Below are 55,168 nucleotides of genomic sequence, written 5' to 3' on the forward strand. Positions count from 1 at the left end.
CTCGGCGATCCACGGACCGCGCAGCGGCGGCAGCCCCACCTGCGGGTCCGATCCGGGCCCCGATGTGTCGTAGAGCCGCACCGGCGGGTTGTCCCCGGTCAGCGTCACCTCGGCGAACGGCACCCGGATGTCGGGCCGGGCCCCTTCCACGTACACCTTGCGTCGTGCGTGCATGACAGCCTCCCTGGTGGTCAAGCGGACCAGCCGAAGTGGTCCAGCGGGCCGCGTCCCGCGCCCAGCTTCCAGTCCCGCCCGCCGGCCAGCGCGCGGGTCACGTACTCCTTGGCGGCGGCCACCGCGGCCGGCACCGGGTCGCCCAGTGCCAGCCGGACGGCGATCGCCGCCGAGAACGAGCAGCCGGTGCCGTGCGTGTGCCGGGTGTCGACCCGGGGCGTTCGCAGCACCGTGGTGACGCCGCCGCCGTGCAGCACGTCGACCGCCTCGCCGTCGGCGAGGTCGCCGCCCGTCACCACCACGTGCGCCGGCCCGCCGGCCGCCAGCGCCTCGGCGGCGGTGACCATCTCCTCGACCGTGGTCACCGGGCGTCCGGTGATGGCCGCGGCCTCCGCGCAGTTCGGCGTCGCCACCTGGGCGTACGGCAGCAGCCGCTCGACCGCGGCGACGACGCCGAGCCGGTGCCCGCTCGTGGCGACGAGCACCGGGTCGACGACGAGGTGCGGCAGCCGGCCGGCTCGGGCCGCGGTCGCGACCGCGTCGGCGACGGCCGGGCTGCCGAGCATGCCGGTCTTGACCGCGCGGACGGTGAAGTCGGCGAGCACGCTCTCGACCTGGTCGGTGACGGTGCCCGGGGGCAGTGGCAGGACGGCGTCCACGCCCCGGGTGTTCTGGGCCGTCACGGCGGTGAGCACGCTGGTCCCGTACGCGCCGAGCGCCGCGAACACCTTGAGGTCGGCCTGGATGCCGGCGCCGCCGCCCGAATCGGAGCCGGCGATGGTGAGAACGGTCGGCGGGGTCACCTGCGCTCCCCCTCGGACCGCCAGGCGCCGCGCCCGTCGAAGGCGCTCGCCAACGTGGCGGCCGCCTCCGCGGGGTCGTCGGCGCGCATGATCGCGCCCAGCACGGCGACCCCGACGGCGCCCGCCCGTACGCAGGCCGCCACCTGGTCGGGCGTCTCGATGCCGCCGAGGGCGAGGGCCGGAACGGGACTGGCCGCGACCAGCGCGGCGAGCCCGTCGGGCCCGAGAGGCGGGCCGTAGCCGGGTTTGGACCGGGTGGGGTGGACGGGCGAGAGTGTGACGTAGTCCTCCGTGGACAGTCGCGCCAGCTCCGCCGTGTTGTGGCAGGAGCGGCCGACCAGGCCGAGCCGCGGCGGCGGGTACGGGCCGGCGGACGGAAGGTGCACGGCGTCGCCGCCGAGCGGGTCGGGGCCGGCGACGACGAGCGTGCCGCCCGCCTCGGCGAGGATCGGGCGCAGGTCGGCGGCGAGCGCGGCGCGCTCCGGGCGCGGCAGGTCCTTCTCCCGCAGCACGACCCAACGCACACCCCCGGCGACCGCCGCGGCGACCACCTCGGCCAGCGGTCGCGTGGCCTGCCACCGGTCGGTCAGGACGACGAGCCCGCGGGGCAGCGGCGGCACCCTGGCGGCGAGCCGCCGATCCGTGTCCGGATCCGCGCCGACGGGCGTCACAGCTCCGGCCTTCCGTCGTCCGGCGTGGAGGCGAGGGCGTGGTGGCGGCGGGCGATGCGTCCCGCTCCGGCCGCCAGGCGCCCAGCCTCGACCGCGTGCCGCATGGCGGTGGCCATCGCCACCGGGTCGGCGGCCCGGGTGACGGCGGTGGCCAGCATCACGCCGTCGCAGCCGAGTTCCATGGCCAGCGCGGCGTCCGACGCGGTGCCGATGCCGGAGTCCAGGATCACCGGCACGTCCACGCTCTGCCGGATCAGCCGGATGTAGTGCGGGTTGGCGATGCCCAGCCCGGAGCCGATCGGCGAGCCGGCGGGCATCACGGCGGCGCAACCGACGTCGACGAGCCGCCGGGCCAGCACCGGGTCGTCGGTCGTGTACGGCAGCACGGTGAACCCGTCGGCCACCAGTTCCTCGGCGGCGCGCAGCAGCTCCGTGCCGTCCGGCAGCAGCGTGCGCTCGTCGCCGGCCACCTCCACCTTGACCAGGTCGGTGTCGAACGCCTCCCGAGCCAGCCGGGCGACCTTGACCGCCTCGACGGCCGTGCGACAGCCGGCGGTGTTCGGCAGCAGCCGTACGCCGCACCGGTCCAGCATCTCCAGCAGCCCACCGCCCGTGCCGGGGACGGTGTCGACCCGGCGCAGGGCCACCGTGACCAGCTCGGTGCCGGACGCCCGGATGGCCTGTTCGAGCACCCGCAGGTTCGCGGCGCCGCCGGTGCCGAGGATGAGACGGGAGGTGAACGACGTCCCGCCGAGGTCGAGCGTCATCCCGCTCACCCGCCCTGGGCGGCGCTGAGCACCTCGACCCGGTCCCCGTCACGCAGCACCGTCGCCGGCCAGCCGGTGCGGGGGACGACCTCGCCGTTGACCGCCACCGCCACGCCGCGCCGCTGCGGCGTGACCTCGCCGACCACGTCGGCCACCGTCGCTCCGCCGGGCACCGTCCGCCCGACGCCGTTCACCGTCAGTTCCATGGGTCCTCCTCGGTCGTCCGGCCGGCGGCGAACCGCTCGGGACGGAAGGGTTCGAGCAGCGGGTCGGGCACGCCGGTGGTCACCAGGTCGGCGATGAGGTCCGCGGTGACCGGGGTGAGCACGATGCCGTGCCGGTGGTGCCCGGTGGCGGCCAGCACGTCGGGCCGGCCGGGCAGGGGGCCGAGGATCGGCGCGTTGTCCGGTGTGCCGGGTCGCAGCCCGGCGGTCGTCTCGACGAGGTCGTACTCGGCCAGCTCGGGCACGAGTTCGACGGCGGCGCGGAGCAGGCGGAGCACCGCCCCGGCGGAGACGTCGACGTCGCGGCGCTCCTCGACCGTGGCGCCGACGACGACCTCGCCGCTGGCCCGGGGCACGAGGTAGACCTGGTCGCCGTCGGCGTACCCCCGGACGACGTGCCGGAACCCCGGCGCGCCGCCGCCGGGCGCCCGGAGCCGGAGCACCTGCCCCTTGACCGGCCGGACCGGGAGCCCGGTGAGCGCCGCGGCCCCGCAGCCGGCGGCCACCACGGTGACCCGGGCGTCCAGGTCGGACAGCCGCCGCACCGCCTCGGGCACCAGCACCGCGCCGGCCCGCTCGGCGGCCGTCCGCAGCGCGGGCACCAGCGCCCGCGGGTCGACCTGGTGGTCGGTGGGCGCGAGGGCGCCGCCGCGCACGCGGGGGGCCAGCGCCGGCTCGCGGTCGCGCAGCTCGGTGGGGCGCAGCGGGGTCACCGGCAGGCCGAGACCCCTTTGGTACGCCCAGAGCCGCCGCGCCTCGGCCAGGTCGTCGGCGGTGAGCCCCACCATGAGGGTGCCGTCGGTCCGGTAGCCGAGCGCGACGCCGGTCGCCTCGGTCAGTTCGGCGGCGAACGCCGGCCAGCGGGCGGCGGACGCCACGAGCAGGCCGGTCAGCTCCTGTTCGCCGAAGTACGCCTCGGCGACCGGGGCGAGCATCCCGGCGGCCACGGCCGACGCTCCGGAGCCGGGGTCGGGATCGTGCACGGTCACCCGCAGACCACGGGCGGCGCAGCGCCAGGCGACGGCGAGCCCGATGGGCCCGGCCCCCACCACCGCCACGTCCGCCCGGCCCGCGTCGCCGGCAGGGGTCGACGGTGGCCGGGCGCTCAGCACGCCAGCGCCTCGATCAGCTCGGCGGTGGCGCGCTGCGGGTCGGCGGCCGCGGAGAGCGCCCCGACGACGGCCACCCCGTACGCCCCGGCGGCCCGCAGCGCCGGCACGCGGGCCGCGGTCACCCCGCCGATGGCGATGACGGGCACGTCGACCGCCTCGGCCACGGCCCGTATCCCGGGCACGCCGATGGGCGGTGGCAGCCCCTCCTTCGTGACGGTGGGATGGCACGGGCCCACCCCGAGGTAGCTGGCTCCGGCGGCGACGGCCTCGGCCGCGGTGCCGGGCTGCCGGGCCGTGGCGCCGAGCACCGCGGCCGGGCCGAGCACGGCCCGGGCGGCCTCGACGGGCAGGTCGTCGGCGCCGACGTGCCCGCCGGCGGCGCCCGCCGCGAGCGCCACGTGCAGCCGGTCGTTGACGAGGCACGTCGCCCCGTACGGCGCGCAGAGCGCGACCACGCGTCGGGTCAGGTCGTACGCCTCGCGGTCGGTGGCGTCGTCCTCGACCCTGACCTGCACGACCAGCTCGGCGCGGGCTGCCGCGAGGGCGGCCCGGACCACGGTGAGCGGTTCACGCCCGGGTCGGGTGTCGGTGACGAGATGCAATCGTCCAAGGGACGGCACGGCAACGCTCCTCCCTGCGCCGGCATTACCCGGATCAGGTTCGACGGTCGGGGGCTACCAGCCCCCCTCTCAGCCCGGTGCACCGGGCTCCCGTGGGTTACTTGCCTGCCACCGTACGGCAGGACCCACCGCCCTGCCAAGGTGGCGCAGGCGACAGCGGTCCGCCCTGCGTTCCGGCCGATTCGGGGGTCGCTTCGTGACGTCCTGGTCGGAATGTCGCCCGGTGTTGCGAAACCGTTACCATCCGCGTCTTGCCGGGCACGCATCCACCCGAATTAATTTGTTCAGCGATTCGACATAATCAAGGGTGTGAACGTCCTGGCCCGACGTCCACTCCCGTCCACCCGGGACGGTCTTCGGCGAGCCGGCCCCCGCGATCCCTGTCCACCGCGACATAGGAGGCGGCGTGTTCCGTCGTCGTGCCCGCATACCCGTCACCGCCACGTTTCTCTCCCTCGCCCTCGCCTCGACCGTCGTGTACGGCGCCCCGGCGCAGGCCGCTCCCGCCGCGCAGGCCGCTCCGGCCGCTGCGCCGGCCGGCGCGCGAGCGGCCCAGGCCGCCGCGGCCGCGACCCCGGTCACGCAGGCCGCGCCCAGGCCGGCCCGCGCCGACGACCCGTTCTCGGTCCTCGTCTTCTCGAAGACGGCCGGATTCCGGCACGACTCCATCCCGACCGGTATCGCGGCGATCCAGCAGCTCGGCGCGGCCAACGGCTTCACCGTCGACACCACCGAGGACGGCGGCGCGTTCACCGACGCGAACCTCGCGAAGTACCAGGCCGTGATCTGGCTCTCCACGACGGGCGACGTCCTCGACGCCGAGCAGCAGGCCGCCTTCGAGCGCTACGTCCGCGCCGGCGGCGGCTACGTCGGCATCCACGCGGCCTCGGACACCGAGTACAGCTGGGCCTGGTACGGCGACCTGGTGGGCGCGTACTTCGCCAGCCACCCGGCGCCCCAGCAGGCCACCGTCAAGGTCGAGGACCACGCGCACCCGGCCACCGCCGAGCTGCCGGACCGGTGGTCCCGGTTCGACGAGTGGTACAACTACCAGTCCAACCCGCGGCCCGACGTGCACGTGCTCGCGAGCCTCGACGAGACCAGCTACTCGGCGGGCGCCGGCGCCATGGGCGCCGACCACCCGATCGCGTGGTGCCAGGACTTCGACGGCGGCCGCTCCTGGTACACCGGGGGCGGGCACACCCGAGAGTCGTACGCGGAGCCGCAGTTCCTGGCCCACCTGCTCGGCGGCATCCGCACCGCCGCGGGCGTGGCGGACGCCGACTGCGGGGCCTCGAAGACCGCCAGCTTCGAGAAGGTCACGCTGGACAGCAACACCAGCAACCCCATGGAGCTGGACGTCGCACCGGACGGGCGCGTCTTCTACGTCGAGCGCGACGGCCGGGTGCAGATCGTGAAGCCGGACACCGGCAACACGGTGACCGCCGTCCGCCTGGACGTGTTCACCGGCAACGAGGACGGCCTCATCGGCATCCGGCTCGACCCGGACTTCGCCACGAACCACTGGGTCTACCTCTACTACGCCCCGAACGACGGGGTGGCGCGCAACCTGCTGTCCCGGTTCACGGTGACCGGCGACACCATCGACCCGGCCAGCGAGAAGCAGGTCCTGCGGGTCGACACGCAGCGGAACACCTGCTGCCACGCGGGCGGCAGCATGACGTTCGACAACGCGGGCAACCTCTACCTGGCGACCGGCGACAACACCAACCCGTTCGAGTCCGACGCGTTCACGCCCATCGACGAGCGGCCCGGCCGGCAGGACTTCGACGCGCAGCGCAGCGCGGGCAACACCAACGACCTGCGCGGCAAGGTGCTGCGGATCCACCCGGAGGACGACGGGACGTACACGGTTCCGGCCGGCAACCTCTTCCCGCCGGGCACCGCGAAGACCCGGCCGGAGATCTACGCCATGGGCTTCCGCAACCCGTTCCGGATCGGCACCGACCCGGCCACCGGCACCCTCTACGTCGGTGACTACGGGCCGGACGCCGGCGCGCCCAACCCGAACCGGGGCCCGGAGGGCACCGTCGAGTGGAACATCGTGGGCACGGCGGGCAACTACGGCTGGCCGTACTGCACCGGGGCGAACTACGCCTACAACGACTACCAGTTCCCGTCCGGGCCGAGCGGCGCGAAGTTCGACTGCGCGGCGCCGGTGAACGACTCGCCCAACAACACGGGCCTCACCCAGCTCCCGCCGGCCATCCCGGCCACCGTCGACTACGACTACGGCGGCAACCCCCGCTTCCCGGAGATCGGGGGCGGCGGCGCGCCGATGGGCGGCCCGGTCTACCGGTACGACGCCGACCTGGACTCGGACCGCAAGTGGCCCGCGTACTACGACGGCAAGGCGCTCTTCGGCGAGTGGAACCAGTCGAAGATGTACACGATGCAGGTGACCGGCGACGGCAAGTCCCTCGTGGACATCAACCAGATCCTCGCCGGCATGACTCTCATCCGGCCCATGGACTTCGAGTTCGGCCCCGACGGCGCGCTCTACCTCATCGAGTGGGGCAGCGGCTTCGGCGGCAACAACGACAACTCCGGCGTCTACCGGATCGACTACATCGCCGGCGACCGCGCCCCGATCGCGGTGGCCAGCGGCCAGCCGACGTCCGGGCCGGCGCCGCTCACCGTGTCGTTCTCCAGCGCCGGCTCGCGCGACCCGGACGGCGGCACGCTCACGTACGCCTGGGCCTTCGGTGACGGACAGACCTCCACCGAGGCCAACCCCACGCACACGTACGCCGAGGCCGGGACGTACACGGCGCAGCTCACCGTCACCAACCCGAAGGGTCGTACCGCGGTCGCCAACGTACCGGTCACGGTCGGCAACACGGCCCCGACGGTGACCATCGAGTTCCCGCCGGACGGCGGCTTCTTCGACTGGGGCGACCAGGTCCGCTACACGGTGAAGGTCACCGACCCGGAGGACGGCGAGATCGACTGCGATCGCGTCCAGCTCCAGGTGCTGCTCGGCCACGACGAGCACGCGCACCCGCTGGAGCAGCACACGGGCTGCACGGGCACGGTCCAGACGTCGCTCGCCTCCGGGCACGGCGCCGAGGCGAACGTGTTCAGCGTGTTCGAGGCGACCTACACCGACGAGGGCGGCACCGGCGGCGCCGGCCCGCTCACCGGCCGCGCCATCGAGCAGCTCCAGCCGAAGCGGAAGCAGGCCGAGTACTTCACGGCCACCGGCCGGGCGCCGGGCAGCACCGGCGGCGGCGACCCCGGCGTGCAGCGGGAGACGACCGGCGACACCGCCGGCGGCGGCCAGAACATCGGGTTCATCGAGGACGGCGACTGGTGGTCGGTCGCGCCCGCGAACCTCACCAACATCACCGAACTCCGGTTCCGGGTGGCGTCGGACGTGAACGGCGGGCGGATCGACGTCCACGCGGGCGCCGTCGACGGTCCGGTGGTCGCGCAGGCCACCGTGCCGGGCACCGGCGACTGGCAGACGTACACGGACGTGACGGCACCGGTCACCGGCGCCGCGAGCGGCTCGCTGTACTTCGTCGCCAAGGACCCGTCCGGTGGCGCCGGTTCGCTGATGAACGTCAACTGGATGGACTTCCTCGGCCGGGGCGTCACCGAGAACGCGCCACCGGTCGTGAGCGCCACCGCCACCCCGACCACCGGCACCGCGCCGCTCACGGTCGCCTTCGACGGCACGGCCACCGACGCCGAGGGGAACACCCCGCTGGCGTACGCCTGGGACTTCGGTGACGGCGGCACGGCATCCACCCTGGACGCCACCCACACCTACACCGGCCCGGGCACGTTCACGGCCACGCTCACCGTGACCGACAGCAAGGGCGCGAAGTCGTACACCACCGTCCCCGTACGGGTGGAGGCGCCCAACACGTCCTGCTTCGGGGCGCGCTCGGACGACTTCACCGGCAGCGCCCTCGACAAGACCCGGTGGACCAGCGTGGTCCGGGAGAACCAGCTCTACTCGGTCTCCGGTGGGGCGCTGCGGCTGCCCACCGCGGTCGGCGACCTCTACGGCGCACGCAACGACGCCACCAACCTGGTGCTCCAGCCGGCGCCGGGCGGCGCGTGGCAGGCGACCACCCGGGTCACCCTGCCGGTGACGACCAACTACCAGCAGGCCGGCCTGCTGGTGTACGGCGACGACGAGAACTACGCGAAGCTGGACCTGCTCTACTCGGGCAGCCGGCGGGTCGAGTTCATCCGGGAGACCGCCGGCGCGCCCCGCAACGAGGCCGCCGACAGCGTCGCCGCACCGGCCGGTGACACCCTGTACCTGCGGGTCACCAGCGACGGGACGAACCTGACCGCGGCCGTCTCGGCCGACGGGCAGACGTTCAGCCCGGTCGGCCGGGCCGCCGCGCTCGCCGGCATCACCAACCCGCGCATCGGGGTCTTCGCGCTCAACGGCGGCACCGACGCGCCGGTCGTGGAGGCGGCGTTCGACTGGTTCCAGGTCTCCCCGGACGAGCCGGCCGGGCCGGTCGAGCCGTCGGACGAGTTCACCGGCGACACGCTCGACAAGTGCCGGTGGAACGCGATCCTGCGGGAGGACGCCACGCGCTACCGGGTGACCGGCGGCGCGCTGCGGGTCGACGTGCCGAACGGCGACATCTACGGCACCGGCAACACCGGGCCGGCGAACTTCATCCTCCAGACCGCGCCGTCGGGCGACTGGACCCTGGAGACGAAGGTCGACGGGAGCCTGCTGAACGAGCAGTACCAGCAGGCGGGCCTCATCGTGCACGCCAACGACGACAACTACCTGAAGTTCGACTTCATCGCGGACAACCAACCCGGCCAGCCGGTGACGCGGCGGATCGAGTTCCGCAGCGAGATCGGCGGGACCGTGCAGAACCCGCAGCCCGAGGCCACGAACCTGACCGGCGCGGTGTGGCACCTGCGGCTGGCGCGCAGCGGTGACACGTTCACCGCGTCGTACTCGGCCGACGGGGCGACCTGGACGGCGTTGACGGCGCTCACCAACAGCGCGGTCGGCGCCACCCCGAAGGTGGGTCTGTTCACCCTCGGCGCAAACCAGACCGCGTCGAAGACCGCCGCGTTCGACTACTTCCGGCTTACGAAGGAGGCGGCCGACAAGACGGCGCCGGTGACGACCGCCGCGGTCTCCGGCACCCCGACCGAGGGGTGGCACACCGGCCCGGCGACGGTCACGCTGACGGCCGCCGACGAGGCGGGCGGCAGCGGGCTGGCCGGCACGGCGTACCAGCTCGACGGGGCGAGCACGTGGACCGACTACACGGGCCCGGTCCAGGTCACCGGCGACGGTGAGCACGAGCTGCGGTTCCGGTCGACGGACCGGGCCGGCAACGTGGAGCCGACGAAGACGGTCACCGTGAAGATCGACGCCACGGCGCCGGTCACCTCGGCGACGTTCGCGCCGGCCAACGACGAGGGCTGGCACGCCGGGACGGTCCCGGTCGTGCTGACCTCGACCGACGCCGGCTCCGGGGTGAAGGCGGTCGAGTGGTCGCTGGACGGCGGCGCCTGGACGCCGTACTCGGAACCCGTGGCGGTGACCGGTGACGGGCAGCACGAGCTGCTGTTCCGCGCCACCGACACCGCGGGCAACGCGGAGACGCTCAAGTCGGCGGTGCTGCGCATCGACGGCACGAAGCCGACGCTGCTGGTCTCCGGCCTCGCCGACGGCCAGCTCTACGGCGACAGCCAGGACGTCCGGGTGTCCTGGCAGGCGGTCGACCCGACCTCGGGCATCGCGTCCGTGACCGGCGCGCTGGACGGTCGGCCGTACGTGAGCGGCACCCTGCAGGCCATGTACGAGCTGCCGCTCGGCCTGCACGAGCTGACCGTCACGGCGACCGACAAGGCGGGCAACGAGACCACCTCCGCCGTCCGGTTCTTCGTGACCACCTCGTTCCGGGACATGCAGAACCTGCTGGACCGGTTCAAGGCGACCGGGCGGCTCTCCGCCAACGCGCACAAGCAGCTGACGGCCAAGCTCGACGCCGCCCGCAAGGCCGAGGCGTCGGGCAACGACAACAAGGCGGTCAAGCAGCTGACCGCGTTCCGCGACCTCGCGGCCAACGCCACCCTGGTGGCCGAGGCGGAGGTCCGGGACGTGCTGGTCCGCGACGCGGACGCCATGATCGTCCGGCTTGGCGGAACGGCCAGCAGGGCCGGCGTACGGGCGAACGACGGCGCGCCGGTCGACGGCGCCGGACGGCTGGGCGGCGACGCCACCCGGCTCGCGCCGGGCCGCCGGCTCTGATCCGACGGCGGCCCCTCCCGGCGCAGGTGCGCCGGGAGGGGCCGCCCCCTTTCGCAGTGAGGAGGCGTCCCGTGACGCGCATCCGCAAGGCCCTCGCCGCGCTGCTCGCCGGCCTGGTCCTGGCCCTACTCACGGCGGGTCCGGCCACCGCGCACACCGGCCGGCTCAGGCTCACCGTCGCCGGTGACGGGGCCGAGGGCGTCACCGTGCAGGCCCTCTACGCCGACGGGCACCGGCTCGACAAGCTGGTGCGGCTGACCCTCACCGCGACCGGCCCGGACGGGCAGCGGGTGGGGCCGCGGCAACTGGAACCGGCCGCCGAGGGGCAGGGCTTCTACGCCAGCGGGCCGCTCCTCTCCCCCGGCCGCTGGCGGGTCACGGTCACCGCACCGGCACCGCACACGGGTGAGGCGAGCGCCCAGGTCCAGGCGCGCGTCGCGCAGTCCCCGCCGCCGGCCGCGATGAGCGCGCCGTCACCCCGCGGCGCCGGCCGCGCCGACGACACCGGGAGCGGCCGGTGGTGGTTGGTGGGGCTCGCGGCCCTCATGCTCGCCGCCACCGCGGTGGCGGTGGTGCTGCAGGTCACCCGCCGCCGCGACTGAACGCGGGACACGCGTCGACCGCGTCGACCCGGCCTCGGCGGCTGGGTCCGCGCGGCCGCCGCGTCGTTCGTGCCTCAGAGGACGGCGCGCAGGGCGTCCAGGTCCTCGTCGGTGGGCTGCCAGGAACCGGCCGCCGCGTTGGCGCGCACCTGCTCCGGGGTGGTCGCGCCCGCGATCACCGACGTCACCGCCGGCTGGGCGGCCAGGCCGCCGATGGCCACCTGGAGCATGGTGAGGCCCCGCTCGTCCGCGTACCGGCCGATCGCCTCGATGGTGTCCCAGTCCGCCGCCGCGAAGCGGGCCGCGTACCGGCCACCGCCGGCGAGGCGGCTGCCCGCGGGCGGCGCCTCGTTCCGCCGGTACTTGCCGGTGAGCAGCCCGTTGGCCAGCGGGAAGAACGGCAGCAGGCCCAGGCCGAAGCGCTCGCACGCGGGCACCACCTCGGTCTCGACCGAGCGCTCGACGAGGCTGTAGTGGTTCTGGGCGCTGATGAACCGGGACCGGCCGTTGGACGACGCGACCCAGTCCGCGTCGGCGATCTGCCAGCCGGCGAAGTTCGAGTTGCCCAGGTAGCGCACCTTGCCGGCGCGGACCAGGTCGTCCAGCGCCGCGAGGGTCTCGTCGATCGGGGTGCCCGGGTCGGGTTCGTGCATCTGGTACAGGTCGATGTGATCGGTGCCGAGCCGGCGCAGCGACGCCTCGACGGCGCGGGCGATGTAACGCCGGGCGCCGCGAGCGCCAAAGTCCGGGCCGTTGAGCCCGTTCATGTCCATGCCGAACTTGGTGGCCACCACCACGTCGTCGCGGCGGCCCTTGAGCGCCTGCCCGAGCAGCTCCTCGGAGCTGCCCTGCGGCTCCCCGTAGATGTCCGCCGTGTCGAAGAAGTTGATCCCGACGTCCAGCGCGGCGTCGACGATCGCGCGCGTGCCGTCGAGGTCGAGCTGGCGGCCGACGTTGTTGCAGCCGATGCCGACCACGGACACCACGAGCCCGGAGTCGCCCAACCGGCGGTAGGTCATCTCAGTCACGAGATCAACCCTATGCCCGGGCGCGGGCCGTGCGCGCGGCAGCCGGCCGGTTACCCGTGCCTCAGCCGAGCACCTCGGCGCGCAGGCGCTCGGCATCCGCCAGCGCCGGCACGTCCAGCTCGCCCCGGTAGTACAGGCCCAGGTCCCAGTCGGAGTCCGGCCGATGCGCGTTCCGCGCCCGGCTGCCGCCCAGCGCCACGGCCACCACCCCCCGGACGGCGCAGAGCCGCCCGGCCAGCTCGGTGACGTTCACGCCACGTCCCACACGGGCTCGGGTGTCTCCACCACCTCGCCGTCGGACCGGAACAGCACGAACCGGTCGAAGGTACGGGTGAACCAGCGGTCGTGGGTCACGGCGATCACCGTGCCCTCGAACGCGTCGAGGCCGGCCTCGAGGGCTTCCGCACTCGCCAGGTCGAGGTTGTCCGTCGGCTCGTCGAGCAGCAGCAGGGTCGCGCCGGAGAGTTCCAGGAGCAGCACCAGGAACCGCGCCTGCTGCCCGCCGGAGAGGGTGCCGAACCGCTGGTCGCCCTGCCCCGCCAGCTCGTAGCGGGACAGCGCCGCCATGGCCGCGTGCCGGTCCATGCCGGCCCGGTGCTCGTCGCCCCGCCACAGGATCTCGACGAGCGTCTTCTCCATCAGCTCCGGCCGGTCGTGCGTCTGGGAGAAGTGCCCGGGCCGGACCCGGGCGCCGAGCCGGGCCACCCCGTCGTGCGCCACCGGCGCGAGCGTGAGCCCCGCGTCCACCGGGCCGTTCGCCGGGTCGGGGTCGCTGCCGCCGCGGGCCAGCAACCGCAGGAAGTGCGACTTGCCGGTGCCGTTCGCGCCGAGCACGGCCACCCGGTCGCCGTACCAGATCTCCAGGTCGAAGGGGTACGTGAGCCCGTCCAGCTCCAGCTGCTCGCACACGATCGCGCGTTTACCGGTGCGTCCGCCCGTCAGCCGCATCCGGATGTCCTGGTCCTTCGGCGGTACGGGCGGCGGTCCGGCCTCCTCGAACTTGCGCAGCCGCGTCTGGGCGGCCTGGTAGCGCGACGCCATCCCGTCGTTGTACGCGGCCTTCTGCTTGTACATCAGCATCAGCTCGCGCAGCTTCTGGTGCTCCTCGTCCCAGCGCCGGCGCAGCTCGTCGAGGCGCGCGTGCCGGGCCACCCGCGCCTCGTGCCAGCTCGCGAACCCGCCCGGGTGCACCCAGGCGCTGCCGCCCTCCACGGCGACCACCCGGTCGGCCGTACGCGCCAGCAGCTCCCGGTCGTGCGACACGTAGAGCACCGACTTCGTGGACTCGCGCAGCCGCCCCTCCAGCCACCGCTTGCCGGGCACGTCGAGGAAGTTGTCCGGCTCGTCGAGGAGCAGCACCTCGTCCGGCCCGCGGAGCAGCAGTTCCAGGGCGAAGCGTTTCTGCTGGCCGCCGGAGAGGGTCCGCACCGGACGCTCCCGGGCGGTCTCCCAGGGCAGGTCGAGCACGATGGTGGCCACGGTGTCGAAGAGGACCTCGGCGTCGTACCCGCCGGTCTCGCCCCAGGCCGCGAGCGCGTCCGCGTACGCGAGCTGCGCCTTGCCGGCCGCGGTGCTGAACTTGCCGCGCAGCTCGGCGGCCCGCATGGCCGCCTCGGTCTCGGCGAGGCGGTGGCCGGCGGCGCGCAGCGCGGGCGGGGCGAGCGACAGGGCCAGGTCGGCGAGCGTCGACTCGTCACCGATCATGCCGATGAACTGCCGCATGACACCGAGCCCGCCGGTGCGGGCGACGGTGCCCGTCTTCACGGGCAGATCGCCCGCGACCATCCGGAGCAGGGTGGTCTTGCCCGCGCCGTTCGGCCCGACGAGCGCCACCTTGGCGCCCTCACCGACCCGGAACGACACCTCGGTGAAGAGTTCCCGACCGTCGGGCAGGATGTGTCCCACCGCCGCCACGTCCACGTAACCCACGCGGGGATCCTGCCGCACCGCCGGCCGGGCGGTACATCCAATTACCGGCCGACCCGCAGCACCCGGTAGCCCTTCTGGCTGGCGTGCCGCTCGACCTGCCAGCCCTGGTCGACGAGCCAGCGGTGCAGCGAGTCGCCGCCGAGGTGGCGGGCGACCACCAGCCAGGCGACGCCCTCCGGGGTGAGCCGGGGCAGCCAGCGCCCGAGCAGCTCGTGCAGCTCGTCCTTGCCGATCCGGATGGGCGGGTTGGACCAGATCTGGGCGAACCGGACGTCGGCCGGTACGTCGTCGGGGGCGTGCACGCGTACCCGCTCCGCGGCGCCGACCCGGGCGGCGTTGGCGGTGGTCAGCTCGCGGGCGCGCTCGTTGACGTCGACGGCCCAGACGGTGGCCGCGGGGGCGTTCGTGGCCAGGACGCAGCTGATCGGACCGAAGCCACAGCCGAGGTCGAGCAGGTCGCCGGTGGTGTCCGCGGCGGGCAGCTGGGCCTTGCGCAGCAGCACGGCGGTGCCCGGGTCGAGCCGGTCGGCGGAGAAGACGCCGCCGGCCGAGGCGAGCGTGTAGTCGCGGTCGGCGACGGTGAACTCCACCTCGCGCCGGCGGGCTGCGGTCGCGGGTTCAGCGGTGAAGTAGTGGTCGCCGGTCACGCCGGCAATTCTCGCACCGTGCCGGGACTGCGGATCGACTGCCTCAGCATGGCTCGACGCCACTCGCGACACGATTTTGCATTATTACCACCTAAAGGGGCAATAACTCCTACTCTGGGCGACATGGTGTATCGGTACGAGTCCGATGAGGACGCTTTCGTGGAGCACCCGGAGCCCGGGTCCGACCTGTCCATGCTCGGCGCCGGTCCGCCACCACCGGCCGGGCCCTCCCCGTCCCGCTTCCCCACCCCGTCGCTGCCCCGGGCGACACGGATGGCCCTGCCCGCGCCCGAACCGGAGCCGCTGCGGGCCGCCGCGCCCGTGTCGCCCCCGCCGCCCGCCTACGCCTCGGCGCCGCCTCCCGCCTACGACCCGGCGCCGCCCCCGCCCACCGGTTACGACCCCGCGCCGGCGGCGGCCGCGCCGGCGCCCGTCCCGCGTTCCGGCGGCGGTCGACTGTGGCAGGTCCTGGTCGGCGGCGCGGCCGTACTCGTGCTGCTCGCGCTCTGCGGCCTCGGCGCCGCCGCGCTGCTCGCCGACCGCACCCCCGATCCGCAGCCCACACCGAGCTACCAGGCGGGAGCCGCGCCGTCGGCGCAGCCCGAGCGCGAGGACCTCGACTCCCGCGACACCGACCAGGCGCCGCTCACCGCCAAGGAACTCTTCGCCGGCAAGGAGCTGGCCGTGAACGACGGCCAGCCGGCGTACCAGGTGCTGAAGACGCAGTCGAGCGGCAGCTGCGCGGTCGCCGCCACCGACGAGGTCGCCGACCTGCTCGTCCGGCTCGGCTGCAGCCAGGTGGTCCGCGGCACGCTACGCGCGCCCGACGGCACCCACCTCGTGACCGCCGGCCTGTTCAACCTGACCGACAAGGTCAGCGCCGAGCGGGCCCGGGACCGGATCCGGCAGCTGCTCGACGAGCGGCAGGGCCGCTTCCGCGGCATGGAGGCCGGCGACGACACCGAGGCGATCGCCAGCGCGCCCGCCCGGGTGGGCTGGCAGGTCCGCGGCCACTACCTGGCGTACGCCGTGGTGGCGCGCACCGACGGCGAGACGATCAAGTCCGGCGACCCGGCGGTACGGGAGATCCTCTTCGACATCATCGAGCTGCACCTCAACCGCGGTGTGCTCCAGCGACGCGCCGACGGCGGCACGGCGAGCCAGCCCACGGCCGGTCCGTCGGCCACGACGGGAACCCAGGACGGGGCCTCGGAGATCCCCGGCGACTGACGACCGGGGTCAGGCCTCGGCGGGCACCCGCAGGCGGCGGGTGGCCTCGGCGCGGCGGGCGTACTCGGCGGGGTCGTCCGGGTAGCCCACCGCCACCAGGGTCAGCCCGTGCGCGGGCGCCACGGTGACGTCGCCGGACCGCTCGCGACGGCTCAACAGGCTGGCCGGCCACTCGACCGGGCGCCGCCCCTCGCCTGCCACCAGCATGGCCCCGACGAGGCTCCGGACCATCGCCTGGCAGAACGCGTCCGCCTGCACGGTGGCCACCAGCACGCCGTCCGGCTCGCGCCGCCAGTCCAGGCGGGTCACCTCGCGCAGCGTGGTGGCGTTCTCCTTGCGGCGGCAGTACGCCGCGAAGTCGTGCTCCCCCACCAGGCCGGCCGCCGCGCCGTTCAGCGCGTCGAGGTCGAGCGGCCTCGGCCAGGCCAGGATCTCGTGCCGGCGCAGCGGGTCCGCGCCGTACGGGGCGTCGGTCACCCGGTACTCGTACCGCCGGAACGTGGCCGAGAAGCGGGCGTCGAACTCCGCCGGCACCGCGGTGACCGCCCGGACCCGGACGTCGGTGGGGAGCAGCCGGGCCAGCCGGCGCAGCAGCGTGGCCTCCCGCTCCCGCCACACCGCCGCCGGCAGGTCGACGTGACAGACCTGGCCGGTGGCGTGCACGCCGGCGTCCGTACGCCCCGCCACGGTCAGCCCGGACGCGGTGCCGGCGCCCAGCAGCAGGTCGAGCGCCTCGACGAACACGCCGGCCACGGTACGGCGGTCCGGCTGGACCGCCCAGCCCGAGAAGCCGGTCCCGTCGTACGACACGTCCAGCCGCAGCCGGGTCAGCTCGTCCACCTCGTACCTCCCGTTATGGATCGGGCCCGGCACCCACGAGGGGTGCCGGGCCCGACAAGGCCGTGATCAGGCCTTGTTCTCCTTGTCCGCGCTGTTCTCCTCGGTGGCGAGGTCGCTGTCCTCGCGCGCCTCGGCGGTGTCACCGGACGCCGACACCGGCGGCTCGGCGTCCTGGTCGGCGGACCCGGACCGCGGAGTCTCCTCCTCGGGCGCGAGCGCCTCGACCTTGTCCTGCTGCGCGGCCTTGCGGGCGGCGGTCTTCTTGTTCGCCCGCGGCTCGGCGACCTGCAGCTCCTCGACCAGCTCGATGATCGCCATCGGCGCGGCGTCGCCCTTGCGCGGACCGGTCTTCACGATCCGGGTGTAGCCACCGTTGCGGTTGGCGTACCGCGGCGCGATCTGGTCGAACAGGGCGTAGACCACGTCCTTGTCCTTGACGACGGCGAGCACCCGACGCCGGGCGGCCAGGTCACCGCGCTTGGCCTTGGTGATCAGCTGCTCCGCGAGCGGGCGCAGCCGCCGGGCCTTGGTCTCGGTGGTCTGGATCTTGCCGTGCTGGAACAGCGACGTGGCCAGGTTGGCCAGCATCAACCGCTCGTGCGCGGGGCTGCCGCCGAGGCGGGGACCCTTGGTGGGCGTGGGCATTCTCGGTGCTCCTCAGATGTGGCGGCAGCGCGGTCTAGAGCTGCTCGGTCTCGCGGTAGTCGTCGGTGTCGTAGTCGGCCTCACCGAAGGCGTCCACGACGTGCGCCGGGTCGAAGTTCGGAGCCGAGTCCTTCAGCCCGAGACCCATCCCGGCGAGCTTCATCTTGACCTCGTCGATCGACTTCTGGCCGAAGTTGCGGATGTCGAGGAGGTCGGCCTCGGTACGCCCGATGAGCTCACCAACGGTGTTGATGCCCTCGCGCTTGAGGCAGTTGTAGGAGCGGACGGTGAGGTCCAGCTCCTCGATCGGCAGGGCCAGGTCCGCCGCCAGCTGGGCGTCCTGCGGGGACGGCCCGATGTCGATGCCCTCGGCGGTCTCGTCCAGCTCCCGGGCCAGCCCGAACAGCTCGACGAGCGTCGAACCGGCGGAGGCCAGCGCGGTGCGCGGACCCATCGACGGCTTGGTCTCGACGTCGATGATCAGCCGGTCGAAGTCCGTCCGCTGCTCGACACGGGTCGCCTCGACGCGGTAGGTGACCTTCAGCACCGGCGAGTAGATCGAGTCGACCGGGATCCGGCCGATCTCGGCGCCAGCCTGCTTGTTCTGCGCCGCCGTGACGTAGCCCCGGCCCCGCTCGACGGTCAGCTCCATGTCGAGCCGGCCCTTGCCGTTGAGGGTCGCGAGCTTCAGGTCCGGGTTGTGCACCGAGACGCCGGCCGGCGGCTGGATGTCCCCGGCCGTCACGTCGCCCGGGCCCTGCTTGCGCAGGTACATGCTGACCGGCTCGTCGTGCTCGGAGCTGACGCACAGCTCCTTGATGTTCATGACGAGCTCGACCACGTCCTCCTTGACCCCGGGGATCGTGGTGAACTCGTGCAGCACACCGTCGATCTTGATCGAGGTCACGGCCGCACCCGGGATCGACGACAGCAGCGTGCGCCGCAGCGAGTTGCCGAGGGTGTAGCCGAAGCCCGGCTCCAGCGGCTCGATGGTGAACCGGGACCGGGTCTCGTTGATCGACTCCTCGGAGAGGGTCGGTCGCTGGCTGATGAGCATGTCTTCTCTTCTCTTCCGGGGCGCCCGCCATATGACGCCCACGACACAAACTGTTCCGGTGGCCCGCCCCCGTGAGGGCGGGCCACCGCAACGAGCCCTACTTGGAGTAGAGCTCGACGATCAGCTGCTCCTGCACCTGGGTGTCGATCACCTGGCGGCTCGGGAGCGAGTGCACGAGGATCTTCATCTGGCTCGGGATGGGCTCGAGCCACGCCGGAACCGACCGCGAACCGGCCTGAGCCTGCGCCACCAGGAACGGGGTGAGCTGCTTGCTCTTCTCCCGGACCTCGATGATGTCGTGCTCCTTGACCCGGTACGACGGGATGTCGACCTTCTTGCCGTTCACGGTGAAGTGACCGTGCTTGACCAACTGACGGGCCATGTCCCGGGAACCGGCGTAGCCGGCCCGGTAGACCACGTTGTCCAGCCGCGACTCGAGGATCTGCAGGAGGACCTCACCGGTCTTGGCCTGCTTGGCCACGGCCTCCTCGTAGTAGCCGCGGAACTGCTTCTCCAGCACGCCGTAGACGCGGCGGGCCTTCTGCTTCTCGCGGAGCTGGAGCAGGTACTCCGTCTCCTTCGTCCGACCGCGGCCGTGCTGCCCGGGCGGGAACGGCCGGGACTCGAACGGGCACTTCGGACCATCGCACTTGCTGCCCTTGAGGAACAGCTTCATCTTCTCCCGCCGGCAACGGCGGCAGTCAGCACCGGTGTAACGAGCCATCTCTCTCTACCTCTCAGACCCGGCGACGCTTCGGCGGACGGCACCCGTTGTGCGGCTGCGGCGTGACGTCGGAGATCTGACCGACCTCGAGGCCGACGGCCTGCAGCGAACGGATGGCGGTCTCCCGGCCGGAGCCGGGGCCCTTGACGAACACGTCGACCTTGCGCATGCCGTGCTCCATCGCCCGGCGCGCGGCGGCCTCGGCGGCCAGCTGCGCGGCGAACGGGGTCGACTTGCGGGAGCCCTTGAAGCCCACCTGGCCCGCGGAGGCCCAGGAGATGACCGCACCGGTCGGGTCCGTGATGGACACGATGGTGTTGTTGAAGGTGCTCTTGATGTGCGCCTGCCCGTGGGCGACGTTCTTGCGTTCCTTGCGCCGGACCTTCTTGACTGCGGCTCCGGCACGAGCCTTCGGTGGCATAAGTCTTGTGCGCTCCTGTTTCGGTTTCCGATCGGGATCCGGTCCCCCGTCCGCGGGCGTCGACCCGGGTGGGTGCCCGCGTCAGCACGACGGCGACGGGCCGGACCTCCGGTGGGGAACTACTTCTTGCCGGGCTTCTTCTTGCCGGCGACGGTCCGCTTCGGGCCCTTGCGGGTGCGGGCGTTGGTACGCGTCCGCTGGCCACGCACGGGCAGGCCCCGGCGGTGCCGGATACCGGCGTAGGAGCCGATCTCGACCTTGCGGCGGATGTCCGCGGCGACCTCGCGGCGCAGGTCGCCTTCAACCTTGTAGTTGGCCTCGATGTGGTCCCGGAGCTGCACGAGCTCCTCGTCCGTGAGGTCCCGGGCGCGCTTGTCCGGCGAGATGCCGGTGGCGGCGAGCGTCTCCAGAGCGCGGGTGCGACCCACGCCGAAGATGTAGGTGAGCGCGATCTCCATCCGCTTCTCGCGGGGGAGGTCGACGCCGACTAGACGTGCCATGTGCGGGCGTGCTCCTCGTGGTGTTGACGGAGGTCTGCACCCGTCCCACCCCGCTCCGACCCTCTCCTGCCTCCGGCGCGATCCGCGCCGGCGACCGGGAGACGGCCGCTGCCCGAGCGGGCCCCGGCCTCCGACCGGGGGTCAGCTACGAGGGAGTACGCCTGACGCGTACCGCTCGCGGCTGGGACGAGCATGTGTGGTGTGTGTTGTCCGGATCTGCGGCCCGGGTGAGGACCTCACCGACCGCTGACGCGGCCGGGGTGAGGGCTCAGCCCTGGCGCTGCTTGTGGCGCGGGTCGCTGCAGATGACCATGACCCGGCCGTGCCGACGGATCACCCGGCACTTGTTGCAGATCCTCTTGACGCTCGGCTTGACCTTCACGGTTGCCTTACTTCCCATCAGGGCCCGGTGACGCGCCAGGCGCGACCTCGGACGTCGAAGACGGACACGGGGACGTCCCGGCCGTCGTCAGGACTACTTGTAGCGGTAGACGATGCGCCCGCGGGTCAGGTCGTACGGCGAGAGCTCGACGACGACCCGATCCTCCGGCAGGATGCGGATGTAGTGCTGCCGCATCTTGCCGCTGATGTGAGCCAGCACCTTGTGGCCGTTCGCGAGCTCCACCCGGAACATGGCGTTCGGCAGGGGCTCGATGACCCGACCTTCGATCTCGATGGCTCCGTCTTTTTTCGGCATGTCCTCCGCTGTCCTGACGTCGGTTGCTCCGGACGGCCCACAACGTCTTACACGGGTGAACTGATCGAGATCAGGTAGCCCGCGCCAGCCGCGGCTCCAGCCCCATCGAAGCGCGGATGGGCATGCCGGAGTGGACGCTGTGCGCCGATCAGAAAGTGTACGCCCGCACGCACCCCGCCGCCAAACCGGCCACCTGCGCGTTCCGCGTACGGGGGATCCCCGTCCCCTGCTCACCCCCTCCCGAGCCCCGGTGATCAAGAGGTTCGCGTCAGGATCCGGCCCCGGAATGAGGCGAAGCTCTTGATCAAACCGGCAGGCGTCGGGGTGGTGGGACGGGAGAGGGCCCTGAGGTCAGGGGGTCGGGGAGTCGGCGGGTTGGCGGGCGGTGACCAGGTCGCCCAGACGGGCGCGCCCGCCGTCCTCGGCCGTGAGCACCCACACCCCGTCGGGAAGCAGCGCCATCGTGTGCTCGACGTGTGCGGCCACCGAGCCGTCCCGGGTCACCACCGTCCAGCCGTCGGCCAGCTCCGCGGTGCGGGGCGAGCCCATGGTGATCATCGGCTCGATGGCGAGCGCCATGCCCGGCACCAGGCGCGGGCCCTTGCCCGGCCGCCCGTGGTTCAGCACGTGCGGGTCCTGGTGCATCTCGGTGCCGATGCCGTGTCCGCCGTACCCGTCGACGATGCCGTACCGGCCGGCGCGGCGGACCGCGTCCTCGACCGCGTGGGAGATGTCGGTCAGCCGGCCCCGGCCGCTCGCCGCCCCCCGGGCCGCCGCGGCGATCCCGGCCCACATGGCGTCCTCGGCCGCCGCCGCCATCTTCAGCAGCGCCGGGTCCACGTCGCCGACCCCCACCGTGATCGCCGAGTCGCCGTGCCAGCCGTCGAGCACGGCACCGCAGTCGATCGAGATGAGGTCGCCGTCGCGCAGCACCTGCGTGGGCGCCGGGATGGCGTGCACGACCTGCGCGTTGACCGACGAGCAGATCGAGGCCGGGTAGCCGTGGTAGCCCTTGAACGACGGCACCGCCCCCGCCGCCCGGATCGTCGACTCGGCGATGGCGTCCAGGTCGGCCGTGCTGACCCCTGGCGCCACGGCCTCCCGCATCCGACGCAGGGCGTCGGCGACCACCAGGCCGGCCGCCCGCATCTTCTCGATCTGCTCGGGGGTCTTCAGCTGGATGTCCAGCTGGGGACGACGCATGAAGCCGTTACCTTTCCTTGCCGAAACAGCGGGGCACGCCGAACGTACCCCGCTGTTCGCACTCTATCCGCCGGGAGGCCGGCGGGACCTCAGCCGCCGTACGACCGCAGGGCGTCGATGGCGCGGACGGTGACGTCCTCCACCGGGCCCGTCGCGTCGATCCCGACCAGCTTGCCCTGGGCGCCGTAGTAGTCGACCAGCGGCGCGGTCTTCTCGGCGTACTCCCGGAGCCGGGTGGCGATCGTCTCCGGCTTGTCGTCGTCGCGCTGGAACAGCTCGGCGCCACACCGGTCGCAGATGCCGTCGCGGGTCGTGGCGTCGAACTCGACGTGCCAGATCTTGCCGCAGCCCCGGCAGGTGCGCCGGCCGGAGAGCCGCCGGATCACCTCGTCGTCGTCGACCACCAGCTCGAGCACCACGTCCAGGGCGGTGCCCAGGTCGGCGAGGAGCTTGTCGAGCGCGGCCGCCTGCGGCGTGGTGCGCGGGAAGCCGTCGAGGAGGAAACCCTCGCTGGCGTCCGGCTCGGCGAGCCGGTCCCGGACCATGTTGATGGTGACCTCGTCGGGCACCAGCTCACCGGCGTCCATGTAGCGCTTGGCCTCGACGCCCAGCGGCGTGCCCTGCGAGACGTTCGACCGGAAGATGTCACCGGTCGAGATCTTCGGCACCGCGAGGTGGGCGGCGATGAACTCGGCCTGTGTGCCCTTACCCGCGCCCGGCGGGCCAACCAGAACGAGTCTCATCTACCGCAGGAACCCTTCGTAGTTCCGCTGCATCAGTTGACTCTCGATCTGCTTCACGGTCTCCAGACCGACGCCGACCATGATCAGCACAGCGGTGCCGCCGAACGGGAAGTTCTGGTACTGCTGGTTGTCCAGCCAGATGAAGAAGAAGTTCGGCAGGATCGACACGATGCCCAGGTAGAGCGCGCCCGGCAGGGTGATCCGGCTCAGGATGAAGTCGAGGTAGTCGGCCGTCGGCTTGCCCGGGCGGATACCCGGCACGAACCCGCCGTACTTCTTCATGTTGTCCGCGACCTCGGTCGGGTTGAACGTGATCGAGACGTAGAAGTACGTGAAGAAGATGATCAGCAGGAAGTAGACCGTGATGTAGATCGGGCTGTCCGGCGCCACCAGGTTGTTCTGGATCCAGGCCTGGGTCTTGCCCGGGTTGTTCTGGTCGAAGAACTGCAGGGCCAGCTGCGGCAGGTAGAGCAGCGACGAGCCGAAGATGACCGGGATGACGCCCGCCTGGTTGACCTTGAGCGGGATGTAGGTCGAGGTGCCGCCGTACATCCGCCGGCCGATCATGCGCTTGGCGTACTGCACCGGGATGCGGCGCTGCGCCTGCTCGATGAACGTGACCGCGGTGATGACGACCAGGACCAGGGCGATGACCAGGAAGAACTTCCACCAGCCCTGGGTGTTCTTGATCGACCAGCCCTCGCCGGGGAGGCGGGCGGCGATCGAGGTGAAGATCAGGACGGACATGCCGTTGCCGACGCCGCGGTCGGTGATCAACTCGCCGAGCCACATGACCACACCGGTGCCCGCGGTCATCGTCATGACGAGGATGCCCAGCGTCAGCCAGTCGGGGATGCCGGTGCCCTCGGGGATGATCGGGAACTGGTCGCAGCGGTTCTGGAACAGCTGCCCGGAGCGGGCCAGCGCCACGAACGCCGACGCCTGGAGGACACCGAGACCGAGGGTCAGGTAGCGGGTGTACTGGGTGATCTTGGCCTGGCCGGCCTGGCCCTCCTTGCGGAGCTGCTCGAGCCGCGGGATCACCACGGTCAGCAGCTGCAGGATGATCGACGCGGTGATGTAGGGCATGATGCCCAGCGCGAAGACCGAGAGCTGCAGCAGCGCCCCGCCGGAGAACAGGTTGAGCAGGTTCAGCACCCCGGTCGTGTCCCCCTGGAGGGTGTCGAGGCACTTCTGCACGTTGCCGTACGAGACGCCCGGGCTGGGCAGCGTGGCGCCGAGCCGGTAGATCGCGATGATGCCGACTGTGAACAGCAGCTTCTTGCGCAGGTCAGGCGTACGGAACGCACTGAGAAAGGCGGACAGCAACTTCTTCCTCCTGCGCGAGGCGGGCCGCCGGTTGTCCCTGGCGGATCGGGGTGGGTGCCGGGCGAGTGCCCGATATCCATGGCTGGGAAGGGACTCTAACAGCCCGATCCCTCTCCGGGCAGATGTCCCCGGCTACATAAACCGCTTCCGATGTTACTTGGCGCACATGTCCCAGGTAGACACGGCGCCCGTCCAGTTGCTCACAACCGGACGGGCGCCGTGGTCCGTACCACTTACAGCTCGGTGACCGAGCCGCCGGCGGCGGCGATCTTCTCCTTGGCCGACGCGCTGAACGCGTGCGCCGACACCTGGAGCGTCACCCCACCGAGGTCCCCGGTGCCGAGAACCTTCACCGGCTGGCCCTTGCGGACCGCGCCCGCGTCGACCAGCTCCTGCGGGCCGACCTGACCGCCGTTCGGGAACAGCTCGGCGAGCCGGTCCAGGTTGACCACCTGGAAGGTCACCTTGAACTTGTTCTTGAAGCCCTTCAGCTTCGGCAGGCGCATGTGGATGGGCATCTGCCCACCCTCGAACGCCGCCGGGATGTTCTTCCGGGCCTTCGAACCCTTGGTACCGCGACCGGCGGTCTTGCCCTTGGAGCCCTCACCGCGACCCACACGGGTCTTCGCGGTCTTGGCCCCCGGCGCCGGGCGCAGGTGGTGGACCTTGATCGTCATTACTCGACCTCCTCGACCTTCACGAGGTGGTTCACAGCGAAGATCATGCCGCGGATCTCGGGCCGGTCCTCCTTGACCACCACGTCGTTGATCCGCTTGAGACCGAGCGACCGCAGCGAGTCACGCTGGTTCTGCTTGGTCCCGATCTCGGACCGGACCTGGGTGACCTTCAGGCGTGCCATCAGGAAGCCACCCCCGCCCGCGACGCGAGCATGGCGGCCGGCGCGACGTCCTCCACCGGCAGGCCACGACGGGCGGCAACGGCCTCCGGCGACTCCAGCGCCTTCAGCGCCGCGACGGTGGCGTGCACGATGTTGATCGGGTTCGACGAGCCGAGGCTCTTGGAGAGCACGTCGTGGATGCCCGCGCATTCCAGCACGGCACGCACCGGCCCACCGGCGATGACACCCGTACCGGCCGAGGCCGGCTTGAGCAGCACCACGCCCGCGGCGTCCTCGCCCTGCACCGGGTGCGGGATCGACTGGCCGATCCGCGGCACCTTGAAGAAGTGCTTCTTGGCCTCCTCGACGCCCTTGGCGATCGCCGCGGGCACCTCCTTGGCCTTTCCGTAGCCCACGCCGACCGTGCCGTCGCCGTCGCCCACGATCACCAGGGCGGTGAAGCTGAAGCGACGACCACCCTTCACGACCTTGGCGACGCGGTTGATCGCGACGACCCGCTCGAGGTGCGGGGTCTTCTCGACGGGCGCGTTTCCGCGGCCGCCCTCACGGCGGTTGTCGCGGCGACCACCCTCGTTGCCACCGGACCCGCCGCCACGGCGCTGTTGACCTGGCATCAGCAGCCTTCCTTCTCTCTCGTGACGGGGTTACTAGAACTCGAGCCCGGCTTCGCGGGCGGCGTCGGCAAGCGCGGCGACCCGCCCCGCGTACCGGTTGCCACCGCGGTCGAAGACGACCTTGGAGACGCCGGCGGCCTTCGCCCGCTCGGCGAGCAGGGCGCCCACCTTGCCGGCGAGGGCGCTCTTGTCGCCCTCGGCGCCGCGCAGCGAGGCCTCCATCGTCGACGCCGACGCCAGGGTGTGACCCTTGGTGTCGTCGACGATCTGGGCGACGATGTGCCGCAGCGAACGGGTGACGACCAGACGCGGACGCTCGGCCGTACCACTGACGTTCTTGCGGACCCGGAAGTGCCGGCGCGCCCGCCCGACGGCGCGCTTGGCGGCGACGCCGCGGCGGCGCTTGAGCAGCGTGGCGCTCACTTCTTACCTGCCTTTCCGGCCTTGCGACGAATTACCTCGCCCTGGTACTTGATGCCCTTGCCCTTGTAGGGCTCCGGCGGGCGGATCTTCCGGATGTTCGCGGCGATCTCACCGACCTGCTGCTTGTCGATACCGGCGATGTGGAACAGCGTCGGCCGCTCCACCGTGAAGGTGATGCCCTCCGGCGCGGCCACCGTGACCGGGTGGGAGAACCCGAGCGCGAACTCCAGGTCCTTGCCCTTGGCGGTGACGCGGTAACCGGTGCCGGCGATCTCCAGGCTCTTCCGGTACCCCTCGGTGACGCCGACGATCATGTTGGCGACCAGGGTACGGCTGAGGCCGTGCAGCTCCTTGGCCTTCCGCTCGTCGTTGGGGCGGTTGACGCTCAGCTGACCGTCCTCGCCCCGCTCGACGGTGATCGGCTCGGCCAGGGTGTGCGACAGCTCGCCCTTCGGGCCCTTCACCTTGACGGTCTGACCGTCGATCGTGATGTCGACGCCGGCTGGCACCGGGATCGACTTACGTCCAATACGCGACATTTCTACCTGTCTCCCGTTACCAGACGAAGGCGAGGACTTCCCCGCCAACGCTCCGCTTGCGGGCCTGCCGGTCGGTGAGCAGCCCCTGGGACGTCGAAATGATCGCCACGCCCAGCCCGCCGAGCACCCGCGGGAGCCCGTCCGACTTGGCGTACACCCGCAGGCCGGGCTTGGACACGCGCTTGATGCCGGCCAGGCTCCGCTCCCGGTTCTGGCCGTACTTCAGTTCGACGACCAGTCGCTTGCCGACGGCGCCCTCCTCGGGCTCCTCGACCGACCAGGAGGAGATGTAACCCTCGCTCTTCAGGACCTCGGCGATGTTCGCCTTGATCTTCGAGTAGGGCATCTGAACCCGGTCGTGGTACGCCTGGTTGGCGTTACGCAGACGCGTGAGCATGTCTGCGATCGGGTCGGTCATCGTCATGGATTTCGTCAACCTTTCTCGCCGGGGTTCCCGCGGGTCGCCCGCAGGCCTACGGCGAAGAGACAGTGCAGCTGACGCGCGGAGCGCGCCGGGCTATTACCAGGAAGCCTTGGACACGCCGGGCAGCTCACCGCGGTGGGCCATCTCCCGGATGCACACCCGGCAGAGACCGAACTTGCGGTAGACCGCCTTCGGACGCCCGCACCGCTGGCAGCGGGTGTACGCGCGAACCGAGAACTTCGGCTTCGCGGCCGCCTTCAGGATCAGCGCCTTCTTGGCCATCTCAGTTCTCCTTGAACGGGAAGCCCAGGAGCTTGAGCAGTTCCCGGCCCTCGTCGTCGGTCGTGGCGGTGGTGACCACCGTGATGTCCATGCCCCGCTGGCGATCGATCTTGTCCTGGTCGATCTCGTGGAACACCGACTGCTCGGTCAGGCCGAACGTGTAGTTGCCGTGCCCGTCGAGCTTGCGCCCGTCCAGACCGCGGAAGTCACGGATACGCGGCAGCGCGATGGACAGCAGCCGGTCCAGGAACTCCCACATCCGGTCGCCGCGCAGGGTGACCTTCGCGCCGATCGGCATGCCCTCGCGCAGCTTGAACTGCGCGATGGACTTGGTGGCCCGCCGCACCTGCGGCTTCTGGCCGGTGATGGTGGCCAGGTCGCGGACGGCGCCGTCGATCAGCTTGGCGTCGCGGGCGGCCTCGCCCACACCCATGTTGACGACGATCTTGACCAGCCGCGGCACCTGCATGGGGTTGCCGTAGTTGTGCTGCTCGCGCAGCTTGGCCACGATCTCGTTGCGGTACCGCTCCTTGAGGCGCGGCAGGGTCTTGGTTTCGGTAGCCGTGGTCATCAGAGGTCCTTACCGGTGCTACGCGCGATGCGGACCTTCTGGCCGTTGTCGTCGATCCGGTAACCGACGCGGGTCGGCTTCCCGTCGGAGTCCAGGACCATCACGTTCGACACGTGGATCGGGGCCTCCTGGGTGACGATGCCACCGGTCTTGGCGCCGCGCTGGGTGGTGCTGATGCGGGTGTGCTTCTTGACCCGGTTCACGCCCTCGACCAGGACCTTGTCCTGCCGCGGGTAGGCCGCGATGACCTTGCCCTTGGCGCCCTTGTCCTTGCCGGCGATGACGACGACCGTGTCGCCCTTCTTGACCTTCACGGTCACAACACCTCCGGCGCGAGGGAAATGATCTTCATGAACCGCTTGTCCCGCAGCTCCCGACCGACCGGGCCGAAGATACGGGTACCGCGCGGGTCACCACCGTCCTTGATGATGACGGCGGCGTTCTCGTCGAAGCGGATGTACGACCCGTCCGGGCGCCGCTTCTCCTTGGCGGTGCGAACGACGACGGCCTTGACGACGTCGCCCTTCTTCACACCGGCACCCGGGATCGCGTCCTTGACGGTGGCCACGATGACGTCGCCGATGCTCGCGTAGCGCCGACCGGAGCCACCGAGAACCCGGATGCACAGGATCTCCCGGGCACCCGTGTTGTCGGCGACGCGCAGTCGCGACTCCTGCTGAATCACGTCTATCTCCTATGTCTGCCGGTTCTCCGGCCGCCGCGGCGGCCGGAGCCTGGCGGAACCTGCGCCCGACGCGACGCCGGGCGAGCTCGAAGCCTTCGCTACTTGGCCTTTTCCAGGATCTCCACGAGCCGCCAGCGCTTGGTGGCGGACAGCGGCCGGGTCTCCATGATCAGGACCCGGTCGCCGATGCCGGCGCTGTTCTGCTCGTCGTGCACCTTGAGCTTGCTGGTACGGCGCATGATCTTGCCGTACAGCGCGTGCTTGACCCGGTCCTCGACCTCGACGACGACGGTCTTTTCCATCTTGTCGCTGACCACCAGGCCCTCACGGACCTTGCGGCGGCCACGCGTGGCGGCGGTGGTGGTGTTCTCGCTCATCCTGCAGTCACCTCAGTCGGCGCGGCCGAGAGCCCCAGCTCGCGCTCGCGCATGATCGTGTAGATCCGGGCGATCTCCCGACGGATGACCTGCAGCCGCCGGTTGTTGTCCAGCTGCCCGGTTGCGGCCTGCACGCGGAGGTTGAACAGCTCCGCCTTGGCCTCCCGCAGCCTCGTGACCAGCTCCTCCTCGGAGAGCTCACGCAGCTCGGTGGCCTTAACGCCCGCTGCCATCAGGACTCACCCACTTCGCGCGTCACAATGCGGCACTTCATCGGGAGCTTGTGGATCGCGCGACGCATCGCCTCTCGCGCGATCTGCTCGTTCGGGAAGGACATCTCGAAGAGAATCCGGCCCGGCTTGACGTTGGAGACCCACCACTCGGGCGAGCCCTTACCGGAACCCATGCGGGTTTCGGCCGGCTTCTTGGTGAGGGCCTGGTCCGGGAAGATGGTGATCCAGACCTTGCCACCACGCTTGATGTGACGGGTCATCGCGATACGCGCCGACTCGATCTGCCGGTTGGTGACGTAGGCCGACTCCAGAGCCTGGATCCCGAACTCACCGAACACCACCCGGTTGCCGCCCTTGGACGCGCCGCTGCGGTCCGGGTGGTGCGGCTTGCGGAAGCCCTTCGGGGGCTTGCGCGGCATCAGCATCTGTCAGCCCTCCTGCTGCGTTTCTGCCGGCTGAGTGGCGACCGCGGCGACGGCACCGGCGTCGACCGGCTCGCCACTCGGCGTCTCGGCCTGCTGCGCGAGCGTGGTCGCGGCAGCCCGGCCGGCCTCGGTACCGCCGGCGGTGGTGCCGGACGAACCCGACCGACCACGGCGCGGCCGCTCGGGCCGGTCGCCACGGTCACGGCGCGGGCGGGACGGGCCGGCCTCGGCCGGGGCCTCCCGGCCCGGGACCGCGTCGCCCTTGTAGATCCAGACCTTCACACCGATCCGGCCGAAGGTGGTACGGGCCTCGAAGAAGCCGTACTCGATGTTGGCCCGCAGCGTGTGCAGCGGAACCCGACCCTCGCGGTAGAACTCGGTCCGGCTCATCTCGGCGCCGCCCAGACGGCCCGAGACCTGCACCCGGATGCCCTTGCAGACCGGGTTCTTCATGGCCGACTGCATGGCCTTGCGCATCGCCCGACGGAAGCTCACCCGGCTGGACAGCTGCTCGGCCACGCCCTGCGCGACGAGCTGCGCGTCCGACTCGGGGCTCTTCACCTCGATGATGTTGAGCTGCACCTGCTTGCCGGTCAGCTTCTCCAGCTCCCCGCGGATCCGGTCGGCCTCCGCACCCTTACGGCCGATGACGATGCCCGGCCGGGCGGTGTGGATGTCGACGCGGACCCGGTCCCGGGTGCGCTCGATGTCGACCTTGGAAATGCCGGCGCGCTCCAGGCCCCTGGACATCATCCGGCGGATCTTCACGTCCTCGCCGATGTAGTCCTTGTAGAGCTTGTCCGCGAACCAGCGGGACTTCCAGTCGGTCGAGATACCGAGCCGGAACCCAGTGGGGTGAACCTTCTGACCCATTACTCCGCGCCCTCCGTGTTGCTCTGCGTCTCGGCCGGCGCGGCCTGCTTAGCCGGAGCCGTCTTCTTCGCGGCCTTGCGCGGCGAGGCCGGCGCGACGGCCTCGACCGCCACCGTGATGTGGCAGGTGCGCTTGCGGATCCGGTACGCCCGGCCCTGCGCCCGCGGCTGGAACCGCTTCATGGTGGGGCCCTCGTCCACGTACGCCTCGCTGACGAGCAGCGCGTCGGGGTCCAGCCGCTCGTTGTTCTCCGCGTTGGCGATCGCGCTGGCGAGCACCTTGTAAACCTGCTCGCTCGCAGCCTGCGGCGCGAACTGCAGCACCGTGAGCGCCTCCTTCGCGGGCAGGCCGCGGACGAGGTTGACCACCCGGCGCGCCTTCATCGGCGAGATGCGCACGTACCGCGCAACCGCCCGCGCGCCCGGAAGCACCGGAGCGTCGCCCTTTCCTGGCATCGCTGTAACCCCTTGATCCTCTATCCGTATGCCCGCGGCGTCAGCGCCGACGGCTCTTCCGGTCGTCCTTCTCGTGACCCTTGAACGTGCGGGTCAGCGCGAACTCGCCGAGCTTGTGCCCGACCATCGCCTCGGTCACGAACACCGGGACGTGCTTGCGTCCGTCGTGCACCGCGATCGTGTGCCCGAGCATGTCGGGGATGATCATCGAGCGCCGCGACCAGGTCTTGATGACGTTCTTGGAGCCCTTCTCGTTCTGCGTCTCCACCTTCTTGAGCAGGTGGTCGTCGACGAACGGGCCCTTCTTCAGGCTGCGAGGCATAAGTCAGCTCTCCTGTTAGCCGCGCTTGCGGGTGGCGTAGCGGCGACGGACGATCAGCCGGTCACTCGGCTGGCCCTTACGACGGGTGCGACCCTCGGGCTTACCCTGCGGGTTCACCGGGTGGCGACCACCGGAGGTCTTACCCTCACCACCACCGTGCGGGTGGTCGACCGGGTTCATGGCGACACCACGGACGGTCGGGCGCTTGCCCTTCCACCGCATGCGGCCGGCCTTGCCCCAGTTGATGTTCGACTGGTCGGCGTTGCCGATCTCACCGACGCTCGCCCGGCAGCGCACGTCCACACGCCGGATCTCACCGGACGGCATGCGCAGGGTCGCGTACGCGCCCTCACGGCCGAGCAGCTGGATGCCGACGCCGGCCGAGCGGGCCAGCTTGGCGCCGCCGCCCGGGCGCAGCTCCACGTTGTGGATGGTGGTACCGACCGGGATGTTGCGCAGCGGCAGGTTGTTGCCGGGCTTGATGTCGGCGCTCGGACCCGACTCGACGGTGTCGCCCTGCTTCAGGTCCTTCGGCGCGATGATGTAGCGCTTCTCGCCGTCGGCGTAGTGCAGCAGCGCGATGCGCGCGGTGCGGTTCGGGTCGTACTCGATGTGGGCGACCTTCGCCGGCACGCCGTCCTTGTCGACCCGCTTGAAGTCGACGAGACGGTACTGCCGCTTGTGTCCACCACCGTGGTGCCGCGTGGTGATCCGGCCGTGGGCGTTGCGCCCGCCCTTCTTCGGCAGCGGAGCCAGCAGCGACTTCTCCGGCGTCGACCGGGTGATCTCGGCGAAGTCGGCGACGCTGGAGCCACGCCGGCCCGGCGTCGTCGGCTTGTACTTACGGATAGCCATTGTCTACACCCCTCAGCTGACCGGGCCGCCGAAGGCCTCGATACGGTCACCGTCAGCCAGCTTCACCATCGCCCGCTTGGTGTCCTTGCGCTTCCCGAACCCGGTGCGGGTCCGCTTGCGCTTGCCCTCGCGGTTGAGCGTGTTGACCGTCAGGACGCGGACGTTGAAGATCTGCTGGATAGCGATCTTGATCTCGGTCTTGTTGGCGTCCGGGTGCACCAGGAAGGTGTACCAGTTGCGGTTCAGCTCGCTGTAGCTCTTCTCCGAGACGACCGGCGCCACGATGATGTCGCGCGGGTCGGCGATCGTGCTCACTTGTCACCCTCCTCGGTGGCCTCGGCGGGAACACCGAGGAACTCGTCCAGGGCGTCCTTTGTGAAGACCACGTCGTCGGCCACCAGCACGTCGTACGTGTTCAGCTGGCCGGCTTCGATCAGGTGCACCCGCGGCTCGTTGCGCAGCGACACCCAGTTCAGCTCGTCGGTGCTGCTCAGCACGACCAGGACCCGCCGGGCCGTGGTCAGCTTCGCCAGCGTGGCCAGGGCCGCCTTGGTCGACGGCTTCTCGCCGGAGACGAACGCCTCGACGACGTGCACCTGGCCGGCGCGGGCCCGGTCGGAGAGGGCGCCACGCAGCGCGGCGGCCTTCATCTTCTTCGGGGTCCGCTGGCTGTAGTCACGCGGCACGGGACCGTGCACCACGCCACCGCCGGCGAACTGCGGCGCGCGGATCGAGCCCTGCCGGGCACGACCGGTGCCCTTCTGCTTGTACGGCTTCTTGCCGCCGCCGGCGACCTCGCCGCGGGTCTTGGCCTTGTGCGTGCCCTGTCGGGCCGCCGCCAGCTGGGCCACCACGACCTGGTGCATCAGCGCGACGTTCGCCTGCGCGTCGAAGATGTCGGCCGGCAGCTCGACGGAGCCGGTCTTCGTGCCTTCGACGTTGAGGACGTCAACGGTGGTCACTTGGCCACACCGCCCTTCTTCGCCTTGCTCTTGGCCGCGGTGCGGACCAGGACCAGCGCGCCCTTGGGACCGGGGATGGCACCACGGACGAGCAGGAGGTTGTTCTCGGTGTCGACGGCCTGGATGGTCAGGTTCTGGACGGTGTAGCGCACGCCACCCATCCGACCCGCCATCCGGACGCCCTTGAAGACGCGACCGGGGGTGGAGGCACCGCCGATCGAGCCGGGCGAGCGGTGCTTGCGCTCGACACCGTGGCTGGCGCGCAGGCCGTGGAAGCCGTGCCGCTTCATGACACCGGCGAAGCCCTTGCCCTTGGTCTTGCCGGTCACGTCGACCGACACGCCCACCGGGAACTCCTCGACCGTGACCTCCTGGCCGAGCGAGTAGTCGGCGGCGTCGCTGGTGCGCAGCTCGACGATGTGCCGGCGCGGCGCCACGTCCGCCTTGGCGTAGTGGCCGCTGATCGGCTTCTTCACCTTGCGCGGGTCGATCGCGCCGTACGCCAGCTGGACCGCGGAGTAACCGTCCTTGTCGGCGTCACGAACCTGGGTGACGACGCACGGGCCGGCCTGCACCACGGTCACGGGCACAACGCGGTTGTTGTCCCAGACCTGGGTCATGCCGAGCTTGGCGCCCAGGATCCCCTTAACTTGCCTGTCCATTTGTCCGGTCCCTACAGCTTGATCTCGATGTCGACGCCAGCCGGCAGGTCGAGGCGCATGAGCGAGTCGACCGTCTTGGGGGTCGGGTCGATGATGTCGATCAGCCGCTTGTGCGTACGCATCTCGAAGTGCTCGCGCGAGTCCTTGTACTTGTGCGGCGAGCGGATGACGCAGAAACGGTTGATCTCCGTGGGCAGCGGCACCGGGCCCGCGACCTGCGCCCCGGTGCGCGTCACCGTCTCGACGATCTTCCGAGCCGAGGAGTCGACGACCTCGTGGTCATAGGCCTTGAGCCGGATGCGGATCTTCTGTCCCGCCATGGTGGCTTCTGTTCCTTCTCTCGATGCCGCTGTGTTGCGGGCACCTGTACCGGCTGGCACAGGCCCACTTCGCCGACCCCCGCGGTCGGGCGTGTCGCGCCCTCGGGCCAGGCTCCGCCCCGGGCTCCGGAGCGTTCCGACCATGCGGTGGGTCAAGGCGCCGGCCGCTCTCTCGCGACCTGAACGCCGTGCGCGGGTGGTTGGCGGACGAACCGCCAACCACCCTGCGCTCGGCTGCCCGCCGTCCGGAGGTTCGACTCAGCCGAACACGGACGGCGAACAGCCGTTACGCAACCTGACTAGTATGCCGCACGACCAGCGGCGGGTCTAATCGGGGTTACCCAGCTCACTTAAGGATCTTGGTGACGAACCCGGCGCCGACGGTGCGGCCACCCTCGCGGATCGCGAACTTGAGGTTCTCCTCCATGGCGATGGGCTGGATCAGCTTCACCGTCATCGAGGTGTTGTCACCCGGCATGACCATCTCGGTGCCCTCGGGGAGCGTGACGACACCGGTGACGTCCGTGGTCCGGAAGTAGAACTGCGGGCGGTAGTTCTGGAAGAACGGGGTGTGCCGGCCGCCCTCCTCCTTGGAGAGGATGTAGACCGTCGCCTCGAACTCCGTGTGCGGGGTCGTGGTGCCCGGCTTGATGACCACCATGCCGCGCTCGACGTCCTCGCGCTTGATGCCGCGCAGCAGCAGACCGACGTTCTCACCCGCGCGGGCCTCGTCGAGCAGCTTGCGGAACATCTCGATGCCGGTGCAGACCGTCTTCTGCGACTTCTCGCGGATACCGACGATCTCCACCTCCTCGTTCGGCTTGAGCACGCCACGCTCGGCGCGACCGGTGACGACGGTGCCACGACCGGTGATCGTGAAGACGTCCTCGATCGGCATGAGGAACGGCTTGTCGGTCTCGCGCTCCGGCTGCGGGATCGCGGTGTCGACAGCGGTCATCAGGTCCAGGAGCTTCTGGGTCCACTCCGGGTCGCCCTCGAGGGCCTTCAGCGCCGAGACCCGGACGACCGGCAGGTCGTCACCCGGGTACTCCTGCGAGGAGAGCAGCTCGCGGACCTCGAGCTCGACGAGCTCCAGGAGCTCCTCGTCGTCGACCATGTCGCTCTTGTTGAGCGCCACGACGATGTACGGCACACCGACCTGACGGGCCAGCAGCACGTGCTCGCGGGTCTGCGGCATCGGGCCGTCGGTCGCCGCCACCACCAGGATCGCGCCGTCCATCTGCGCGGCACCGGTGATCATGTTCTTGATGTAGTCGGCGTGACCGGGGCAGTCGACGTGCGCGTAGTGCCGCGCCTCGGTCTGGTACTCGACGTGCGCGATCGAGATCGTGATGCCGCGGGCCTTCTCCTCCGGCGCCTTGTCGATCTCGTCGAACGGCGTGTACGGGTTCAGGTCCGGGTACTGGTCGTGCAGGACCTTGGTGATGGCCGCCGTCAGCGTCGTCTTACCGTGGTCGATGTGACCAATGGTGCCGATGTTGACGTGCGGCTTAGTCCGCTCGAACTTCGCCTTCGCCACTGGTGTCCTCCTGTGGACTGTTTGGTTCGTACGCCCGGCGCGCCGTTCGGCGCTTAGGACTCTGTCGACAGCCTTTCCGACCTTCCGGCCGGAGAGCTTCTCGTGGGTTCTGCGGCGGTGAAGCCTACAGGCCCGGTCTCACGCAACCCGTCCGTGGTGGCCGCGGGCGGGCGAACCACCCGCGACCACCGACGGTTCATCAGCTCAGGTGAGCGTCACTCACCCGTCGCCTTGGCGATGATCTCCTTCGCCACGTTGGCCGGAACCTCGGCGTAGGAGTCGAACTGCATGCTGTAGCTAGCCCGGCCCTGGGTCTTCGACCGCAGGTCGCCGACGTAGCCGAACATCTCCGACAACGGCACCAGGGCGCGGACGACGCGGGCACCCCCGCGCTCCTCCATCGCCTGGATGATGCCACGGCGGGAGTTGAGGTCGCCGATGACGTCACCCATGTTCTCCTCAGGAGTGGTGACCTCAACGGCCATCATCGGCTCGAGCAGCGCCGGGTCGGCCTTGCGGGCCGCCTCCTTGAGCGCCATCGAACCGGCGATCTTGAACGCCATCTCGGACGAGTCGACCTCGTGGTACTGACCGTCCACCAGCGTCAGCTTGACACCCACCAGCGGGAAGCCGGCGAGGATGCCGTACTGCATGGCGTCCTGGGCGCCCGCGTCCACCGACGGGATGAACTCCCGGGGGATGCGGCCACCGGTGACGGCGTTCGCGAACTCGTAGGTCGGGGCCTCGTTGTCCAGCGGCAGCGGCTCCAGGCTGATGATCACCCGGGCGTACTGGCCGGAACCACCGGTCTGCTTCTTGTGGGTGTACTCGACCTTCTCCACCGCGCGGCGGATGGTCTCGCGGTACGCCACCTGCGGCTTACCGATGTTGGCCTCGACGTTGAACTCGCGGCGCATCCGGTCGACCAGGATGTCCAGGTGCAGCTCGCCCATGCCGGAGATGACCGTCTGGCCGGTCTCCTCGTCCAGCTTGACGCGGAAGGTCGGGTCCTCCTCGGCCAGCCGTTGGATGGCGGTGCTGAGCTTCTCCTGGTCGGCCTTGGTCTTCGGCTCGATGGCGACCTCGATGACCGGCTCCGGGAACGTCATCGACTCCAGGATGACCGGGTTCGCCGGGTCGCACAGGGTGTCACCGGTGGTGGTCTGCTTGAGACCCTGCACCGCGATGATGTCGCCAGCCTTGGCGGAGCTGCGCTCCTCCCGCTTGTTGGCGTGCATCTGGTAGATCTTGCCGATCCGCTCCTTGCGGTCCTTGGTGGAGTTGACCACCTGGGACCCGGACTCGACCACGCCGGAGTAGACCCGGACGTAGGTGAGCTTGCCGAGGTGCTTGTCGGTCTGGATCTTGAAGGCCAGGCCCGAGAACGGCTCCGAGGTGGACGGCTTCCGCTGCAGCGGGGTCTCGCCGTCGGTCGCGGTGCCCTCGATGGCCGGGATGTCCAGCGGCGACGGCAGGTAGTCGACCACGGCGTCCAGCATCGGCTGGATGCCCTTGTTCTTGAACGCCGAGCCGCAGAGCACCGGGTTGGCCTTGCCGGCGATGGTGGCGCGCCGGATGGCGGCCTTGATCTCGTCGACCGAGATCTCCTCGCCCTCCAGGTAGCGCTCCATGACCGAGTCGTCGACGTCGGCCAGGGTCTCCATCAGCTTCTCGCGCCACTCGGCCGCGGAGTCGGCCAGCTCGGCCGGGATCTCCTCGATCGCGTAGTCCTCACCCTTCTGGGTCTCCCCGCGCCAGGTGAGGGCGCGCATGCCGATCAGGTCGACGACGCCGATGTGGTCGGCCTCGGTTCCGATCGGGATCTGGAGCACGAGCGGGGTGGCGTTCAGCCGGTCGATCATCATCTGCACGCAGCGGAAGAAGTCGGCGCCGGTCCGGTCGAGCTTGTTGACGAAGCACATCCGCGGGACGTTGTACTTGTCCGCCTGGCGCCAGACGTTCTCGGTCTGCGGCTCCACACCGGCGACACCGTCGTACACGGCGACCGCGCCGTCCAGGACGCGCAGCGACCGCTCGACCTCGACCGTGAAGTCGACGTGGCCGGGCGTGTCGATGATCTGGATCGTGTGGCCCTTCCACTCGCACTTGGTGGCGGCGGAAGTGATGGTGATACCGCGCTCCTGCTCCTGCTCCATCCAGTCCATGACGGCGGCGCCCTCGTGGACCTCACCGATCTTGTACGTGATGCCGGTGTAGAACAGGATTCGCTCGGTGGTAGTGGTCTTACCGGCATCGATGTGCGCCATGATGCCGATGTTGCGTACGTTGGCGAGCGCGTCTGCGGCGGCCACTTCAATCCCTACTTATCGTCGTCTCGACTCAACTGGTGGCGGTTCCGGCGCCGGACGGCGCCGGAACCAGGGTGTTACCAGCGGTAGTGCGCGAAGGCCTTGTTGGACTCGGCCATCTTGTGCGTGTCCTCGCGCCGCTTCACGGCGGCACCGAGGCCGTTGCTCGCGTCCAGCAGCTCGTTCATGAGCCGCTCGACCATGGTCTTCTCCCGGCGGGCGCGCGAGTAGGTCACCAGCCAGCGCAGGCCCAGGGTGGTGGCGCGGGCCGGGCGGACCTCGACCGGCACCTGGTAGGTGGCGCCACCGACACGGCGGCTGCGCACCTCGAGGGTCGGCTTCACGTTGTCCATCGCCCGCTTGAGGGTGACGACGGGGTCCGTGCCGGACTTCTCGCGGCAGCCCTCGAGGGCGGCGTACACGATGCTCTCGGCGAGCTGGCGCTTGCCGCGCAGCAGGATCTTGTTCACGAGCTGGGTGACCAGCGGCGAGTTGTACACCGGGTCAGCGACCAGCGGCCGCCGCGGAGCGGGTCCCTTACGCGGCATCTCAGCTCTTCTCCTTCTTCGCGCCGTAACGGCTGCGCGCCTGCTTGCGGTTGCGGACACCCTGGGTGTCCAGCGAGCCGCGGACGATCTTGTAACGCACGCCGGGGAGGTCCTTCACACGGCCGCCACGAACGAGCACGATCGAGTGCTCCTGGAGGTTGTGGCCGACACCGGGGATGTAGGCGGTCACCTCGATCTGGCTGCTGAGCTTCACACGAGCGACCTTGCGCAGCGCCGAGTTCGGCTTCTTGGGGGTGGTGGTGTACACGCGGGTGCACACGCCGCGCCGCTGGGGGGAACCCTTCAGCGCCGGGGTCTTGGTCTTGCTCGTCTTCGCCTGGCGGCCCTTTCGGACCAGCTGCTGGATCGTGGGCACCGGGTTTCTCCGCTCCCTTCGGCCGCGTGTCGCGACCGCGCCGTCTGCCGTAGCCGACCGGGTGATCGGCTCTCCTACATTCCGACCAGGGCCACCTCGCGGAGGTCCCGGCACCCGCGGTCGGGCGTGTCGCCCGGCTCACGGTCCCGGTGCCGACGCTCACGCCGCACCGGGTCTGTTCACCGGCACGCGGATCGCCCCCGCACCGGATCTTTTGGCTTAGCCGTGCTGCCGCTCGATCTCCGGATCAACCGGGCCAGCGCACGCACGAGTTGCCCGGGCAGGCCCGGGCACAAGGGGAAAGGTTACCTACCACAGCCGCCCAGGTCAAAACGGAGTGGTCCGTCGGACCACGCCGCCGAAGCGATCGAGTCTGTGGCCGTCGGGTCTGTCCCGCCTGCGCGCCCCTGATGGGCACCTACGAATACAAGTGTACCGGCTTCGCCGGAGTACGGCCCGTCGGCCCCGGGAGCCCACCGAACCCCACCGGCACCGCTCCCCCGGCCGGCTCGGAGGGAACCCGCTCAGGACAGCGAGATCACCAGGGCCACGACCACGCCGAGCAGGCTGAGCCCGAGCCCGGCGCCCCCGCAGCTCAGGCCGGCCGTCGCCACGCCCCGGCCGGTGAACCGCACCGCCGGCGGCGGCGCCGGCCGCTCGATCTGCCGCCGGGCGAGGAGCCCCGCGACGATGGCGCCCGCCCCGGTCAGCACGCCGAGCACGGCGAAGGCGCCGGCGGCCCACACACCCGTCCAGCTCTGCCCGAGGACACCGAAGCAGATGACCAGCAGCGAGACCAGGATCGAGACGACGCCCGCCACGAGCGCGCCGACGGCGAGCCCGGACGTGACCGGCGGCACGTCGAGGTGGACCACACCGAACGGGGTGCCGGCCACCGCCTCCACCCGCTTCGGCGGCAGGCTCTGCGCGTCGCTGGGCGGCGGTGGCGCATGCCACGCGGGCGGCGCGTGGACCACCGCCGACGGCGGCGCCCCCCACGCACCCGGTGCCCCACCCCAGCCGCCGGGGCCGGGCGGCGTGCCCGGACCGGGTGACCCCGGCACCGCCCCGCCTTGCGGCGCGGGCGGCGGACCCCAACCCGGGGATCCGGGCGTACCCCAGGAGCCGTGCGGAGACCCGGCGTGCGGCCCCCACCCGCCGGAGCCCGGCGGCGCGCCCCACCCCGGTGACGCCGGGGCGGCCGGTGGCACTCCCCCACCCGGCGGGCCCGGCGGCACGGGCGGAGCGCCCCAACCCGGCGCGCCGGGAGGCCACGGTCCGGCCGGCGGCGCCTGGCCACCGACGGACGCGGCCGGCCCGCCCGCGGAAGAGTCGGGCCCGGCCGGTGGCCGCTCGCCCGGGCCGCTGATGTCGGTGTGCCCCGAGGCCTCGGCGTCGGGGAGATCGGAGGGCCGTGCGGGATCACCCGACGGGGGCCGCGCCGGTTCCGTCACGAGTGCCTCCTCCTCGACTGGAGCCGCCACCGCCGCGACGGACACCGGTCAGGCTACCGCCGGGAACCCCGCTGTCCGCGTCGGGCGCGGAGCGCTCCCCCGGCCGGTCAGTCGACCGTCGACGGGTAGTCGTGCCCGAACGGCGCGTCCGCCAGCCGGACCACCGCCACCACCACGGCGGCCACCACGGCGACCGCGACCAGCACGAGGCCCGTCCAGGCCAGCCGCTCCCCCCGCCGCAGCCAGGCCGCGCCGGTGAGGAAACCCCCCGAGGCGTACGCCTCCCGGCGAGCCTGCCGCGCGAGGTGCAACGCCACGGTGGCAGGCACCACCCCGCCGACGAAGAGACCGGTCAGCGCCGCCATCAGCCCGAGCGCGAACACGGCCCTGGCCTTGGTGGCACGGGCCGGGTCCGGGTCCAGCGGGTGGCGCGTCCCGTGGGGCGCGACGGGCACCTGCCCGGGTGCGGTCGTCATGCCCACCATCATGCCCCGATCCCGTCAGCCACTCCCGCCACTGACGAAGGTGCGCCGAGCGTGACGGCCGGGCCGGCGACAGCGATCGATCCGGGAGCCGGCTCGTCCACCGGGGACGGCGCGGCCACCCGGTCGGCCAGGAGCAGCAGCGCCGCGGCGGCGACCACGACGGCCGCCTCGGTTAGCAGCAGCACACGATAATCGAGCACCCCTATCAGGTACGCCCCGAGCCCGATCGAGGCGGTCTGCGGAACAGTCGTGGCCACCTCGAAGCCGGCGTACACCCGCCCCTGTAACCGGTCCGGAGCGCTGCGCTGCAGAAGGGTCAGCAGGGCGATCGCCATGACGGTCAGGCCGACGCCGGAGCTGACCCGGCCGATGAGCACAACGTCGAGCACGGACGTGACGGAGAGCGCGGCCCCCGCGGCCCAGCAGAGGAAGGCGGCTGCGGCCACCCGGATCTCACCGAAGCGGCGGACCGCCGCCGCGCTGGCGAGTCCGCCCAGCACCGCACCGAGGCCCTGCGCCGCTTGCAGTACGCCGAGGAACTCGGAGCTGCGGTGGAGACCGTGTTCCACGACGGCGTACCCCGTCGACTCGGCGAAGCCGAGCACCAGGGCGAGCACCGTGGTCGCGAGCACGACACGGCGAAGGAGCGGATGGCCGGCGAGGTGTCGGAAGCCTTCGGTCGCCTCGCCGGCCCAGTGCCGCAACACCCCGGCCGTACGCGCCCGGCGCTCCGGAGCGGGGTCGGGAACGCGCAGGCTGAGCACCAGCGCGGCGGCCCCGATGAAGGTCGCCATGTCCAGCAGGGCCACCGCCACCCCGCCGAACGCCGCGTACAGCCCAGCCCCGGCGAGCGGGGCGAGCAGGCGCAGGCTCTCCCGGATGGTGCGGAGCAGCGCGTTCGCGCTGGCCAGCAGATCGTCGGGGAGGAGGGTGACCAGCAGCGCGGACTGGGCAGGCGCGATGACCAGGTTGAGGCAGCCGTACAGGAACATCACCGCGTAGATCGTGCCGACCTGGCCCGGGCTGCGGACGGCCAACAGTGGCAGGAGAACGACAGCGCCGCCGAGGTTTGTGGCGACCAGCAACCGACGGCGGGGCAGCCGGTCAGCGAGCAGCCCGGCCAACGGCGCCAGCAGCGCGGGCAGGGCAAAGAAGAGGAACGTGAGGCCTGCCGCACCGTTACTCCCGGTCAAGTCCTTCACCCAGATCCCGCAGGCCAGCCACATGGAGCTGTCGCCGATTAACGAGAGGGTCTGGCCCGTGAGGTAGCGGCGGGCGCGCCGATCAGCGAGCAGGCGCCGCGTCGACATCCGGTGCCTCCGGCGCCTGGACGGGATAGCCGAAGAAGAGCAGCTCGACCGGAAGGGTCCCGGCCGGCCGGACTGCCGGGTCGGTGTGCCGCTGGTCGAACCGGGTGGCGAACGTGGCCACCAACTCCTGGTAGGCGCTCACGAACTCGGCCAGCTCCGACGCGGTGAGGTGCAAGAGGTGCTGCTGGCCACTGGACGCCTGTTGCCACTCACCGGAATAGGTGGGGACGTCGTCGAGGAAGCGGCGCAGCCGCTCAACGTAGCGGTCGAGCAACACGCGGTCGAGTGCCTGCGAGGCACGGGTCCAGGCGGGGTCCTCAGGACGGGCGGGCGCGGACCAGCCACGGCGCGTGAGCCGCCAGGGCCGAGCGCGACCCCGACCCCCACCCGCTTCCTCGACGAACCCGTAGCGGGCAAGCTGCCGGAGATGGAAGGAGCAGGTGGTGGCGCTCTCCCCGATCAACTCCCCGGCCTGGGTGGCGGTCAGCGGGCCGGCCCCGAGCACCTCCATGAGGGCCAGCCGTACCGGATGACTGAGCGCGCGCAGCTCCCTCGGGTCTGTGAGGGCTCGTGGTGGGTTCTCCATGACGTCGAGAGTAATCTCTCGAATGAGTTCTCTCGAGAACCTTCTCTTCAGATGGCGCACCCAGATGCGACGAGGCCCCCGGCGGGTGCCGGGGGCCTCGTCGTTCGTGCTGCTTAGCGGTACGACCCGAAGTCGAAGTCGTCCAGCGGCACCGCCTGGCCGCTGGCCGGCCCGAAGCCGTAGTCGGTCTCGGGGTAGCCGGTCATCGAGTAGACCTTGGCCTTCGCCTCCTCGGTCGGCTCGACCCGGACGTTGCGGTACTTGCTGATGCCCGTACCGGCCGGGATGAGCTTACCGATGATCACGTTCTCCTTGAGGCCGATCAGCGAGTCGCTGCGGGCGTGGATCGCCGCGTCCGTCAGCACCCGGGTGGTCTCCTGGAAGGAGGCCGCCGACAGCCAGGAGTCGGTGGCCAGCGAGGCCTTGGTGATACCCATCAGCACCGGGCGACCCGCCGCGGGCTCGCCGCCCTCGGAGACGAGCCGGCGGTTCTCCGACTCGAACAGGGCCCGGTCGACCAGCACGCCCGGCAGGAACTCGGTCGAGCCGGAGTCGATGACCGTCACCCGCTTGAGCATCTGGCGGATGATGATCTCGATGTGCTTGTCGTGGATGAGCACACCCTGCGAGCGGTAGACCTCCTGGACCTCCTGGGTCAGGTGGACCTGGACCGCCCGCGGGCCGAGGATGCGGAGCAGCTCGTGCGGGTCGATGGTGCCCTCGGTGAGCTTCTCGCCGACCTCGACGTGCTGGCCGTCCTGCGTCCGCAGCCGGACCCGCTTCGAGATCTTGTCGTAGACGATCTCGTCGCTGCCGTCGTCCGGCACCACGATGATCTTCCGCGACCGCTCGCCGTCCTCGATCCGCACCCGGCCGGGGGTGTCGGCGATGGGCGCCTTACCCTTCGGGACCCGGGCCTCGAAGATCTCCTGGACACGGGGCAGACCCTGGGTGATGTCCTCACCCGCGACACCACCGGTGTGGAAGGTACGCATCGTCAGCTGCGTACCCGGCTCACCGATCGACTGGGCGGCGATGATGCCGACCGCCTCGCCGACGTCCACGGTCTTGCCGGTCGGCAGCGAGCGGCCGTAGCACGCACCGCAGACGCCCAGCTTCGACTCGCAGGTGAGCACGCTGCGCACCCGCACCGTCTCCACCCCGGCCGCGACGATCTTGTCGACCAGGATCGAGTTGATGTCCTGACCCCGCTCGGCCACCACGGTGCCGTCCGGCCCCTTGATGTCGTCGGCCAGCGTCCGCGCGTGCACGCTGGTCTCGGCGTGCTCGTGGACGACCAGCTTGCCGTCGAGCCGCTCGCCGATCTGCATCGGGATGGCCCGGTCGGTGCCGCAGTCCTCCTCGCGGATGATGACGTCCTGCGAGACGTCCACCAGACGACGGGTCAGGTAACCCGAGTCGGCGGTCCGCAGCGCGGTGTCGGCGAGACCCTTACGGGCACCGTGCGTGGAGATGAAGTACTCCAGCACGGAGAGGCCCTCCCGGTAGCTGGCCTTGATCGGCCGCGGGATGATCTCGCCCTTCGGGTTGGCCACCAGACCACGGATCGCCGCGATCTGCCGGAGCTGGAGCAGGTTACCGCGAGCACCCGAGTTGATCATCTTCCACAGCGGGTTCTCCTGCGGCAGCGCGGTGTCCATCTCCTTGGCGACCTCGTTGGTCGCCTTGGTCCAGATCTCGATGAGCTCGCCGCGACGCTCCTCGGCGGTCATCAGACCACGCTGGTACTGCTTGTCGATCCGGTCGGCTTCCTTCTCGTACCGCTCCAGGATCTCCGCCTTGCGCGGCGGAGCGATGACGTCCTCCATGCCGATGGTCACGCCGGACCAGGTGGCCCAGTGGAACCCGGCCTCCTTGAGCCCGTCGAGGGTCGCGGCAAGCGCCACCTTCGGGAAGCGCTCGGCGAGGTCGTTGACGATCGCGGAGAGCTGGCCCTTGCGGATCTCGTAGTTCACGAAGCGGTAGCCCGGGGGCAGCGTCTCGTTGAACAGGACCCGGCCGAGCGTGGTCTCCACGGTCACCGTGTCGCCCTCGGCCCAGCCCTCCGGCGCGGCCCACGGCTCGGCGCCGGCACCGTTGTCGACCCCGACGATGCCGCGCAGCCGGATCTTCACCGGAGCCTGCAGGTGCAGCTCGCCGTTGTCGTACGCCATCCGCGCCTCGGCGTCCGAGCTGAACGCCCGACCGGCGCCCTTCTCGTCCGGGGTGAGGTGCGTCAGGTGGTAGAGGCCGATCACCATGTCCTGGGTGGGCATGGTGACGGGCTTGCCGTCGGCCGGCTTGAGGATGTTGTTCGACGACAGCATCAGGATCCGCGCCTCGGCCTGCGCCTCGGCGGACAGCGGCACGTGCACCGCCATCTGGTCACCGTCGAAGTCGGCGTTGAACGCGGTGCAGACCAGCGGGTGGATCTGGATGGCCTTGCCCTCGACCAGCTGCGGCTCGAACGCCTGGATACCCAGTCGGTGCAGGGTGGGCGCCCGGTTGAGCAGCACCGGGTGCTCGCCGATGACCTCTTCCAGCACGTCCCACACGACCGGCCGCTGCCGCTCGACCATCCGCTTGGCGGACTTGATGTTCTGTGCGTGGTTGAGGTCGACCAGCCGCTTCATGACGAACGGCTTGAACAGCTCCAGCGCCATCTGCTTGGGCAGGCCGCACTGGTGCAGCTTCAGCTTCGGGCCGACCACGATGACCGAACGGCCGGAGTAGTCGACGCGCTTGCCGAGCAGGTTCTGCCGGAAGCGACCCTGCTTGCCCTTGAGCATGTCGGACAGCGACTTCAGCGGGCGGTTACCCGGGCCGGTGACCGGCCGGCCGCGGCGGCCGTTGTCGAACAGCGCGTCGACGGCCTCCTGCAGCATCCGCTTCTCGTTGTTGACGATGATCTCGGGCGCGCCGAGGTCGATCAGCCGCTTGAGGCGGTTGTTCCGGTTGATCACGCGGCGGTACAGGTCGTTCAGGTCGGAGGTCGCGAAGCGGCCACCGTCCAGCTGCACCATCGGACGCAGGTCCGGCGGGATGACCGGCACGCAGTCGAGCACCATGCCGAGCGGCGAGTTGCGGGTGTTCTGGAACGCCGCCACGACCTTGAGCCGCTTGAGCGCCCGGATCTTCCGCTGGCCCTTGCCGGTGCGGATGGTCTCGCGGAGGCTCTCCGCCTCGGCGTCGAGGTCCATGTTCTGGACCAGCGCCTTGATCGCCTCGGCGCCCATGGCACCGGTGAAGTACTCGCCGAACCGGTCCCGCAGCTCGCGGTAGAGCAGCTCGTCGGTGACGAGCTGCTTCGGCTCGAGCTTGCGGAAGGTGTCGAGCACCTCGTCCAGGCGGTCGATCTCGCGCTGGGCCCGGTCGCGGATCTGGCGCATCTCGCGCTCTCCGCCCTCCTTGACCTTGCGCCGGACGTCCGCCTTGGCACCCTCGGCCTCCAGCTCGGCCAGGTCGGCCTCGAGCTTGGCGGCCCGCTTCTCGATCTCCGAGTCGCGGCTGTTCTCGGCCTGCCGCTTCTCGGCGAGAATCTCGTTCTCGATGGTCGAGAGGTCGCGGTGACGCGCCTCGGCGTCCACGCTCGTCACGACGTACGAGGCGAAGTAGATGATCTTCTCGAGGTCCTTCGGGGCGAGGTCCAGCAGGTAGCCCAGCCGGCTCGGCACGCCCTTGAAGTACCAGATGTGGGTCACCGGAGCGGCCAGCTCGATGTGGCCCATCCGCTCACGGCGGACCTTGGAACGGGTCACCTCGACGCCGCAGCGCTCACAGATGATGCCCTTGAACCGGACCCGCTTGTACTTGCCGCAGTAGCACTCCCAGTCCCGCTGGGGACCGAAGATCTTCTCGCAGAAGAGCCCGTCCTTCTCCGGCTTCAGGGTGCGGTAGTTGATCGTCTCCGGCTTCTTCACCTCGCCGTGCGACCACTGACGGATGTCGTCGGCGGTCGCCAGGCCGATCCGCAACTCGTCGAAAAAGTTGACGTCGAGCACGTTATATATCCCTCACACGTCGCTTTGTTGCGCCAGCAGCTCATCGGGGTCGGCCCCCGGGGGCGGTCGCCCGCCCCCGGAGGCTCGACGTCACACTTCCTCGACCGAGCTCGGCTCGCGCCGGGACAGGTCGATGCCCAGCTCCTCGGCGGCCCGGAACACCTCGTCGTCGGTCTCGCGCATCTCGAGGGCCACGCCGTCGCTGGAGAGCACCTCGACGTTGAGGCACAGCGACTGCAGCTCCTTGAGCAGCACCTTGAACGACTCCGGGATGCCCGGCTCCGGGATGTTCTCGCCCTTGACGATGGCCTCGTAGACCTTCACCCGGCCGAGAACGTCGTCGGACTTGATCGTCAGCAGCTCCTGCAGGGCGTACGCGGCGCCGTACGCCTGCATCGCCCAGCACTCCATCTCACCGAAGCGCTGGCCACCGAACTGCGCCTTACCACCCAGCGGCTGCTGCGTGATCATCGAGTACGGGCCGGTCGACCGCGCGTGGATCTTGTCGTCGACCAGGTGGTTGAGCTTCAGGATGTAGATGTAGCCGACCGCGATCGCGTCCGGCAGCGGCTCGCCCGAACGGCCGTCGAAGAGACGCGCCTTGCCGGTGCGCCCGATCAGCTGGTTGCCGTCCCGGTTGGGCAGGGTCGACTCGAGCAGACCGGCGATCTCCTCCTCGCGGGCACCGTCGAAGACCGGGGTGGCCACGTTGGTGTCCGGCTCGGACTCGTCAGCGCCGATCGCCCGGAGCTGCCGCTTCCACTCCTCGTCCTCGCCCTCGACCTTCCAGCCGGTCTTGGCCACCCAGCCGAGGTGTGTCTCCAGCACCTGGCCGATGTTCATCCGGCTCGGCACACCCAGCGGGTTGAGCACGATGTCGACCGGGGTGCCGTCCTCGAGGAACGGCATGTCCTCGATCGGGAGGATCTTGGAGATGACGCCCTTGTTGCCGTGGCGGCCGGCGAGCTTGTCGCCGTCCTGGATCTTCCGCTTCTGGGCGACGTAGACCCGGACCAGCTCGTTGACACCCGGCGGCAGCTCGTCGCCGTCCTCGCGGGAGAAGGTACGCACACCGATGACCGTGCCGGTCTCGCCGTGCGGCACCTTCAGCGAGGTGTCCCGGACCTCACGCGCCTTCTCGCCGAAGATCGCGCGGAGCAGCCGCTCCTCCGGGGTCAGCTCGGTCTCACCCTTCGGGGTGACCTTGCCGACCAGGATGTCGCCGGGGACGACCTCGGCGCCGATCCGGATGATGCCGCGCTCGTCGAGGTCGGCGAGCATCTCCTCGCTGACGTTCGGGATGTCGCGGGTGATCTCCTCCGGACCGAGCTTGGTGTCCCGGGCGTCGACCTCGTGCTCCTCGATGTGGATCGAGGTGAGCACGTCCTGCTGCACGAGGCGCTGCGACAGGATGATCGCGTCCTCGTAGTTGTGCCCCTCCCAGGTCATGAACGCCACGAGCAGGTTGCGCCCGAGCGCCATCTCGCCCTCGTCGGTGCACGGACCGTCGGCGATGACCTGGCCGGCCTCGACGCGGTCGCCCTCGAAGACCACCGGCTTCTGGTTGACGCAGGAGCCGGCGTTGGAGCGGCGGAACTTGTGCAGCAGGTACGTCCGGCGGTGGCCGTCGTCCTGGTGGACGGTGATGTAGTCGGCGCACAGGTCCTCGATGACACCGCCGACCTCGGCGACCACCACGTCACCGGCGTCGACGGCGGCCCGGTACTCCATGCCGGTGCCGACCAGCGGCGACTCGGCCTTGACCAGCGGCACCGCCTGGCGCTGCATGTTCGCGCCCATGAGCGCCCGGTTGGCGTCGTCGTGCTCGAGGAACGGGATCATCGCGGTCGCGACCGAGGTCATCTGCCGCGGCGACACGTCCATGTAGTCCACGGCCGCCGGCGGGACGTCCTCGGTCTCGCCGCCCTTACGGCGGACCAGGACGCGGTCCTCGGCGAACGAGCCGTCCGCCTTCAGCGGCGCGTTGGCCTGCGCCTTGACGTACCGGTCCTCCTCGTCCGCGGTCAGGTAGTCGATCTGGTCGGTGACCCGACCGTCGACGACCTTCCGGTACGGCGTCTCGATGAAGCCGAACGGGTTGACCCGGGCGAAGGTGGAGAGCGCGCCGATCAGACCGATGTTCGGGCCTTCCGGCGTCTCGATGGGGCACATCCGGCCGTAGTGGGACGGGTGCACGTCGCGGACCTCGAAGCCGGCCCGCTCCCGGGACAGACCACCCGGGCCGAGCGCGCTCAGCCGGCGCCGGTGGGTCAGGCCCGCCAGCGGGTTGGTCTGGTCCATGAACTGGGACAGCTGCGACGTACCGAAGAACTCCTTGATCGCCGCCACCACCGGGCGGATGTTGATCAGGGTCTGCGGCGTGATCGCCTCGACGTCCTGGGTGGTCATCCGCTCGCGGACGACCCGCTCCATGCGGGAGAGGCCGACCCGGACCTGGTTCTGGATCAGCTCGCCCACGGTGCGCAGGCGCCGGTTGCCGAAGTGGTCGATGTCGTCGGCCTCGTAGCCGTCCTCACCGGCGTGCAGCCGGCAGAGGTACTCCACGGTGGCGACGATGTCGTCCTCGGTGAGCGTGCCGGTGGTGATCGGCACCTCGATCTCGAGCTTCTTGTTGAACTTGTAGCGCCCGACCTTGGCCAGGTCGTACCGCTTCGGGTTGAAGAAGAGGTTGTCGAGCAGCGTCTGGGCGTTCTCGCGCGTCGGCGGCTCACCCGGGCGCAGCTTGCGGTAGATGTCGAGCAGGGCCTCGTCCTGGCCGGCGATGTGGTCCTTCTCGAGCGTGGTCATCATGAGCTCGGACCAGCCGAAACGCTCACGGATCTGCTCGTTGGACCATCCGATGGCCTTGAGCAGGACCGTGACGGCCTGCCGGCGCTTGCGGTCGATGCGGACGCCGACCGTGTCGCGCTTGTCGATGTCGAACTCCAGCCAGGCACCCCGGCTCGGGATGACCTTGACGCTGGAGAGGTCGCGGTCGGAGGTCTTGTCCGGCTGCTTGTCGAAGTACACGCCCGGGGACCGGACGAGCTGGCTCACCACGACACGCTCGGTGCCGTTGATGATGAACGTGCCCTTCGGCGTCATCATCGGGAAGTCACCCATGAACACCGTCTGGCTCTTGATCTCGCCGGTGGTGTTGTTGGTGAACTCCGCGGTCACGAAGAGCGGGGCGCAGTAGGTGAGGTCCTTCTCCTTGCACTCCTCGATCGAGGCCTTGACCTCGTCGAAGCGCGGGGACGAGAAGGAAAGCGACATGGTGCCGGAGAAGTCCTCAATGGGACTGATCTCGTCGAGGATCTCCGCGAGACCCGAGCGTGCGTGCGGGTCGTCCGCCGACCGGCCCTGCCAAGCCTCGTTGCCGACGAGCCAGTCGAAGGACTCGTTCTGGATGGCGAGGAGGTTGGGGACCTCGAGGTGTTCGGTGATCCTGCCGAAAGAAACTCGGCGGGGAGCGAAAGCGCTCGACGTACGACTGGTCTTCGCAGGGCGGGAAGCTGCCAAGATGCGTCCTTCCGAGGACCGGTGCTGCAGAACGGCTGGTACGCGTGCACTCCAATGACCCCACCAGAAATATCCGGAAACGGACATTTCCGAGCAGGGGTCTAGTCGGAAGGCAGCGCAAACTAGCAGTGTAGCCGAGAGGCTAACCGCTGTCCAGCCCACCCCGGCAGGTCGTCGCGGAACGTGCCGGGGACCCCGGAAAACCGGGTCAACCGGGCCGCTCGGAACGCAACGTTCCCGCCGGGCCGCTCGGGTGCCGCGGCCGATGGTGCCGCCGCTGCATTACCCGCCTGGTGGCCGTCGCAAGCGCGGAAGGTCTTGCTGGTGTCAGCGTGCCTGGCGGCCCGGGGCCACGTCAAGGGCCGCTCACCGGGTCGCCGCGTCTTTCCCGCCCACCCGGTGCGCGGCCGCGCCGCCGCCGGACCGGGCCGCCCACAGAGACGCCCTGCTCACGCGCGCTGCCGCCCGGCCCGCCAAGCAGGGCGGGCGGCGATCCGGAGTCGGATCGCCGCCCGCCGCGACGCGCTGTGTGCGCCGGCTCACGCGAGCCGGACACGCGCAGGTGGTGCGTCAGGTCACTTGAGGGTGACCTTGGCGCCCTCACCCTCGAGCTTGGCCTTGGCCTTGTCGGCGGTCTCCTTGTTGACCTTCTCGAGGACCGGCTTCGGCGCGCCCTCGACCAGGTCCTTGGCCTCCTTGAGGCCCAGGCCGGTCAGCTCACGCACGACCTTGATGACCTGGATCTTCTTGCCACCGTCGGCGTCGAGGATGACGTCGAACTCGTCCTTCTCCGGCTCGGCCTCGGCGGCGGCGCCGCCACCGGCCGGGGCACCCGCGGCCACGGCGACCGGGGCGGCCGCGGTGACGTCGAAGGTCTCCTCGAACTGCTTCACGAACTCGGAGAGCTCGATCAGCGTCATCTCCTTGAACGCGTCGAGCAGCTCGTCGGTGCTGAGCTTCGCCATGTCTGGCGTCCTTTCCTAAAAGATCTACCTAAGAACGTGGGTGCGCCGGGAGGCCTCAGGCCGCCTCGGCGCCTTCCTTCTCGCGCTTGTCCTGCAGGGCGGCCGCCAGACGCGCGGTCTGGGCGAGCGGGGCCTGGAACAGGGCCGCGGCCTTGCTCAGGCTGCCCTTCATGGCGCCGGCCATCTTGGCCAGCAGCACCTCACGGGACTCCAGGTCGGCGAGCTTCGTGACCTCGGCCGCGGAAATGGCCTTGCCCTCGAAGACACCGCCCTTGATGACGAGCTTCGGGTTGGCCTTCGCGAAGTCGCGAAGCCCCTTCGCCGCCTCGACGACGTCGCCCGAAACGAAAGTCAGCGCGGTAGGACCGGAGAACAGCTCGTCGAGGCCGGAGATGCCCGCGTCCGACGCGGCACGCTTGGCCAGCGTGTTCTTCGCGACGGTGTAGCTGGTCTCCTTGCCGAGCGAGCGTCGCAGCTGGGTGAGCTGGGAAACCGTCAGACCGCGGTACTCGGTCAGCACCGTGGCGCCCGCGTTGCGGAAGCTCTCGGTCAGCTCTGCGACGGCCGTGGCCTTGTCGGCCCGGATCGGCTTGTCCGCCATGTCCCTCCTCTCTCGTTGCTCGAGGCTGGTCGCCGTCGACAGCGGGCGCTGCGACGGCGGCTAGGAAGCGCGACAACGAGAAAAGCCCCGGCGCAGGGCGCACGGGGCGAGGGCCGGCATCGCGGGGCACGGTCGGCGGACCATGCTGCGCTGCCGATTTCGCTTACCGCCCTGCGCGGGTCGCCCGTCGTCGCGGGACCTTCGACCGTGCCGGGGCACGGTGACCAGCGGTCTCTGGGTGGAACTTCGCGACAAGACTACGTGACACGCGGCGTGAGCGGCAAATCGCCCCCCGCGTGGGCCGGCTCACGCCCGCGACCGGCGCCACCACAGGTAGCCGGCCAGCGCCACGGCGCTCCACACCGCCGCCCAGAGGGTGAGCAGCGTCACGGTCCCGGCGGCGGCGTCCCCGGCCGCGGTCCGGGCGGTCGCCATGATCGGCGGTGCCAGCCAGGGCGCCACCGAGCCGCTCAGACCGAGCACCACGGCGCCGACGCCGCCGAGGGCGAGCACCGCCACGCCGTACCCGGCGCTGCCCGTGCAGGCGCGGCTGGCCAGCGCCCCGAGCAGCACCCCCGGCGGTACGGCCAGCAGGTGCGCCCAGAGCCCCAGCGCGATGCCCACGGCGATCGACCGGTCGCCCGGCTCGACGGGGCCGGTGACCCCGCCCACGAGCCACGGGAAGACCAGCGCGACGGCGACCGTGCCGAGGGCCGCCACGGCGGCCGCGAGCAGGCCGGCGATCCGCTCGCGCCGGGCGCCCACCACCACCTGGGCGAGCCGGCGCTGCCCGTCCGGCTCGACGTCCAGCAGCAGCTTGGTCTGCCAGGCGAGCACCGGGAAGAGCACCACGGCCGACACGCCGTACGCCTCCGCCGGCTGAGCGCGGCCCCCGCCGTACAGGATGCCGAGGGCGACCAGGCCCGCGAGCACCGGCGCCAGCGCCCGCCCGGTCCGCAGGAAACCGGCCAGCCGCAGCCGGACCAGCGCGGTCACCGGTCCCCTCCGCTCGCCGGATCCGCCGACCCGCCGAGCCCGGCCGGGATCGACTCGGGTTCCTCGACGCCGGACCGTCCCCGGTGGTCGTCCGGGGACCCGCCCCGGTCGCCGGCTCCGGCCGCCACGATCGCTCCCTTCGGCCCGTCGGGGCGTACGCCCAGCACCCGGTGGCCGTCGGCCCGGAGCCGGGCGACGACGCCGCTGACCCGCGCGGCCGGCACCGCCACCTCGACCACCGCGTACGCCTCCTCCGCGGCCGGCTGCTCCTCGGTCACCGCGCCGTCGGCCACCGCCCAGCGACGCGCGCCGGGCAGCCGGACCGTCTCGCCGCGGTGGTCACTCACCAGCACCGACCCCCCGTCGGCGAGGACCTCGTCGATCAGCTCGGGAACCACCTCGCGGGCCGTGGCGTCCAGCCCCTCCCACGGCTCGTCGAGCACCAGCAGGCCGGGCCGGCGGAGCAGCGCCTGGGCCAGGCCCACCTTCTGGGCCGTGCCCTTCGACAGCTCCGGCAGCCGCACCCGCTGGAACCGGGCGAGGCCGAGACGCTCCGTCCAGGCGGCCACGGCCCGGCCCGCCTCCGCGGGGGCGAGCCCGGCCATCCGACCCATCGAGGTCAGGTAGTGCTCGACGGTGAACGGCTGGTCGGCCGGGAACCGCTCCGGAACCCAGCCCACCCGGGACGGACGGTCGGTGACCCGCCCGCGGACCGGCCGGAGCACTCCGGCCGCCACCTGGAGCAGGGTCGACTTGCCCACCCCGTTGCGGCCCAGTACGACAGCCGCCTCCCCCGCCTCGATCCGTACGTCGACGCTGCGCAGCACCCACGGCCCCCGCCGGCGGTACCGCAGCCAGACGTTCTCCAGCCGCATGCGCCGAGCCTGCCACACCGAGCACGCGAAAGGGCGCCCCCATCGTCGTGGCGGCGCCCTTTCGAGGGTCGGAGGCTCAGCTCTCGGCCGAACCCTCCTGGAGGTTCTTCACCAGGTTCGGGTCGACCGGGACGCCCGGGCCCATGGTGGTGGTGAGGGTGACCTTCTTGAGGTACTTGCCCTTGGCGGCGGACGGCTTGGCCCGCAGCACCTCGTCGAGCACCGCCACGTAGTTGTCGACCAGCTGGGTTTCGCTGAACGAGGCCTTGCCGATGATCAGGTGCAGGTTCGAGTGCTTGTCCACCCGGAAGGTGATCTTGCCGCCCTTGATGTCCTGCACCGCCTTGGCGACGTCCATGGTCACCGTGCCGGTCTTCGGGTTCGGCATGAGACCGCGCGGGCCCAGGATCCGCGCGATCCGGCCGATCTTGGCCATCTGGTCCGGCGTGGCGATCGCCGCGTCGAAGTCGAGCCAGCCCTCCTGGATACGGGCGACCAGCTCGTCGGTGCCCACCTCGTCCGCACCCGCCGCGGTGGCCTCCTCGGCCTTCGCGCCGGCGGCGAAGACGATCACGCGGGCGGTCTTACCGGTGCCGTGCGGCAGGTTGACCGTGCCGCGGACCATCTGGTCCGCCTTGCGGGGGTCGACGCCGAGGCGCATGGCGACCTCGACCGTGGCGTCGAACTTGACGGAGGTGGTCTCCTTGGCCAGCTTCACGGCCTCGGCGGGGGTGTAGAGCTTGGACCGGTCGATGACGTCGGCGGCCTTGCGGTAGCTCTTGCTGCGCTGCATGTTCTCGTTACTCCTGTGGTCTCTGGCGGGCCGCGGCGTCCGCGAGCCCTCCCACGATCCGTACGGGTCGGTGTCGGGCGCGATCAGTCGCTGACGGTGATGCCCATGGAGCGGGCGGTACCGGCGATGATCCGCTCGGCGTGGTCGAGGTCGTTGGCGTTCAGGTCGGCCATCTTCCGCTCGGCGATCTCACGCAGCTGGGCGCGGGACACCGAACCGACCTTCTGGCTCTGCGGGACGCCCGAGCCCTTCTGCACACCGGCGGCCTTGATCAGCAGCCGGGCGGCGGGCGGGGTCTTCAGCACGAAGGTGAAGGACCGGTCCTCGTACACGCTGATCTCGGCGGGGACGATGTCGCCCCGCTGCGACTCGGTCTGCGCGTTGTACGACTTGCAGAACTCCATGATGTTGACGCCGTGCTGACCGAGAGCGGGGCCGACCGGCGGCGCCGGGGTGGCCTGGCCCGCCGGCAGCTGAAGCGTGAACGTCTTGACGAGCTTCTTCTTCGGAGGCATGTCTCTTCCTGGGACTTGGAACGGAAATGGTGCTCACCGATCACCGCCTGCGGGCGCGCACGGTCAGCGCGGCGCGAGGCAGCGACGTTCAAGAGTAGCGCAGGCCGGACCAGGCCCGGCCGGCGAGGTCGCGGGGAACGGCCGCGCCGGCGGTGGGACGGACCCCACCGCCGG

Annotated in this window: 62 protein-coding genes and 1 riboswitch (1 of these 63 cut by a window edge); of the genes, 3 read left to right on the forward strand and 59 right to left on the reverse strand. The window is 70.9% G+C overall.

Features of this window, described 5'->3' with window-relative positions:
* The 7 genes from thiC to thiE form a co-directional block, all read right to left on the reverse strand.
* Window positions 1–174, reverse strand: partial view of a phosphomethylpyrimidine synthase ThiC gene (gene thiC, locus ACSNOA_RS28870; protein ID WP_436662930.1) — the 5' end (the start) only. Its footprint begins 1,419 nt before the window's first position; only the first 174 of its 1,593 coding nucleotides appear in the window; its start codon is at window positions 172–174; its stop codon lies off the left edge, out of view.
* Window positions 175–191: 17 nt separating this feature from the next.
* Window positions 192–977, reverse strand: a complete 786-nt coding sequence (thiD, locus tag ACSNOA_RS28875; protein ID WP_436662931.1) for a bifunctional hydroxymethylpyrimidine kinase/phosphomethylpyrimidine kinase — start codon at window positions 975–977, stop codon at window positions 192–194.
* A complete protein-coding gene (locus ACSNOA_RS28880; RefSeq protein ID WP_436663413.1) occupies window positions 974–1,588 on the reverse strand; it encodes a thiamine phosphate synthase in 615 nt (204 codons plus the stop codon). Before ACSNOA_RS28880 ends, thiD begins: the two co-directional genes overlap by 4 nt.
* Window positions 1,589–1,644: 56 nt before the next feature.
* Entirely contained in the window at window positions 1,645–2,424 is a 780-nt protein-coding gene (locus ACSNOA_RS28885) for a thiazole synthase (RefSeq protein ID WP_436662932.1), read from the reverse strand.
* Complete coding sequence (gene thiS, locus ACSNOA_RS28890; RefSeq protein WP_436662933.1) at window positions 2,421–2,621, reverse strand: sulfur carrier protein ThiS; 201 nt, start codon at window positions 2,619–2,621, stop codon at window positions 2,421–2,423. The genes ACSNOA_RS28885 and thiS overlap by 4 nt, the downstream gene beginning before the upstream one ends.
* The gene (gene thiO / locus ACSNOA_RS28895) at window positions 2,612–3,748 is read right to left on the reverse strand and encodes a glycine oxidase ThiO (protein WP_436663414.1); all 1,137 of its coding nucleotides are present in this window, start codon (window positions 3,746–3,748) and stop codon (window positions 2,612–2,614) included. The genes thiS and thiO overlap by 10 nt, the downstream gene beginning before the upstream one ends.
* Complete coding sequence (gene thiE / locus ACSNOA_RS28900) at window positions 3,745–4,371, reverse strand: thiamine phosphate synthase (protein WP_436662934.1); 627 nt, start codon at window positions 4,369–4,371, stop codon at window positions 3,745–3,747. Before thiE ends, thiO begins: the two co-directional genes overlap by 4 nt.
* Window positions 4,366–4,475, reverse strand: a riboswitch (TPP riboswitch). It overlaps the preceding gene by 6 nt.
* A 302-nt stretch (window positions 4,476–4,777) precedes the next feature.
* Here thiE and ACSNOA_RS28905 point away from each other — a divergent pair.
* A complete protein-coding gene (locus ACSNOA_RS28905) occupies window positions 4,778–10,642 on the forward strand; it encodes a ThuA domain-containing protein (RefSeq protein ID WP_436662935.1) in 5,865 nt (1,954 codons plus the stop codon).
* 71 nt (window positions 10,643–10,713) lie between these two features.
* Window positions 10,714–11,244 (forward strand): hypothetical protein, encoded by a 531-nt coding sequence (locus ACSNOA_RS28910; RefSeq protein WP_436662936.1) that lies wholly within the window; start codon window positions 10,714–10,716, stop codon window positions 11,242–11,244.
* A 74-nt stretch (window positions 11,245–11,318) separates the two neighbouring features.
* Here the strand turns inward: ACSNOA_RS28910 and ACSNOA_RS28915 are convergent, their stop codons facing one another.
* The 4 genes from ACSNOA_RS28915 to ACSNOA_RS28930 all read right to left on the reverse strand — a co-directional run bounded on the left by ACSNOA_RS28915 (window position 11,319) and on the right by ACSNOA_RS28930 (window position 14,848).
* On the reverse strand, window positions 11,319–12,263 hold the full coding sequence (locus ACSNOA_RS28915) for an aldo/keto reductase (RefSeq protein ID WP_436663415.1): 945 nt from the start codon (window positions 12,261–12,263) through the stop codon (window positions 11,319–11,321).
* A gap of 70 nt (window positions 12,264–12,333) precedes the next feature.
* Window positions 12,334–12,525, reverse strand: a complete 192-nt coding sequence (locus tag ACSNOA_RS28920) for a nucleotidyltransferase domain-containing protein (RefSeq protein ID WP_436662937.1) — start codon at window positions 12,523–12,525, stop codon at window positions 12,334–12,336.
* Window positions 12,522–14,201 carry an ABC-F family ATP-binding cassette domain-containing protein gene (locus tag ACSNOA_RS28925; protein ID WP_436662938.1) on the reverse strand — a complete coding sequence of 560 codons (1,680 nt, stop codon included), beginning with the start codon at window positions 14,199–14,201 and terminating at the stop codon, window positions 12,522–12,524. The genes ACSNOA_RS28920 and ACSNOA_RS28925 overlap by 4 nt, the downstream gene beginning before the upstream one ends.
* 41 nt (window positions 14,202–14,242) lie before the next feature.
* The gene (locus tag ACSNOA_RS28930; protein ID WP_436662939.1) at window positions 14,243–14,848 is read right to left on the reverse strand and encodes a class I SAM-dependent methyltransferase; all 606 of its coding nucleotides are present in this window, start codon (window positions 14,846–14,848) and stop codon (window positions 14,243–14,245) included.
* Window positions 14,849–14,971: 123 nt separating this feature from the next.
* Between ACSNOA_RS28930 and ACSNOA_RS28935 the strand changes: the two genes are divergently transcribed.
* A complete protein-coding gene (locus tag ACSNOA_RS28935) occupies window positions 14,972–16,078 on the forward strand; it encodes a hypothetical protein (protein ID WP_436662940.1) in 1,107 nt (368 codons plus the stop codon).
* 9 nt (window positions 16,079–16,087) lie between these two features.
* Here the strand turns inward: ACSNOA_RS28935 and truA are convergent, their stop codons facing one another.
* From truA to rplK, 48 genes are all read right to left on the reverse strand, one after another.
* A complete protein-coding gene (truA, locus tag ACSNOA_RS28940) occupies window positions 16,088–16,918 on the reverse strand; it encodes a tRNA pseudouridine(38-40) synthase TruA (RefSeq protein ID WP_436662941.1) in 831 nt (276 codons plus the stop codon).
* 66 nt (window positions 16,919–16,984) lie between these two features.
* Window positions 16,985–17,563 carry a 50S ribosomal protein L17 gene (rplQ, locus tag ACSNOA_RS28945; protein WP_436662942.1) on the reverse strand — a complete coding sequence of 193 codons (579 nt, stop codon included), beginning with the start codon at window positions 17,561–17,563 and terminating at the stop codon, window positions 16,985–16,987.
* A gap of 34 nt (window positions 17,564–17,597) precedes the next feature.
* A complete protein-coding gene (locus ACSNOA_RS28950; protein WP_111134433.1) occupies window positions 17,598–18,620 on the reverse strand; it encodes a DNA-directed RNA polymerase subunit alpha in 1,023 nt (340 codons plus the stop codon).
* A gap of 97 nt (window positions 18,621–18,717) precedes the next feature.
* Window positions 18,718–19,344 carry a 30S ribosomal protein S4 gene (gene rpsD / locus ACSNOA_RS28955; RefSeq protein ID WP_436662943.1) on the reverse strand — a complete coding sequence of 209 codons (627 nt, stop codon included), beginning with the start codon at window positions 19,342–19,344 and terminating at the stop codon, window positions 18,718–18,720.
* A gap of 13 nt (window positions 19,345–19,357) precedes the next feature.
* Entirely contained in the window at window positions 19,358–19,765 is a 408-nt protein-coding gene (gene rpsK, locus ACSNOA_RS28960) for a 30S ribosomal protein S11 (RefSeq protein ID WP_007073011.1), read from the reverse strand.
* A 119-nt stretch (window positions 19,766–19,884) separates the two neighbouring features.
* The gene (gene rpsM / locus ACSNOA_RS28965) at window positions 19,885–20,265 is read right to left on the reverse strand and encodes a 30S ribosomal protein S13 (RefSeq protein WP_120780902.1); all 381 of its coding nucleotides are present in this window, start codon (window positions 20,263–20,265) and stop codon (window positions 19,885–19,887) included.
* 268 nt (window positions 20,266–20,533) lie between these two features.
* Complete coding sequence (gene rpmJ / locus ACSNOA_RS28970) at window positions 20,534–20,647, reverse strand: 50S ribosomal protein L36 (RefSeq protein WP_043965539.1); 114 nt, start codon at window positions 20,645–20,647, stop codon at window positions 20,534–20,536.
* Between the two features lie 93 nt (window positions 20,648–20,740).
* The gene (infA, locus tag ACSNOA_RS28975; RefSeq protein WP_007073013.1) at window positions 20,741–20,962 is read right to left on the reverse strand and encodes a translation initiation factor IF-1; all 222 of its coding nucleotides are present in this window, start codon (window positions 20,960–20,962) and stop codon (window positions 20,741–20,743) included.
* A 351-nt stretch (window positions 20,963–21,313) separates the two neighbouring features.
* Complete coding sequence (gene map, locus ACSNOA_RS28980; protein WP_436662944.1) at window positions 21,314–22,165, reverse strand: type I methionyl aminopeptidase; 852 nt, start codon at window positions 22,163–22,165, stop codon at window positions 21,314–21,316.
* A gap of 89 nt (window positions 22,166–22,254) precedes the next feature.
* On the reverse strand, window positions 22,255–22,908 hold the full coding sequence (locus ACSNOA_RS28985; RefSeq protein ID WP_436662945.1) for an adenylate kinase: 654 nt from the start codon (window positions 22,906–22,908) through the stop codon (window positions 22,255–22,257).
* Window positions 22,909–24,237 carry a preprotein translocase subunit SecY gene (gene secY, locus ACSNOA_RS28990; RefSeq protein ID WP_436662946.1) on the reverse strand — a complete coding sequence of 443 codons (1,329 nt, stop codon included), beginning with the start codon at window positions 24,235–24,237 and terminating at the stop codon, window positions 22,909–22,911.
* A gap of 233 nt (window positions 24,238–24,470) precedes the next feature.
* The gene (gene rplO, locus ACSNOA_RS28995; RefSeq protein WP_436662947.1) at window positions 24,471–24,914 is read right to left on the reverse strand and encodes a 50S ribosomal protein L15; all 444 of its coding nucleotides are present in this window, start codon (window positions 24,912–24,914) and stop codon (window positions 24,471–24,473) included.
* A complete protein-coding gene (rpmD, locus tag ACSNOA_RS29000; protein ID WP_007073018.1) occupies window positions 24,914–25,096 on the reverse strand; it encodes a 50S ribosomal protein L30 in 183 nt (60 codons plus the stop codon). The genes rplO and rpmD overlap by 1 nt, the downstream gene beginning before the upstream one ends.
* Complete coding sequence (gene rpsE, locus ACSNOA_RS29005) at window positions 25,096–25,710, reverse strand: 30S ribosomal protein S5 (protein ID WP_120780907.1); 615 nt, start codon at window positions 25,708–25,710, stop codon at window positions 25,096–25,098. The genes rpmD and rpsE overlap by 1 nt, the downstream gene beginning before the upstream one ends.
* A 33-nt stretch (window positions 25,711–25,743) precedes the next feature.
* Window positions 25,744–26,133 carry a 50S ribosomal protein L18 gene (gene rplR, locus ACSNOA_RS29010; RefSeq protein WP_436662948.1) on the reverse strand — a complete coding sequence of 130 codons (390 nt, stop codon included), beginning with the start codon at window positions 26,131–26,133 and terminating at the stop codon, window positions 25,744–25,746.
* A complete protein-coding gene (rplF, locus tag ACSNOA_RS29015) occupies window positions 26,130–26,672 on the reverse strand; it encodes a 50S ribosomal protein L6 (protein WP_436662949.1) in 543 nt (180 codons plus the stop codon). The genes rplR and rplF overlap by 4 nt, the downstream gene beginning before the upstream one ends.
* A 16-nt stretch (window positions 26,673–26,688) precedes the next feature.
* A complete protein-coding gene (gene rpsH, locus ACSNOA_RS29020; protein WP_436662950.1) occupies window positions 26,689–27,096 on the reverse strand; it encodes a 30S ribosomal protein S8 in 408 nt (135 codons plus the stop codon).
* 96 nt (window positions 27,097–27,192) lie between these two features.
* Complete coding sequence (locus tag ACSNOA_RS29025; protein WP_007073023.1) at window positions 27,193–27,378, reverse strand: type Z 30S ribosomal protein S14; 186 nt, start codon at window positions 27,376–27,378, stop codon at window positions 27,193–27,195.
* 1 nt (window position 27,379) lies between these two features.
* Complete coding sequence (gene rplE, locus ACSNOA_RS29030) at window positions 27,380–27,949, reverse strand: 50S ribosomal protein L5 (RefSeq protein WP_436662951.1); 570 nt, start codon at window positions 27,947–27,949, stop codon at window positions 27,380–27,382.
* Window positions 27,949–28,269 carry a 50S ribosomal protein L24 gene (gene rplX, locus ACSNOA_RS29035; RefSeq protein WP_013288626.1) on the reverse strand — a complete coding sequence of 107 codons (321 nt, stop codon included), beginning with the start codon at window positions 28,267–28,269 and terminating at the stop codon, window positions 27,949–27,951. The genes rplE and rplX overlap by 1 nt, the downstream gene beginning before the upstream one ends.
* Window positions 28,266–28,634: a 50S ribosomal protein L14 gene (gene rplN, locus ACSNOA_RS29040; RefSeq protein WP_007073026.1), complete on the reverse strand. Its 369-nt coding sequence runs from the start codon at window positions 28,632–28,634 to the stop codon at window positions 28,266–28,268. The genes rplX and rplN overlap by 4 nt, the downstream gene beginning before the upstream one ends.
* Window positions 28,635–28,732: 98 nt before the next feature.
* Window positions 28,733–29,011, reverse strand: coding sequence for a 30S ribosomal protein S17 (rpsQ, locus tag ACSNOA_RS29045; RefSeq protein WP_436662952.1), 279 nt, complete (start codon window positions 29,009–29,011; stop codon window positions 28,733–28,735).
* Window positions 29,008–29,244: a 50S ribosomal protein L29 gene (rpmC, locus tag ACSNOA_RS29050; protein WP_436662953.1), complete on the reverse strand. Its 237-nt coding sequence runs from the start codon at window positions 29,242–29,244 to the stop codon at window positions 29,008–29,010. The genes rpsQ and rpmC overlap by 4 nt, the downstream gene beginning before the upstream one ends.
* Complete coding sequence (gene rplP / locus ACSNOA_RS29055; RefSeq protein WP_436662954.1) at window positions 29,244–29,669, reverse strand: 50S ribosomal protein L16; 426 nt, start codon at window positions 29,667–29,669, stop codon at window positions 29,244–29,246. The genes rpmC and rplP overlap by 1 nt, the downstream gene beginning before the upstream one ends.
* Before the next feature lie 3 nt (window positions 29,670–29,672).
* Window positions 29,673–30,542 (reverse strand): 30S ribosomal protein S3, encoded by an 870-nt coding sequence (gene rpsC / locus ACSNOA_RS29060; protein WP_436662955.1) that lies wholly within the window; start codon window positions 30,540–30,542, stop codon window positions 29,673–29,675.
* Window positions 30,542–30,997 (reverse strand): 50S ribosomal protein L22, encoded by a 456-nt coding sequence (rplV, locus tag ACSNOA_RS29065; RefSeq protein WP_436662956.1) that lies wholly within the window; start codon window positions 30,995–30,997, stop codon window positions 30,542–30,544. The genes rpsC and rplV overlap by 1 nt, the downstream gene beginning before the upstream one ends.
* Before the next feature lie 40 nt (window positions 30,998–31,037).
* Window positions 31,038–31,319: a 30S ribosomal protein S19 gene (gene rpsS / locus ACSNOA_RS29070; RefSeq protein WP_121158407.1), complete on the reverse strand. Its 282-nt coding sequence runs from the start codon at window positions 31,317–31,319 to the stop codon at window positions 31,038–31,040.
* Between the two features lie 15 nt (window positions 31,320–31,334).
* On the reverse strand, window positions 31,335–32,174 hold the full coding sequence (gene rplB, locus ACSNOA_RS29075; RefSeq protein WP_436662957.1) for a 50S ribosomal protein L2: 840 nt from the start codon (window positions 32,172–32,174) through the stop codon (window positions 31,335–31,337).
* Between the two features lie 12 nt (window positions 32,175–32,186).
* Window positions 32,187–32,489, reverse strand: coding sequence for a 50S ribosomal protein L23 (rplW, locus tag ACSNOA_RS29080; RefSeq protein WP_076466668.1), 303 nt, complete (start codon window positions 32,487–32,489; stop codon window positions 32,187–32,189).
* On the reverse strand, window positions 32,486–33,136 hold the full coding sequence (gene rplD / locus ACSNOA_RS29085) for a 50S ribosomal protein L4 (protein WP_436662958.1): 651 nt from the start codon (window positions 33,134–33,136) through the stop codon (window positions 32,486–32,488). The genes rplW and rplD overlap by 4 nt, the downstream gene beginning before the upstream one ends.
* Window positions 33,133–33,798, reverse strand: coding sequence for a 50S ribosomal protein L3 (gene rplC, locus ACSNOA_RS29090; protein WP_436662959.1), 666 nt, complete (start codon window positions 33,796–33,798; stop codon window positions 33,133–33,135). The genes rplD and rplC overlap by 4 nt, the downstream gene beginning before the upstream one ends.
* Window positions 33,799–33,809: 11 nt before the next feature.
* Complete coding sequence (rpsJ, locus tag ACSNOA_RS29095) at window positions 33,810–34,118, reverse strand: 30S ribosomal protein S10 (RefSeq protein ID WP_007073037.1); 309 nt, start codon at window positions 34,116–34,118, stop codon at window positions 33,810–33,812.
* A gap of 346 nt (window positions 34,119–34,464) precedes the next feature.
* Complete coding sequence (tuf, locus tag ACSNOA_RS29100; protein ID WP_436662960.1) at window positions 34,465–35,658, reverse strand: elongation factor Tu; 1,194 nt, start codon at window positions 35,656–35,658, stop codon at window positions 34,465–34,467.
* A 215-nt stretch (window positions 35,659–35,873) separates the two neighbouring features.
* Complete coding sequence (gene fusA, locus ACSNOA_RS29105) at window positions 35,874–37,970, reverse strand: elongation factor G (RefSeq protein WP_436662961.1); 2,097 nt, start codon at window positions 37,968–37,970, stop codon at window positions 35,874–35,876.
* Window positions 37,971–38,044: 74 nt separating this feature from the next.
* The gene (gene rpsG / locus ACSNOA_RS29110; RefSeq protein ID WP_076466673.1) at window positions 38,045–38,515 is read right to left on the reverse strand and encodes a 30S ribosomal protein S7; all 471 of its coding nucleotides are present in this window, start codon (window positions 38,513–38,515) and stop codon (window positions 38,045–38,047) included.
* Between the two features lies 1 nt (window position 38,516).
* On the reverse strand, window positions 38,517–38,891 hold the full coding sequence (gene rpsL, locus ACSNOA_RS29115; protein ID WP_014440718.1) for a 30S ribosomal protein S12: 375 nt from the start codon (window positions 38,889–38,891) through the stop codon (window positions 38,517–38,519).
* A 524-nt stretch (window positions 38,892–39,415) separates the two neighbouring features.
* Complete coding sequence (locus tag ACSNOA_RS29120; RefSeq protein ID WP_436663416.1) at window positions 39,416–39,796, reverse strand: hypothetical protein; 381 nt, start codon at window positions 39,794–39,796, stop codon at window positions 39,416–39,418.
* Between the two features lie 656 nt (window positions 39,797–40,452).
* Entirely contained in the window at window positions 40,453–40,821 is a 369-nt protein-coding gene (locus ACSNOA_RS29125; RefSeq protein WP_436662962.1) for a hypothetical protein, read from the reverse strand.
* Window positions 40,822–40,829: 8 nt separating this feature from the next.
* The gene (locus ACSNOA_RS29130) at window positions 40,830–42,140 is read right to left on the reverse strand and encodes an MFS transporter (RefSeq protein ID WP_436662963.1); all 1,311 of its coding nucleotides are present in this window, start codon (window positions 42,138–42,140) and stop codon (window positions 40,830–40,832) included.
* On the reverse strand, window positions 42,115–42,726 hold the full coding sequence (locus ACSNOA_RS29135; RefSeq protein ID WP_436662964.1) for an ArsR/SmtB family transcription factor: 612 nt from the start codon (window positions 42,724–42,726) through the stop codon (window positions 42,115–42,117). The genes ACSNOA_RS29130 and ACSNOA_RS29135 overlap by 26 nt, the downstream gene beginning before the upstream one ends.
* Window positions 42,727–42,839: 113 nt before the next feature.
* A complete protein-coding gene (locus ACSNOA_RS29140; RefSeq protein WP_436662965.1) occupies window positions 42,840–46,727 on the reverse strand; it encodes a DNA-directed RNA polymerase subunit beta' in 3,888 nt (1,295 codons plus the stop codon).
* A 90-nt stretch (window positions 46,728–46,817) separates the two neighbouring features.
* Entirely contained in the window at window positions 46,818–50,249 is a 3,432-nt protein-coding gene (gene rpoB / locus ACSNOA_RS29145) for a DNA-directed RNA polymerase subunit beta (protein WP_436662966.1), read from the reverse strand.
* Between the two features lie 575 nt (window positions 50,250–50,824).
* A complete protein-coding gene (rplL, locus tag ACSNOA_RS29150) occupies window positions 50,825–51,214 on the reverse strand; it encodes a 50S ribosomal protein L7/L12 (protein WP_120780924.1) in 390 nt (129 codons plus the stop codon).
* A 55-nt stretch (window positions 51,215–51,269) separates the two neighbouring features.
* Window positions 51,270–51,815, reverse strand: coding sequence for a 50S ribosomal protein L10 (rplJ, locus tag ACSNOA_RS29155; protein ID WP_436662967.1), 546 nt, complete (start codon window positions 51,813–51,815; stop codon window positions 51,270–51,272).
* A 306-nt stretch (window positions 51,816–52,121) separates the two neighbouring features.
* Entirely contained in the window at window positions 52,122–52,811 is a 690-nt protein-coding gene (locus ACSNOA_RS29160; RefSeq protein WP_436662968.1) for a hypothetical protein, read from the reverse strand.
* Window positions 52,808–53,686: an ABC transporter ATP-binding protein gene (locus ACSNOA_RS29165; protein ID WP_436662969.1), complete on the reverse strand. Its 879-nt coding sequence runs from the start codon at window positions 53,684–53,686 to the stop codon at window positions 52,808–52,810. Before ACSNOA_RS29165 ends, ACSNOA_RS29160 begins: the two co-directional genes overlap by 4 nt.
* 76 nt (window positions 53,687–53,762) lie before the next feature.
* Window positions 53,763–54,479 carry a 50S ribosomal protein L1 gene (gene rplA / locus ACSNOA_RS29170; RefSeq protein WP_436662970.1) on the reverse strand — a complete coding sequence of 239 codons (717 nt, stop codon included), beginning with the start codon at window positions 54,477–54,479 and terminating at the stop codon, window positions 53,763–53,765.
* Window positions 54,480–54,562: 83 nt separating this feature from the next.
* Window positions 54,563–54,994: a 50S ribosomal protein L11 gene (gene rplK, locus ACSNOA_RS29175; RefSeq protein ID WP_436662971.1), complete on the reverse strand. Its 432-nt coding sequence runs from the start codon at window positions 54,992–54,994 to the stop codon at window positions 54,563–54,565.
* Window positions 54,995–55,168: the final 174 nt, after the last annotated feature.

It is taken from the genome of Micromonospora sp. URMC 103 (assembly GCF_051386435.1).
Taxonomy (GTDB): Bacteria; Actinomycetota; Actinomycetes; order Mycobacteriales; family Micromonosporaceae; genus Micromonospora.

What these genes read in the sequence shown, in the direction of transcription:
- rplQ (WP_436662942.1), bottom strand. Translation starts at nt 17,563, where the DNA reads ATGCCCACGCCCACCAAGGGTCCCCGCCTCGGCGGCAGCCCCGCGCAC.
- rplL (WP_120780924.1), bottom strand. Translation starts at nt 51,214, where the DNA reads ATGGCGAAGCTCAGCACCGACGAGCTGCTCGACGCGTTCAAGGAGATG.
- ACSNOA_RS29125 (WP_436662962.1), bottom strand. Translation starts at nt 40,821, where the DNA reads ATGACGACCGCACCCGGGCAGGTGCCCGTCGCGCCCCACGGGACGCGC.
- rpsG (WP_076466673.1), bottom strand. Translation starts at nt 38,515, where the DNA reads ATGCCGCGTAAGGGACCCGCTCCGCGGCGGCCGCTGGTCGCTGACCCG.
- rpmC (WP_436662953.1), bottom strand. Translation starts at nt 29,244, where the DNA reads ATGGCAGCGGGCGTTAAGGCCACCGAGCTGCGTGAGCTCTCCGAGGAG.
- rplA (WP_436662970.1), bottom strand. Translation starts at nt 54,479, where the DNA reads ATGCAGCGCAGCAAGAGCTACCGCAAGGCCGCCGACGTCATCGACCGG.
- ACSNOA_RS29025 (WP_007073023.1), bottom strand. Translation starts at nt 27,378, where the DNA reads ATGGCCAAGAAGGCGCTGATCCTGAAGGCGGCCGCGAAGCCGAAGTTC.
- rpsE (WP_120780907.1), bottom strand. Translation starts at nt 25,710, where the DNA reads ATGCCAGGTCAACAGCGCCGTGGCGGCGGGTCCGGTGGCAACGAGGGT.
- rplP (WP_436662954.1), bottom strand. Translation starts at nt 29,669, where the DNA reads ATGCTGATGCCGCGCAAGCCCCCGAAGGGCTTCCGCAAGCCGCACCAC.
- rplO (WP_436662947.1), bottom strand. Translation starts at nt 24,914, where the DNA reads ATGACGATCAAGGTCCACCACCTGCGCCCGGCGCCGGGGGCCAAGACC.
- rpsH (WP_436662950.1), bottom strand. Translation starts at nt 27,096, where the DNA reads ATGACGATGACCGACCCGATCGCAGACATGCTCACGCGTCTGCGTAAC.
- rplC (WP_436662959.1), bottom strand. Translation starts at nt 33,798, where the DNA reads ATGGACAGGCAAGTTAAGGGGATCCTGGGCGCCAAGCTCGGCATGACC.
- rpsK (WP_007073011.1), bottom strand. Translation starts at nt 19,765, where the DNA reads ATGCCACCGAAGGCTCGTGCCGGAGCCGCAGTCAAGAAGGTCCGGCGC.
- rpsQ (WP_436662952.1), bottom strand. Translation starts at nt 29,011, where the DNA reads ATGAGCGAGAACACCACCACCGCCGCCACGCGTGGCCGCCGCAAGGTC.
- thiS (WP_436662933.1), bottom strand. Translation starts at nt 2,621, where the DNA reads ATGGAACTGACGGTGAACGGCGTCGGGCGGACGGTGCCCGGCGGAGCG.
- map (WP_436662944.1), bottom strand. Translation starts at nt 22,165, where the DNA reads ATGCGTCGTCCCCAGCTGGACATCCAGCTGAAGACCCCCGAGCAGATC.
- ACSNOA_RS28935 (WP_436662940.1), top strand. Translation starts at nt 14,972, where the DNA reads ATGGTGTATCGGTACGAGTCCGATGAGGACGCTTTCGTGGAGCACCCG.
- ACSNOA_RS29135 (WP_436662964.1), bottom strand. Translation starts at nt 42,726, where the DNA reads ATGGAGAACCCACCACGAGCCCTCACAGACCCGAGGGAGCTGCGCGCG.
- rplV (WP_436662956.1), bottom strand. Translation starts at nt 30,997, where the DNA reads ATGCCAGGAAAGGGCGACGCTCCGGTGCTTCCGGGCGCGCGGGCGGTT.
- rplB (WP_436662957.1), bottom strand. Translation starts at nt 32,174, where the DNA reads ATGGCTATCCGTAAGTACAAGCCGACGACGCCGGGCCGGCGTGGCTCC.
- rplF (WP_436662949.1), bottom strand. Translation starts at nt 26,672, where the DNA reads ATGTCGCGTATTGGACGTAAGTCGATCCCGGTGCCAGCCGGCGTCGAC.
- rpsC (WP_436662955.1), bottom strand. Translation starts at nt 30,542, where the DNA reads ATGGGTCAGAAGGTTCACCCCACTGGGTTCCGGCTCGGTATCTCGACC.
- ACSNOA_RS28950 (WP_111134433.1), bottom strand. Translation starts at nt 18,620, where the DNA reads ATGCTCATCAGCCAGCGACCGACCCTCTCCGAGGAGTCGATCAACGAG.
- ACSNOA_RS28985 (WP_436662945.1), bottom strand. Translation starts at nt 22,908, where the DNA reads ATGAGACTCGTTCTGGTTGGCCCGCCGGGCGCGGGTAAGGGCACACAG.
- rpsJ (WP_007073037.1), bottom strand. Translation starts at nt 34,118, where the DNA reads ATGGCGGGACAGAAGATCCGCATCCGGCTCAAGGCCTATGACCACGAG.
- ACSNOA_RS29165 (WP_436662969.1), bottom strand. Translation starts at nt 53,686, where the DNA reads ATGCGGCTGGAGAACGTCTGGCTGCGGTACCGCCGGCGGGGGCCGTGG.
- rpsD (WP_436662943.1), bottom strand. Translation starts at nt 19,344, where the DNA reads ATGGCTCGTTACACCGGTGCTGACTGCCGCCGTTGCCGGCGGGAGAAG.
- ACSNOA_RS29130 (WP_436662963.1), bottom strand. Translation starts at nt 42,140, where the DNA reads ATGTCGACGCGGCGCCTGCTCGCTGATCGGCGCGCCCGCCGCTACCTC.
- rplK (WP_436662971.1), bottom strand. Translation starts at nt 54,994, where the DNA reads ATGCCTCCGAAGAAGAAGCTCGTCAAGACGTTCACGCTTCAGCTGCCG.
- rpsS (WP_121158407.1), bottom strand. Translation starts at nt 31,319, where the DNA reads ATGCCTCGCAGCCTGAAGAAGGGCCCGTTCGTCGACGACCACCTGCTC.
- rpsM (WP_120780902.1), bottom strand. Translation starts at nt 20,265, where the DNA reads ATGGCACGTCTAGTCGGCGTCGACCTCCCCCGCGAGAAGCGGATGGAG.
- infA (WP_007073013.1), bottom strand. Translation starts at nt 20,962, where the DNA reads ATGCCGAAAAAAGACGGAGCCATCGAGATCGAAGGTCGGGTCATCGAG.
- rpmD (WP_007073018.1), bottom strand. Translation starts at nt 25,096, where the DNA reads ATGGCACGCCTGAAGGTCACCCAGGTCCGGTCCGAGATCGGGACCAAG.
- rplE (WP_436662951.1), bottom strand. Translation starts at nt 27,949, where the DNA reads ATGACCACGGCTACCGAAACCAAGACCCTGCCGCGCCTCAAGGAGCGG.
- rplJ (WP_436662967.1), bottom strand. Translation starts at nt 51,815, where the DNA reads ATGGCGGACAAGCCGATCCGGGCCGACAAGGCCACGGCCGTCGCAGAG.
- ACSNOA_RS28915 (WP_436663415.1), bottom strand. Translation starts at nt 12,263, where the DNA reads ATGACCTACCGCCGGTTGGGCGACTCCGGGCTCGTGGTGTCCGTGGTC.